Origin of the sequence: Sphingobacterium sp. GVS05A, assembly GCF_019969845.1 — a bacterium.
Taxonomy (GTDB): Bacteria; Bacteroidota; Bacteroidia; order Sphingobacteriales; family Sphingobacteriaceae; genus Sphingobacterium.
In genome coordinates this window covers 576,715-634,385 of sequence record NZ_JAHXYR010000002.1, presented here as the reverse complement: position 1 = coordinate 634,385, position 57,671 = coordinate 576,715, and the positions used below count along the sequence as shown (strand labels likewise).

Annotated in this window: 39 protein-coding genes and 2 tRNA genes (2 of these 41 only partly in view); 11 read left to right on the top strand and 30 right to left on the bottom strand. The window is 41.7% G+C overall.

Annotated features, from left to right (window positions below; translation table 11 throughout):
* A protein-coding gene (locus LC454_RS07345; protein ID WP_223581100.1) for a LysM peptidoglycan-binding domain-containing protein crosses the window boundary here: on the top strand, nucleotides 1-1,364 show its 3' portion. 103 nt of this gene lie to the left of the window's left edge; the window shows 1,364 of its 1,467 coding nt (coding positions 104-1,467); the start codon falls outside the window, past its left edge; its stop codon occupies nucleotides 1,362-1,364.
* Nucleotides 1,365-1,372: 8 nt separating this feature from the next.
* Here LC454_RS07345 and LC454_RS07340 read toward each other — a convergent pair whose 3' ends face one another.
* Both LC454_RS07340 and LC454_RS07335 read right to left on the bottom strand, forming a co-directional pair.
* A complete protein-coding gene (locus tag LC454_RS07340) occupies nucleotides 1,373-1,885 on the bottom strand; it encodes a phosphoribosyltransferase family protein (RefSeq protein WP_223581098.1) in 513 nt (170 codons plus the stop codon).
* 105 nt (nucleotides 1,886-1,990) lie between these two features.
* Nucleotides 1,991-2,572, bottom strand: a complete 582-nt coding sequence (locus LC454_RS07335; RefSeq protein WP_120262252.1) for a C40 family peptidase — start codon at nucleotides 2,570-2,572, stop codon at nucleotides 1,991-1,993.
* A gap of 528 nt (nucleotides 2,573-3,100) precedes the next feature.
* Here LC454_RS07335 and thrA point away from each other — a divergent pair.
* The 5 genes from thrA to LC454_RS07310 all read left to right on the top strand — a co-directional run bounded on the left by thrA (nucleotide 3,101) and on the right by LC454_RS07310 (nucleotide 10,682).
* Complete coding sequence (thrA, locus tag LC454_RS07330) at nucleotides 3,101-5,548, top strand: bifunctional aspartate kinase/homoserine dehydrogenase I (RefSeq protein ID WP_223581096.1); 2,448 nt, start codon at nucleotides 3,101-3,103, stop codon at nucleotides 5,546-5,548.
* An 88-nt stretch (nucleotides 5,549-5,636) separates the two neighbouring features.
* Nucleotides 5,637-6,575, top strand: coding sequence for a homoserine kinase (locus LC454_RS07325; protein WP_223581220.1), 939 nt, complete (start codon nucleotides 5,637-5,639; stop codon nucleotides 6,573-6,575).
* A 127-nt stretch (nucleotides 6,576-6,702) separates the two neighbouring features.
* Entirely contained in the window at nucleotides 6,703-8,010 is a 1,308-nt protein-coding gene (gene thrC / locus LC454_RS07320) for a threonine synthase (RefSeq protein WP_223581094.1), read from the top strand.
* Nucleotides 8,011-8,237: 227 nt separating this feature from the next.
* Nucleotides 8,238-9,425, top strand: a complete 1,188-nt coding sequence (locus LC454_RS07315; protein WP_223581092.1) for a class I SAM-dependent rRNA methyltransferase — start codon at nucleotides 8,238-8,240, stop codon at nucleotides 9,423-9,425.
* Between the two features lie 60 nt (nucleotides 9,426-9,485).
* A complete protein-coding gene (locus LC454_RS07310; RefSeq protein WP_262903043.1) occupies nucleotides 9,486-10,682 on the top strand; it encodes an MFS transporter in 1,197 nt (398 codons plus the stop codon).
* A gap of 145 nt (nucleotides 10,683-10,827) precedes the next feature.
* Here LC454_RS07310 and LC454_RS07305 read toward each other — a convergent pair whose 3' ends face one another.
* The 7 genes from LC454_RS07305 to LC454_RS07275 form a co-directional block, all read right to left on the bottom strand.
* Nucleotides 10,828-11,589: an SGNH/GDSL hydrolase family protein gene (locus LC454_RS07305; protein WP_223581090.1), complete on the bottom strand. Its 762-nt coding sequence runs from the start codon at nucleotides 11,587-11,589 to the stop codon at nucleotides 10,828-10,830.
* A gap of 34 nt (nucleotides 11,590-11,623) precedes the next feature.
* Nucleotides 11,624-12,811 carry an aspartate aminotransferase family protein gene (locus LC454_RS07300; protein WP_223581088.1) on the bottom strand — a complete coding sequence of 396 codons (1,188 nt, stop codon included), beginning with the start codon at nucleotides 12,809-12,811 and terminating at the stop codon, nucleotides 11,624-11,626.
* Between the two features lie 61 nt (nucleotides 12,812-12,872).
* Nucleotides 12,873-13,292 carry a hypothetical protein gene (locus LC454_RS07295; protein WP_223581086.1) on the bottom strand — a complete coding sequence of 140 codons (420 nt, stop codon included), beginning with the start codon at nucleotides 13,290-13,292 and terminating at the stop codon, nucleotides 12,873-12,875.
* Nucleotides 13,292-14,350: a hypothetical protein gene (locus tag LC454_RS07290; protein ID WP_223581084.1), complete on the bottom strand. Its 1,059-nt coding sequence runs from the start codon at nucleotides 14,348-14,350 to the stop codon at nucleotides 13,292-13,294. Before LC454_RS07290 ends, LC454_RS07295 begins: the two co-directional genes overlap by 1 nt.
* 33 nt (nucleotides 14,351-14,383) lie before the next feature.
* Nucleotides 14,384-14,929 (bottom strand): RNA polymerase sigma factor, encoded by a 546-nt coding sequence (locus LC454_RS07285; RefSeq protein ID WP_223581082.1) that lies wholly within the window; start codon nucleotides 14,927-14,929, stop codon nucleotides 14,384-14,386.
* A 21-nt stretch (nucleotides 14,930-14,950) separates the two neighbouring features.
* Nucleotides 14,951-15,904: a transketolase family protein gene (locus LC454_RS07280; protein WP_077437638.1), complete on the bottom strand. Its 954-nt coding sequence runs from the start codon at nucleotides 15,902-15,904 to the stop codon at nucleotides 14,951-14,953.
* 2 nt (nucleotides 15,905-15,906) lie between these two features.
* Nucleotides 15,907-16,755, bottom strand: coding sequence for a transketolase (locus LC454_RS07275; protein WP_223581080.1), 849 nt, complete (start codon nucleotides 16,753-16,755; stop codon nucleotides 15,907-15,909).
* A 223-nt stretch (nucleotides 16,756-16,978) separates the two neighbouring features.
* On the opposite strand from LC454_RS07275, the gene LC454_RS07270 reads away from it, so the two are divergent.
* The gene (locus LC454_RS07270) at nucleotides 16,979-19,402 is read left to right on the top strand and encodes a glycoside hydrolase family 3 N-terminal domain-containing protein (protein ID WP_223581078.1); all 2,424 of its coding nucleotides are present in this window, start codon (nucleotides 16,979-16,981) and stop codon (nucleotides 19,400-19,402) included.
* A 136-nt stretch (nucleotides 19,403-19,538) separates the two neighbouring features.
* Here the strand turns inward: LC454_RS07270 and LC454_RS07265 are convergent, their stop codons facing one another.
* From LC454_RS07265 to LC454_RS07250, 4 genes are all read right to left on the bottom strand, one after another.
* Entirely contained in the window at nucleotides 19,539-20,093 is a 555-nt protein-coding gene (locus LC454_RS07265; RefSeq protein ID WP_120262262.1) for a NifU family protein, read from the bottom strand.
* 72 nt (nucleotides 20,094-20,165) lie between these two features.
* Entirely contained in the window at nucleotides 20,166-21,515 is a 1,350-nt protein-coding gene (purB, locus tag LC454_RS07260) for an adenylosuccinate lyase (protein ID WP_223581076.1), read from the bottom strand.
* 127 nt (nucleotides 21,516-21,642) lie between these two features.
* Nucleotides 21,643-21,864, bottom strand: a complete 222-nt coding sequence (locus LC454_RS07255) for a hypothetical protein (protein ID WP_223581074.1) — start codon at nucleotides 21,862-21,864, stop codon at nucleotides 21,643-21,645.
* A 151-nt stretch (nucleotides 21,865-22,015) separates the two neighbouring features.
* Nucleotides 22,016-22,237: a hypothetical protein gene (locus LC454_RS07250; protein WP_223581072.1), complete on the bottom strand. Its 222-nt coding sequence runs from the start codon at nucleotides 22,235-22,237 to the stop codon at nucleotides 22,016-22,018.
* Nucleotides 22,238-22,582: 345 nt separating this feature from the next.
* On the opposite strand from LC454_RS07250, the gene LC454_RS07245 reads away from it, so the two are divergent.
* Nucleotides 22,583-23,932 (top strand): acyl-CoA dehydrogenase family protein, encoded by a 1,350-nt coding sequence (locus LC454_RS07245; protein ID WP_223581070.1) that lies wholly within the window; start codon nucleotides 22,583-22,585, stop codon nucleotides 23,930-23,932.
* A gap of 95 nt (nucleotides 23,933-24,027) precedes the next feature.
* On the opposite strand, the gene LC454_RS07240 is transcribed toward LC454_RS07245, so the two are convergent.
* The 5 genes from LC454_RS07240 to rplS all read right to left on the bottom strand — a co-directional run bounded on the left by LC454_RS07240 (nucleotide 24,028) and on the right by rplS (nucleotide 30,299).
* Complete coding sequence (locus LC454_RS07240) at nucleotides 24,028-24,810, bottom strand: META domain-containing protein (protein WP_223581068.1); 783 nt, start codon at nucleotides 24,808-24,810, stop codon at nucleotides 24,028-24,030.
* A gap of 121 nt (nucleotides 24,811-24,931) precedes the next feature.
* Entirely contained in the window at nucleotides 24,932-26,755 is a 1,824-nt protein-coding gene (gene yidC / locus LC454_RS07235; RefSeq protein WP_223581067.1) for a membrane protein insertase YidC, read from the bottom strand.
* 39 nt (nucleotides 26,756-26,794) lie between these two features.
* Complete coding sequence (locus tag LC454_RS07230; protein WP_223581064.1) at nucleotides 26,795-28,405, bottom strand: CTP synthase; 1,611 nt, start codon at nucleotides 28,403-28,405, stop codon at nucleotides 26,795-26,797.
* Nucleotides 28,406-28,529: 124 nt separating this feature from the next.
* Nucleotides 28,530-29,615: a carbohydrate-binding family 9-like protein gene (locus LC454_RS07225; protein WP_223581062.1), complete on the bottom strand. Its 1,086-nt coding sequence runs from the start codon at nucleotides 29,613-29,615 to the stop codon at nucleotides 28,530-28,532.
* Between the two features lie 336 nt (nucleotides 29,616-29,951).
* A complete protein-coding gene (gene rplS, locus LC454_RS07220) occupies nucleotides 29,952-30,299 on the bottom strand; it encodes a 50S ribosomal protein L19 (protein ID WP_077437627.1) in 348 nt (115 codons plus the stop codon).
* A 343-nt stretch (nucleotides 30,300-30,642) separates the two neighbouring features.
* Between rplS and LC454_RS07215 the strand changes: the two genes are divergently transcribed.
* Both LC454_RS07215 and LC454_RS07210 read left to right on the top strand, forming a co-directional pair.
* A tRNA-Pro gene (locus tag LC454_RS07215) sits at nucleotides 30,643-30,716 on the top strand.
* A 784-nt stretch (nucleotides 30,717-31,500) separates the two neighbouring features.
* On the top strand, nucleotides 31,501-33,702 hold the full coding sequence (locus tag LC454_RS07210; protein WP_223581060.1) for a tetratricopeptide repeat protein: 2,202 nt from the start codon (nucleotides 31,501-31,503) through the stop codon (nucleotides 33,700-33,702).
* A 186-nt stretch (nucleotides 33,703-33,888) separates the two neighbouring features.
* On the opposite strand, the gene LC454_RS07205 is transcribed toward LC454_RS07210, so the two are convergent.
* From LC454_RS07205 to LC454_RS07170, 8 genes are read right to left on the bottom strand one after another with little or no spacing between them, the layout of a single operon-like run.
* Entirely contained in the window at nucleotides 33,889-34,431 is a 543-nt protein-coding gene (locus LC454_RS07205; protein WP_223581058.1) for a hypothetical protein, read from the bottom strand.
* 8 nt (nucleotides 34,432-34,439) lie between these two features.
* Nucleotides 34,440-35,693 carry a condensation domain-containing protein gene (locus LC454_RS07200; RefSeq protein ID WP_223581056.1) on the bottom strand — a complete coding sequence of 418 codons (1,254 nt, stop codon included), beginning with the start codon at nucleotides 35,691-35,693 and terminating at the stop codon, nucleotides 34,440-34,442.
* Nucleotides 35,690-36,961, bottom strand: a complete 1,272-nt coding sequence (locus LC454_RS07195; RefSeq protein WP_223581054.1) for a condensation domain-containing protein — start codon at nucleotides 36,959-36,961, stop codon at nucleotides 35,690-35,692. Before LC454_RS07195 ends, LC454_RS07200 begins: the two co-directional genes overlap by 4 nt.
* 3 nt (nucleotides 36,962-36,964) lie before the next feature.
* Nucleotides 36,965-39,370, bottom strand: coding sequence for a glycosyltransferase (locus LC454_RS07190; RefSeq protein WP_223581052.1), 2,406 nt, complete (start codon nucleotides 39,368-39,370; stop codon nucleotides 36,965-36,967).
* Nucleotides 39,363-40,145 (bottom strand): alpha/beta fold hydrolase, encoded by a 783-nt coding sequence (locus LC454_RS07185; protein WP_223581050.1) that lies wholly within the window; start codon nucleotides 40,143-40,145, stop codon nucleotides 39,363-39,365. The genes LC454_RS07190 and LC454_RS07185 overlap by 8 nt, the downstream gene beginning before the upstream one ends.
* Nucleotides 40,136-40,435, bottom strand: coding sequence for an acyl carrier protein (locus tag LC454_RS07180; protein WP_120262284.1), 300 nt, complete (start codon nucleotides 40,433-40,435; stop codon nucleotides 40,136-40,138). The genes LC454_RS07185 and LC454_RS07180 overlap by 10 nt, the downstream gene beginning before the upstream one ends.
* Nucleotides 40,423-44,667, bottom strand: coding sequence for a type I polyketide synthase (locus LC454_RS07175; protein WP_223581048.1), 4,245 nt, complete (start codon nucleotides 44,665-44,667; stop codon nucleotides 40,423-40,425). The genes LC454_RS07180 and LC454_RS07175 overlap by 13 nt, the downstream gene beginning before the upstream one ends.
* Nucleotides 44,668-44,686: 19 nt before the next feature.
* On the bottom strand, nucleotides 44,687-51,667 hold the full coding sequence (locus LC454_RS07170; RefSeq protein ID WP_223581042.1) for a type I polyketide synthase: 6,981 nt from the start codon (nucleotides 51,665-51,667) through the stop codon (nucleotides 44,687-44,689).
* 581 nt (nucleotides 51,668-52,248) lie between these two features.
* On the opposite strand from LC454_RS07170, the gene LC454_RS07165 reads away from it, so the two are divergent.
* A tRNA-Pro gene (locus tag LC454_RS07165) sits at nucleotides 52,249-52,322 on the top strand.
* Nucleotides 52,323-52,672: 350 nt separating this feature from the next.
* Here LC454_RS07165 and LC454_RS07160 read toward each other — a convergent pair.
* The 4 genes in view from LC454_RS07160 to LC454_RS07145 are tightly spaced (at most 11 nt apart) and all read right to left on the bottom strand, a layout consistent with a single transcriptional unit that may run on beyond the window.
* A complete protein-coding gene (locus LC454_RS07160; RefSeq protein WP_223581041.1) occupies nucleotides 52,673-53,092 on the bottom strand; it encodes a hypothetical protein in 420 nt (139 codons plus the stop codon).
* An 8-nt stretch (nucleotides 53,093-53,100) separates the two neighbouring features.
* A complete protein-coding gene (locus LC454_RS07155; protein ID WP_223581040.1) occupies nucleotides 53,101-54,195 on the bottom strand; it encodes an efflux RND transporter periplasmic adaptor subunit in 1,095 nt (364 codons plus the stop codon).
* A 6-nt stretch (nucleotides 54,196-54,201) separates the two neighbouring features.
* Nucleotides 54,202-57,360, bottom strand: coding sequence for an efflux RND transporter permease subunit (locus LC454_RS07150; RefSeq protein ID WP_223581039.1), 3,159 nt, complete (start codon nucleotides 57,358-57,360; stop codon nucleotides 54,202-54,204).
* Between the two features lie 11 nt (nucleotides 57,361-57,371).
* Nucleotides 57,372-57,671 carry the 3' portion of a TolC family protein gene (locus LC454_RS07145; RefSeq protein WP_223581038.1) on the bottom strand. 1,089 nt of this gene lie beyond the right edge of the window, so only the last 300 of its 1,389 coding nucleotides appear in the window; its start codon lies off the right edge, out of view — the gene reads right to left on this strand; its stop codon occupies nucleotides 57,372-57,374.

The window sequence follows — 57,671 nt, the reverse complement described above, 5'->3', positions numbered from 1 at the left end:
ATCAGGTTATTCAAGGAAGGATTGACAGAGAGAAGCAGGAGATTTATCAATACCTCGACAGTGTCAAATCTTCAGGAAATAATCGACAGGATGATTCCGCCATTACCGAAGACGAAATACAGCTCGTTCGCAAACTCAAAGCCATCGAACGAGAAGTACCCTTAAATTACTCTCCACAGGTGAAAAGCCTGATCTCCAAATATACCTCCAATAATTACAATCCTTATATGTGTAGAATGATGGGACTTGGACAGTATTACTTTCCAATGTTTGATCGGATCATGGATGAGGTGGGGGTGCCTAGAGAACTGAAATATCTGAGTGTGGTCGAATCGTCTTTGAATCCGCGTGATATTTCAAGTGCTGGTGCTACCGGATTATGGCAGTTGATGTATTATGAAGCAAAGACCTATAACTTGACTGTGGATAGCTATACAGATCAGCGTATGGATCCCATCGCTTCCAGTTACGCGATCGCGAAGATATTAAAGGAAGCTTATCAAGAATATGGTGACTGGCTTTTGGCAATCGCATCATACAATGGTGGGAAAGGTGCTGTGGGCAGGGCTATTAAACGATCGGGTAAAGATAAACCTACTTTTTGGGATATTGCTCCCTATCTGACACAACAAACACAAAACTATATTCCCAAATTCATTGCTATGACTTATGCGATGAAGTATGCCGAGGAAAACGATATAAATGCAGCTGATACAGAGCTCTCTCTGAGAACCCAAGCATTAGACATCAATAAACGGATCTCGTTAAATCAGATAGCAACAGCTTTAGATGTATCCAAAGAAACCCTCCGCGCACTAAATCCTAGCTTTAAGAAGAATATTTTAAATGGTACAGAGGAAGCTCCATTAAGATTAGTTTTGCCTGTATTGGATAAGAAAATAGCTACCGAGGAGCTATATGCCGCTCTCAATACACCTATACCCACTTCAGTGATGGCTAGTTCGGGCACTAACGAACCTGCCGAACTTTTAAAAGATGGAAAATATAAGGTGAAAGTCGGAGAAACATTTGCTTCAGTAGCTGAGAAATTTGAGGTTACTGTTCAGGATATAAAGTCTTGGAATAGCCTACGTGGAAATAAAATCGTACCGGGGCAAAATCTATTGATCAAGAAGGAAGATAATTTTGTCAATGCTAAATTAGCGCATAATGCTGAAAAATCGGTTAAGAAGAGTCAACAACGGGCTGCTAGCCGTACAGCGTATTATGTGGTTAAAAAGGGTGATACCTTATCCCAAATTGCTGATAAAAACGGTGTATCTGTTAGCCGGTTAAAAAGTGATAATGATCTTAATGGAAGCCGGATCAAACCGGGAATGAAATTGAAAGTATCAAAGAAATAGCAACATGGTTATACTAACCATGCTGCATCTTCTTCGTTATCAAATTCCTCTAGGGTAACAGTGACATGCTCTTTTAGGATCGTAGACAATTTGGTGCCATAGTAGTCACTAAAGATTGGGAACTTGTGATGGCTCCGATCAATCAATACCGCTGTTCTCATCTTCCTTAATGGAACATTGAGAAACACACCTAAACCATAGGCCAGTGCTCTACCACTATTTAATACATCATCAACCAGGATGATTGTTTTGTCTTTTGCAATATCAACAGGTAAATCTGTATTAGCACTCAAAGACCGGCTTGTTTTCTTCATGGTAACTTTAATCAAAAGAATTTCCTTGTCTGAGATATCCTTTAATATCGCCTGCAGGCGTTGCGCAAATACATAACCCCGATCGGCAATCCCAACTAAAACAAGTGTTTCGTCTTCAAAATTGTCTTCTAAAATCTGATAGGCAATACGGATAGACTTCTGTTTTATTTGTTCTTTATTTAAGATGAGCGTTTTCTTTGAAGACATAATAGTATTTCAATGATTATAGGGTAAAAATAGGATATTAAATTGTATAAAAAAAGTCCAAAGCCGTTTAAAGCTTTGGACTTTTTTATGTCGATAACTGAACCCCTAGTTCAGTTTATTATCTTTTTCTGCTTTCAATATTTCGGCAGTTAGCGATTTATTGTCTTCTGGTAAACGTCCTCCATTATAATAATAGCGCCTCCAGTAAGGTTCGTCCAAATTGCTGATCATAACACCCTTGCTGGAAGAAGCATGAGCAAATTTATTATCACCAATGTAAACACCCACATGCGTAATGCTTCTACTTCTGATTTTAAAGAATACCAAATCCCCTGCTTTCAACTCATTCTTCTCTACAGTCTTAACTTGCGAATACTGGTTACGGCTATTGTAACCCAATGACGTGTTAAATACTTTGTCATATAATTCGTAAGAAAATTTAGAACAATCAATGCCTCGTTTTGAATCTCCGCCCAAACGGTATGGAGTACCTAGCCATTCGTAAACAAATTGATAAAGTTTGGTGTTTGTTGTTGCTGAGACTGCAACACCCATAATTTGTGAGAAGTATTCTTTGGCAAGGTTATCAGGATCTGATTCAGGTTTGGAGTTTCTGTTGGTTTGTGCCTGCGACACTAGACATAAGCCGATAAATAGCATTGATGCTATAAATTTCTTTGTTTTCATTAAATCGCTTTTTTGTACAACATTTAACTTTTAAAATTCAATACTGTCATCTATTTTGGACAGCACTGTTGCGAATATAATACAATATCAGTTTAAGGTCAAATTTTTTTAAAGCTATTTAACGAAATTTTAACAATTTTAACATCTTTCTTAACGCTTTTTGGAGATGTTGAAATTTAATCGGTCTGTCGAACTTTTACTACAAGCAGGTGGTGGTTTCAGACTCCCAAGAATAGCGGTGTTATGCTAGAATACTATTCTTTAAGGCTTGTTTTTGTGAAACTGAAAAAAAATATCAATTTTCTTTAGGAATGTGATAATATTTGTTCTATATTTACAACACATAAGCAAAAACAATGAACACAAACACAATTATTACAACGATTATTATTACCACCGGGATAAAACTCAGGAGGAAGTAGTTTCATTGTATATAATTGTAGACACAATATTTCGAAGCGCTTTCCTCAAAAAGGAAAGCGCTTTTTTTATCACATAAATCAAACTAAACAAACAGTATAGATCAGTATGAAAGTTTTAAAATTTGGAGGAACTTCAGTCGGAACAGTAGAAAGTCTCAAAGCAGTCTTAAGTATTGTTAAGAAATCCTACGACGCTAAGGAAAAGCCCCTTGTGGTGTTATCCGCGATGTCAGGTGTGACAAATTTACTAACCCAATTGGCAGAAGACGCAGCTGAAGGGAAGTCTTTTTCGGATGGACTTAAATCTTTGGAAGATAAACATTTTGCAGTTGTGAAAGAACTTCTCGCAGTGAAGTTTCAAAATCCTGTCTTCACGAAACTTAAGTTATTTTTCAATGAGATCGAGGATCTTCTCCAGGGGATTTTTGCACTGAGAGAATTGAGCAATCAAAGCAAAGACTTAATTCTCAGCTATGGTGAGCGCTGCTCCAATTATATGGTTTCTAAAGTCATGGAACAGTACATACCGGAAGCTTTATTTATAGATGCCTCACACTATGTAAAGACAGATTCTAATTTCGGGAATGCCCATTTAAATGAGGCATTGACCGAGCAGCTTGTGAAATCGATGTATATCACCCATGGTGACAAATTGCTGTTTGTGACTGGCTTTATCGGTAGCAACGAGAATGGCCGCATTACCACCTTAGGACGAGGGGGATCGGACTATACAGCCGCTATCTTTGGGTCTATATTAGATGCTACAGCGATCGAAATATGGACTGACGTTAACGGAATGCTGACCGCTGACCCCCGGATCGTGAAAAAAGCCTTCTCACTCCCCGTGCTTTCCTATACTGAGGCAATGGAACTATCTTATTTTGGTGCTAAAGTCATCTACCCACCCACCATGATCCCTGCATTCTTGAAAAAAATCCCAATTGTTATTCGCAATACTTTTGAACCTGATTTCTCAGGTACAGTGATCCAATTTGATAGCGGAAAAACAGCACTACCGATCAAAGGAATTTCTTCTATTTCGGATATTTCTGTGATCAATCTAAGTGGATCAGGAATGATTGGCAAGTCAGGGTTTAGTGGACGCCTTTTTACACTGCTGGCTAGGGAGCAAATCAATGTTGTATTGATTACACAATCGTCTTCCGAACACAGTATCACCTTTGCGGTCAACCCATCGGATGCGAAACGCGCGATCCAGCTGATCGAAATGGAATTCGAATTAGAAATTCAGGCGAATAAATTGGTCATCCCCGCTATCGAGGAAAACCTATCTGTACTGGCCATTGTCGGTGAAAATATGAAACGTACTCCGGGAATGTCCGGCCGGTTATTTTCTGCACTTGGAAGGAATGGTATCAATGTTCGGGCAATAGCACAAGGCTCATCCGAATACAATATTTCGGTCATCATCGGTAAAGAAGATTTGGCTAAAGCACTTAATGCTGTTCATGATGCTTTTTTTGCGGAGCTGAAAAAGACTTTACACGTGTTTAATATCGGTACAGGTAATATCGGTGCGACGTTATTTAAACAATTAGAGGATCAGCATGATTTTCTGCTCGATAAAAATGATATTGAGATCAAAGTTGTTGGAATTTCCAATAGCCGTAAAATGTTGTTCAATACCGAAGGTGTGGAACTAAATAATTGGTCAGCTGAACTCGAGAAAAATGGTTCCGAGGCAGATCTGGCTTTATTTATTGAAAAAATGAAGGCCCTGAACTTGCCAAACTGTGTTTTCATTGATAATACGGCTAGTAAATTGCCCGCAACATATTATGAAGATATCTTTAAATCCAATATCTCCATCGTAACCTGTAATAAAATTGCGAATTCTGGAAAATATGCACAATATAAGACGCTTCGCGATACTGCACATAAACATGGAGTGGATTTCTTCTATGAAACCAATGTTGGGGCCGGATTGCCTATCGTAAGGGTTCTTAAAGACTTGATGCTCAGTGGTGATCGTATCTTAAAGATCGAGGCTATTCTTTCAGGTACTATATCTTACATCTTTAACAATTTCAAAGATGATGCTACTTTTTTCAATGTTGTAAAGCAAGCACAAGAATTAGGCTATACTGAACCGGATCCAAGGGATGATCTGGGGGGAATAGACTTTATGCGTAAAATGTTGATTTTAGCGAGGGACGCAGGTTATCCTGTCGAAGCGGAAGACGTAGACCTTGGGCCAATTCTTCCAGCAGCCTGCCTGAAAGCTGAGACAGTAGATTCCTTCTATGCAGAATTACAAAAGGAGAATGCCTATTTTGAAGATATGAAAGCGCGTGCTGCCCGCGAGAACAAAGTAATCCGATATATCGGAAAACTGGAGAATGGAAAGGTTTCCATTGCGATCCAATTTGTTGATGAAAATCATCCTTTTTATGCTTTGTCGGGTAGTGATAATATTATTTCATTTACGACAGAACGGTATAAGGAACGTCCTTTGGTTGTCAAAGGGCCGGGGGCTGGAGCAGAAGTGACTGCTGCGGGTGTCTTTGCAGATTTAGTTAACGTAGGGGCATAAAACTAGTTTAGAGGAAATAACGACTGAAGTAATGGCCAATAATTTAAATGTAGAATATCTAAAAGGTAAAGTAATCGATTTAGACAAAATGTTACCCGAAGTTCGGGTATTTGCTCCCGCAACTGTAGCGAATATGATCTGTGGTTTTGATATCCTGGGCTTTGCTGTGGAGCAGCCTGGAGATGAGGTGATCATGCGACGCAAGGAGCAACCCGGCGTGACTATCAAGCAAATTACAGGAGATGACGGTAGACTCCCGCTCGACCCGAGCAAAAATACTGTTTCGGCTTGTGTTCAGTACCTGTTGCAGGCGCTAAATATTGCTTCGAAAGTAGGTGTCGAAATTGAGTTGCACAAGCACATGCCAATCGGATCAGGCTTGGGATCCAGTGCTGCAAGTACGGTGGCTGGGCTCTTTGCGATCAATGTTATGCTTGGTAATCCATTGACAAAAGAAGAACTTTTACCATTTTGTGTCGAGGGTGAACGGTTGGCCTGTGGCACCGGACATGCTGATAATGTTGCACCAGCGCTTTATGGTGGTATTACGTTGATTAGAGGAAACGAACCCTTAGATGTTATTTCAATTCCTTCACCAAAGGAGTTAGTAGCAGCCGTGGTATTTCCACAAGTAGATGTCCCTACACGTGATGCCCGACAATTAATTAAAGATAAAGTCCTATTAAAAGATGCAGTGACACAATGGGGCAATATTGCCGGGTTGGTTGCGGCTTTATTTATGGAAGATTATGACCTGATTGCACGCAGTATGAAGGATATTCTGATTGAACCCACGCGAGCGATTTTGATTCCACAGTTTTATGAAATGAAGGAAATCGCTCTACAGCATGGTGCCTTGAGTTTCGGGATATCCGGTTCAGGCCCCTCCGTAGTCGCGATTACACGGGATGAGCAAATCGCAAAAAATATTGCAGATAGAATTCAGGCGCATCTCAAGGAAAATGAAATCGAGAGCTTCGGTTATGTGTCAAAGGTAAATGTCGAAGGGCCGAGGGTGTTAAATTAGAGATTTTACTGTACCATGCGTGTAAAAACTAAGCAAGGTGCAAAGTATCTTACAGATTGCATAAAAATAGTATAATGTGCTCTTTTTGATTAATCAGAATAGATGTACATCAAATAAGTATTAAAAGATGAAATTTTACAGTACAAATAATAAGACATTAGCTGTTTCTTTTAAAGACGCAGTGTTTAATTCGCTGCCAGCGGATAAAGGCTTGTATATGCCCGAGCAAATTCCGCAATTGGATCCATTGTTTATCAAAAATATACAACAGTATTCCCTGCAGGAAATTGCTTTGGAGGTTGCTTCAACTCTTTTGGGCAATGATATTCCTAAACCAGATCTAAAGAAGATTGTTGATGAAGCGATTAATTTTGAGGCACCTGTAAAATTCCTGAACAACAGTACAGCTGTTTTGGAGCTATTTCACGGGCCTTCTTATGCCTTTAAAGATTTTGGAGCCCGGTTTATGAGCCGTATCATGGGGTATTTTTCTAAAGCCGATGATAAGTTATTGGATGTACTTGTCGCAACTTCTGGAGATACAGGAGGAGCAGTAGCCTTAGGCTTCCTAGGAGTAGAGGGAACCCGCGTTACAATATTATACCCCAAAGGCAAAGTCTCCGAGGTGCAGGAGTTTCAATTGACTACAAATGGGCAAAATATACGTGCATTAGAGGTAGATGGCACGTTTGACGACTGTCAGGCACTTGTGAAGCAGGCTTTTAATGATGAGGAACTTAATCAGACTTTGCGGTTGACATCGGCCAATTCAATTAATATTGCCCGATTGATCCCACAGACCTTTTATTACTTTTATGCCTATGCACAACTAAGATCTCAAGGGATCAATGAAGTCGTATTTACTGTGCCGAGTGGTAATTTTGGGAATATTGGGGCAGGTTTATTAGCTTATAAAATGGGGCTTCCTGTCAAACATTTTGTGGCAGCAACAAATGTCAACGATACAGTACCACGATTTCTTTCTTCGGGACAATATGCGCCTAAACCTTCTGTTCAGACATTGAGTAATGCAATGGATGTTGGAGACCCAAGCAACTGGGTGCGGATTCAGGACCTTTTTGCAGGTAATCTAGCAGAGTTAAAAGCTATGCTCTCTTCTTATACCTTTACTGACGAGGAAACAAAAGCTGGGATGGACAGGCTTGTTCAAGATGCAAATTATATTGCCTGCCCTCATACCGCTATTGCTTGGTTGGGAGCACAAGCCTATGCGAAGGAATATCCAGGTACTTACGCTTCGGTATTCTTATCGACTGCACATCCTTGTAAATTCCCAGATGCGATAGATGCTGATGTGTTCGCAAAAATTGTATTGCCGGACGGTGCAGAAGCGTTGCAGGGAAAAGAAAAATTAGCGGAACCTTTGGCATTAAACTTCGAAGCGTTCAAAAGATATCTAATCAACCATAACTAAACGCGAAGGGGGCGATCTTTTTGAACGTCCCCTTTTTCTCTATTCGTAGCTCCTCCTATAATCTCTTTTCAAATCTTTAATTCTTTGGGGGCTTTCACTTTTTGGATAGTGTATTTATAAACTAGCTTTTATCGATTATGGCTTAGGTATTCGCTGTTTTTGTTGCTTATGCTATTTATATCGTATGTTTCATTTGGATGTCGAAATAATAAGTTAATTTTGCAGTAATGAAATCAGTTTATTTGAATAAGGGTAAGGATAAAGCTGCCTGGCAATTGCATCCTTGGGTATTTTCCGGAGCAATTAAATCATTGTCCGATAAGATTGAAGATGGCGAAATTGTAGGGGTTTACAATGCCGAGCGTGAGTTTATTGCGTACGGATTGTTTCACAATAGTTCGCGGGTAGCCATCCGTTTACTGGAATGGAATCCACAAGCTCAGATTGATGCGGATTGGTGGCGCACCCGTATTCAAAAGGCGGTGGCAGCTAGACAACATTTGCTGCAGGAAGGCATTACCAATACCGTTCGTTTGATTTTTGCCGAGGCAGACTTTCTTCCGGGATTAATCGTGGATAAGTATGCTGATTTTATTTCTATTCAGGTCCATTCTGTAGGAGTAGAAAAGGTTAAAGATATCATTATTGCGGAGCTAAATACGCTGTTAAATCCTACTGGAATCTATGAACGTAGTGATCTGAAATCTCGTGAGCATGAGGGTCTACCAGACACAAATGGTCTTTTGTCTGGCGAGGTACCACCTGAATTCGTGGACGTCATCGAAAATGGCCTTCATTATAAGGTAAATATCATTGATGGGCAAAAGTCAGGTTTCTATTGTGACCAACGTGAGAACAGGTTATTGACAGCGCAGTATGTTGCTGATAAAAGGGTATTGGATTGTTTCTGTTATTCTGGTGGATTTACACTGAATAGCTTAAAAGCTGGTGCAAGTGAAGTTGTGTCCGTAGATAGCTCTGCGTTGGCGATTGAAACTCTTGAAAAAAATGTTGCCGAAAACGGGTTTGAGCCAAGTCGGCATAAAGCAATATTGTCTGACGTCAATAAGCAATTACGTAAGTTTGTAGATGAGGGTGAAAAGTTCGATTTGATCGTCCTGGATCCACCAAAGTATGCACCTTCACGTTCAGCTTTGGAAAGAGCGTCGCGGGCTTATAAAGATTTAAATCGTCGGGGTTTAATGCTGTTGAATAGCGGTGGGTTATTGGCGACATTCTCTTGTTCCGGAGCGATGGATATGGATACCTTTAAACAGGTGCTTGCCTGGGCCGCATTGGACGCTGGTAAAGAGATACAGTTTATTCGACAATTCCATCAACCCGAAGATCATCCTGTTAGGGCCTCCTTTCCTGAAGGAGAATACCTCAAAGGACTGTTGGTACGTGTATTATAAATAAATGCAGATATATAGGTTGATTTGAATAAATCGACCTTTTTAATTTAAAGCGAAATCATGATCAAAGAAAAAGAAACTAGGCCTATTTTTTCTATTTTGTTTGCCGTGAGTATGGTGCACCTACTGAATGATCTTATTCAGGCTGTAATTCCTGCCACATACCCTTTATTAAAAGAAGAGCATCACCTGAGTTTTTCTCAGGTAGGAATGATTACATTAGTATATCAGATTGCAGCTTCAATTTTTCAGCCTGTTGTCGGCTCATTTACGGACAAACATCCTGTTCCATATTCACAGATTATCGGTATGTCCTTTTCGCTTGTGGGCATGTTGTTGTTTTCCCAGGCACATAGCTATGCCTGGATATTGTTCTCCGTTTTTCTCGTTGGTATCGGCTCCTCAATTTTCCATCCGGAGTCTTCACGTGTGGCTTACATGGCCTCAGGTGGCAGAAGGAGTATGGCGCAATCCATTTTTCAGATCGGTGGGAATGCAGGAACAGCTCTAGCACCTATTATAGTTGCTTTTCTGGTCTTACCTCGAGGACAGCAGGCTATTGCTTGGATGTGCTTATTTACAATTGTTGGCCAGTTTATTTCCTATTATATCGGTACTTGGTATAAGCGTCGACTTGCAAATGTTTCGAGATCAACAAAAAGGAATATTCGTGTTCCAGATCTTCCCAATTCACGTATTGTCGCAACTGTCATTATCCTATTGTTGTTGATCGTTTCCAAATATTTCTATATCGCAAGTATTACCAATTATTTTCAGTTTTATACAATGAAAAAATTTGGAATCAATGAGGTGGAGGCACAGGTGTATCTGTTTTATTTTCTGATTGCCGTAGCGGTGGGTACCCTACTGGGTGGAGCGTTTGGGGATCGTTTTGGACGGAAATATGTGATTTGGTTTTCCGTTTTAGGGGTGGCCCCCTTTGCGTTGGCCTTACCCTATGTTGGCCTCACAATGACGGGGATACTTATTGTGATCATCGGATTAATATTGTCATCTGCCTTTCCTGCAATTATTGTATACGCGCAGGAGTTATTGCCTAAGAAGCTGGGTATGGTTTCTGGTTTGTTTTATGGATTTGCATTTGGCATGGGGGGAATCGGGTCTGCGGTACTAGGATGGCAGGCGGATCATACATCTATCGAATTTATTTACCATCTGTGTTCGTATTTGCCCTTAATCGGTGTCGTCGCCTATTTTCTTCCTAATCTACAGAAAACACCCTATAAAGAGATTTAGAGTTCGATATATTAAAAAGCGGGAGTGTTCCAAAAGGTTGGATACTCCCGCTTTTCCTTAGTATTATTCGTATCCCTTTAAAAACCTCTTTTAAAGCAATCAATTCTCAGGGGACTTTTACTTTTTGGACAGTTTTCTCTTTATGCTATTTGATACAGTCCATCCAGGCTGCTGCCATCAGTTGCGCTCCAGCAAGAGTAGGGTGCACACCATCCGCTGCCCAATAGGCTCCTGGAGCAGTCTTTTGGGCATTGTCGAAGATTTTTTGATAGGGAAGGAGTATCGCGTTGAACTCTTTCGCAACATTACGTGCGGTCTCTTGATAGGCTAAAAATTTTGGGTACCAAGCATCTGTGATATGGCCTACACCTTTTACAGCAAAAGGTTCTCCAATAATCAGTTTAACATTCGGAAGTTTTTGTAATGTCTCCTGCAACAATTGCTGGTACTGCGACTTATATTCTTCAACAGTCGTTTTGGCGCCGCGGTCTATCGTTCGCCAAAAATCATTTACGCCGATCAAGATACTTAATACAGTTGGTTTGAATGCCAATGTATCCTCCGCCCAACGTTTTTGAAGGTCGGGAACACGATTGCCACTAATTCCAGTATTATAAACCTTCAGTTTCTTTGCGGCATATTTATTCAATAATTCGCTTGCGGCCAACAAGGCATACCCCTGACCTAGGGCTTTGGTGTCATTGGGATTTCTGTTATTCCTATCGCGGCCTACATCCGTAATGGAATCTCCTTGAAATAGGATGATATCTTCGTCATTCAAACTTATTTTTGAAGATTTGAAACTATCCTCATGGGCATAAGCTTCGTTGCCCAATAAATTGGCTCCAGTCAAAAGACCGGCGCCAATGATACTTTTTTTGATAAATGATCTGCGGTTTGTGCTCATTATTAGGTTTTTGTTATGCTTAAAGTTACATACTTTAAGCATACTTTTCCAAACCTTTTATAATGATGTTACAGGCTTTTTCAATTTCAGCATCCGTAATGGTCAATGGTGGAGCCACACGAAGCGCTGTTTCACAGTGAAGATACCAGTCAATCATGACACCATGTTCCGCGCAGTATTTACTGACGTTATAAACCTGATCAAAGTTGTCCAACTGTAAGCACATCATAAGGCCTTGACCTCGGATTTCTTTAATTGCTGGATGGCTGAGCTTTTCCCTAAATAAGTTGGCTTTATGGGCTACCTGTTCAACCAGTTTTTCCGATTTGATTACTGCGAGTGATGCACGTGCGGCAGCACAGCTCACGGGATGTCCTCCGAATGTGGTGATATGACCCAACATCGGGTTGTCTTTAATGACATCCATTACTTCTTTAGCGGTAACGAAGGCGCCCAATGGCATACCACCACCAATGCCTTTGGCCAACATCAGAATATCAGGTACAATACCGAAATGTTCGAAGGCAAACAGTTTTCCTGTACGACCAAAACCAGTCTGGATTTCATCGAAAATCAACAGGGTGCCAGTTTCGTCACAACGCTTTCTTACCGCTTGCATATAGGCTAGATCGGGAACTCTGACACCAGCTTCCCCTTGAATGGCTTCTAGGATCACGGCGGCAGTTTTATCTGTAATATTCGCTAGGTCCTGTGGATCATTAAACGTAATAAAGTCTATTTCTGGAAGGAGTGGGGCATAAGCCATACGATAATCATCGTTTCCAATAAGGCTAAGTGCACCCTGTGTACTTCCATGGTAGGCTTTTTTTGCAGCGATAATCTGTCTCCGCCCAGTATATTTCTTGGCTATTTTCATAGACCCTTCGACAGCTTCTGTACCACTGTTGGTCAGGTATACCGATTGAAAATTTGAAGGTAATTCCGCCAGTAATTCTGTCGCAAACTGGACTTGGGGAGCTTGTACAAATTCACCATAAACGGTGACATGCAAATATTGGTCGAGCTGAGCCTTTATTGCTTCGAGTACCTTGGGGTGACGATGTCCGATATTACTTACATTAAAACCGGAAACAAGATCCATATATTCTTCCCCATTTGGCCCATAAAGGTAGACACCCTCGGCCTTAACCACTTCAACCAATCTAGGTGAGCTAGAGGTCTGAGCGGTGTTCATTAAAAATAATTCTCTATTGCTTAACATGATTTTACAAATGTCCGAAAATAAAAAAGAAGTCTTCAAGACTTCTTTTTTATTTTCGGGATTATCTCCCTCTATTTTGTAAAGATTTATAGAGATGTTCCCTAAATTCCTGTTCTACTTCAAAGAATTGTGAAGCTCGGGCGTTGCCTATCACCTTGGCAAATTTTGCGCGGTACTCCTTTTTTATCTGTACTTCTTTGGCATCATATTGCAATACATCCCTCGATCCACCTCTAAAACTGTTTTTAGGGGCTCCATTCAGTTTTTCTTTCCGGATATCCCATAATGTTTGGCTATATTCATTATAGAGTGGAAAGAATTGCTGTGCTTCTTTGGGTGTTAAATCTAGTTCCTTAGTAATATAAGCTATCTTTTCATTTTCAATAGCTTGAAATCGATTTTTGTCTTGCGCAAAGCCCAAGGCAATAGAAAATATACTAAAGAACAATGTTATCCATATGTTTTTTTTGTTGAACATCATTATAAGGTATAGTTTAGATAATCTTCTATCTCTTGTTTAGATATGTTAGTACCAAATCCTTTCGTAGGAAGATTTGTTTCATCCGTATATTGGGACATATATATTATGTCATCACCCGAAGCCGATGCCGAAAGGTAATTAATAATTTCCTGCTTGGGTATTTCAGACAAATGTTGACTGAGCTGTTCTTCGGCTACATTATCTTGTGCGATCGTATTTTGCTGCTGGAATTGATAGCCCCAATATCCACCTAGGCCTAACATGGCTGTGAACGAAGCTGCTACAGCATATCGGGTATACCATTTTTTTGGCTTTCCTAAGCGACGGATCGGCGTTGAACCTCTTTCTTCTTTTATATCCTGAATAGCACCGATAATTTTGTCTGAAAGCGTATCAAAATAATGTGGAGGCAGGTCAAAACCTGTGGCAGGAACCGTATCTTTTAATTTTTCTTCTGCAATACGAGCGAAAATAGTTTCTTCAAGATCCGCATGATAATTTACAGGAAGATCGAAACCATCCGTTGAGATAACTTCCTTCAATTCTGCTTCCGCAATGCGAGCGAAAATAGTTTCTTCAAGATCTGCATGATAATTTACAGGAAGATCGAAACCATCCGTTGAGATAGCTTCCTTTAATTCTGCTTCCGCAACACGAGCGAAAATAGTATCTCCAAGATCCGTATGATAATCTACAGGAACAGCAAAGCCATCCGATTGGATTTTTTCTTTTAAGTTTTCTTCCGAAATTCGATGAAAGATGTTTTCTGTTAATTTATCCGAGTACTGTTCAGGAATAGCGAAGCCATCTCCAGCGACTTGAGCTTTGAGAGAGTCTGCTGCTATTTTGCTCAGCACAACATCAGGGAGCGAATCAAAGTATCCTTCAGGAACCTTGAATATAGATTCATCTTTGCATTCTATCCATTTGACTTGCGCTATTATTCTAGATTCTAAATCACTGAAATAATTTTCAGGCACGCCAAAAGGATTTTCACGCAATGATTCTGGAAGATGATTAGATTCCAGCCCATCATGATATGTGCTATTTTCCTTCATAGTATTTGTTAGAACCGAATTTCGCTAAAAGGTTTAATCGTGGTTGTTAAAAAAAGCCTCTATTTTTTTTACTGCCAAATGGTAAGATGCTTTTAGTGCACCAACACTTGTACCGAGTACATCAGAAATCTCTTCATACTTCATGTCTTCAAAATATTTCATATTGAAAACTAATTTCTGTTTCTCTGGTAATGTTAACAACGCCTGTTGCAATTTCATTTGAGCTTTGTCGCCATTAAAGTAATTGCCATCAGCAAGTGTTTCTGCTAAGTAAGCAGTCGTGTCGTCATCTAACGACACGTTCTGCTTTTGCTTTTTTTTATTTAAGAATGTAATACATTCGTTTGTTGCAATACGATATAGCCAGGTATACAATTGTGAGTCTTCACGGAAGCTCCCGAGGTTCTTCCATACTTTGACGAAAATATCCTGAACCACATCATCTGCATCATCATGATCGATTACCATTCTCCGCACATGCCAATAAATCTTTTGTTGATATTTTTTCAACAATAAACGGAAAGCTTCTTCTCGCGTACTTTCTTCGGCGAATTTTGCTATAATTAAAGCGTCATCCATATATTGACCTGTGTAGTTTTGTTATTTTCTTTTGATTACTTTCTGAGCCGCAGCAACGATAGCGTCAGCGTTCAAACCGTATTTTTCCATGAGTTGAGCTGGAGTACCTGATTCACCAAAACTATCGTTGACCGCTACATATTCTTGCGGGCTCGGTAATTCTTTGGCTAATACTTGCGCAACACTGTCGCCCAATCCACCAAGACGGTTGTGCTCTTCAGCAGTCACCACACATTTCGTTTTAGCAACTGATTTCAAGATCGCTTCTTCGTCCAACGGTTTGATTGTATGGATATTGATGATTTCGGCGTTGATACCCAATTCTGCCAATTTTTCACCCGCTTGGATGGCTTCCCATACCAAGTGACCTGTAGCGATGATGGTCACATCTGTACCTTCATTCAATAAGATTGCCTTTCCGATGACAAATTCTTGATCAGCCGGAGTAAAGTTAGGAACTACCGGACGACCAAAACGTAAATAAACCGGACCTTCAAATTTTGCCGCCGCAATAGTTGCTGCTTTTGTTTGGTTGAAGTCACAAGGGTTGATTACAGTCATTCCAGGTAACATTTTCATCAATCCAATGTCTTCCAAAATTTGGTGTGTAGCACCATCTTCACCCAAGGTTAATCCTGCATGAGAAGCAGCAATTTTTACATTTTTGCCTGAGTACGCGATAGATTGACGGATTTGGTCATATACACGACCTGTAGAGAAGTTGGCGAAAGTACCTGTGAAAGGAACTTTACCACCAATCGTAAGTCCAGCCGCGATGCCCATCATGTTTGCTTCAGCAATACCGATTTGGAAAAAGCGTTCTGGGAATTCTTTGATAAAATCGTTCATTTTCAATGAACCGATCAAATCAGCACATAATGCTACTACATTTTCATTTTGTTTTCCAGCTTCCAATAAGCCAGCACCAAAACCTGAACGTGTATCTTTTGACTCTGTGTAAGTATATTTTTTCATTTCTAGTAATCTCCTAAAGTTTCAGTAAGTTGATTCAATGCCGACGCCAATTGTTCGTCATTTGGAGCAACACCGTGCCATTTATGAGAACCCATCATGAAATCAACACCTTTTCCCATCTCTGTGTGCAATAAGATAACCACTGGTTTACCTTTTCCGGTGCGTGATTTTGCCTCTTCCAAGCCTGCAACTACTGAAGCCATATCATTTCCTTTAGTCACTTCCATCACATCCCAGCCAAAAGCTTCCCATTTTGCACGAAGATCGCCTAATGACAGTACCTGATCTGTCGATCCATCTATCTGTGCATTATTGTAATCAACAGCCGCAATCAAGTTGTCAATCTTGTTGTGTGGCGCATACATTGCAGCTTCCCAAACCTGGCCTTCCTGCAATTCACCATCACCCATTAATACATAAACTAGATTATTGTCTTTATTCAATCTTTTTGCCTGTGCGGCACCGATAGCAACGGATAATCCCTGACCCAAAGATCCTGACGCAATACGGATGCCTGGAAGACCTTCGTGTGTCGTTGGGTGACCCTGTAGTCTGGAGTTGATTTTTCTGAATGTTGCCAATTCGCTTACTTCAAAATAACCCGCACGTGCCAATGTACTGTAAAATACAGGTGAAATGTGTCCGTTTGACAAGAAGAATAAATCCTCTCCTTTTCCATCCATATCAAAGGAAGGATTACGTTTCATTGCATTGAAATAAAGCGCCACAAAGTAATCTGTACAACCTAAAGAACCACCTGGGTGTCCTGATTGACAAGCGTGTACCATACGTACGATATCACGTCTTACTTGTGATGCAATTTGTTCTAGTTTGTTAATATCTGCACTCATTTTTTTTGTTGGTTTCACAATTGGTCGTAAAGTTAACTATTTTTAAGCTAGATGCTTGTTAAAAAGTGAATTTCTTTATTTAGTATGGGGGGTATGGCGATGCGCATAGCTATTTGGTCAAATAGGTCCTTAGCTTGCGAACGGATACCATTTCAATTTTAGACCTTTTCATGTTAACTTTTTTTGTACCTTGCTTTTAATTATAAAACCCACAATTTTCAAGATGATGCCTAATCAATCTAAACGTTTTCTGTTTGTTGCGACATTTTCCGTACTACACTTCTATTCTTTTGCTCAGGATAAACCCGTTTACCACAAAGATTGGATTGACTTCAACAAAAATGGTAAAAAGGATATCTATGAAGATTCCAAACAATCCGTAGTAAGTCGAGTGGAGGACCTGTTGAGCCAGATGACGACGCAGGAAAAGGCGAATCAAACCGTTACACTCTATGGTTACGGAAGAGTATTGAAAGATGAACAACCTACAGCTGCCTGGGACAATGAGATTTGGAAACATGGATTGGCCAATATAGACGAGATGTTAAATAGCCTTGCCTATAATAAGTCCGCAAAAAGCTCTTTTTCTTATCCCTTCAGTCGTCATGCTGTTGCTTTGAATAATGTACAAAAGTGGTTTATCGAACATACCCGGCTAGGTATTCCAGTTGATTTTACTAATGAGGGAATACACGGTCTCAACCATGATCGGGCGACGCCACTACCGGCTCCGATTAATATTGGAAGCACCTGGAATACCAAATTGGTGAGGGGCGCAGGTGAAATAGTGGGGAGAGAAGCGAAATATTTAGGATATACCAATGTCTATGCCCCGATTCTGGATGTCTCCCGAGATCCAAGATGGGGACGTGTTGTGGAAACTTATGGTGAAAATCCCTTTCATATCGCAGAAATGGGTAAACAGGCTGTATTGGGTATTCAGCAAAATGGCATTGCGTCAACATTGAAACATTATGCCGTCTATTCTGTACCTAAAGGAGGACGAGATGGAAATGCAAGGACAGATCCACATGTTGGTTTTCGTGAAATGCATGAACTTCATCTATATCCATTTAAACGGGTTGTTAGAGAAGCCAAACCAATGGGTATCATGAGTAGTTATAATGACTATGATGGTGTGCCGGTCTCGTCAAGTAAATATTTTCTGCAAGATTTGTTACGGAAGGATTATGGATTTGAAGGATATATCGTTTCGGATAGTGAGGCGTTGGAGTTTATCAGCAGTAAACATCATGTTGCCGCGGACTATAAAGATGCAATACGGCAAGCCCTAGAGGGAGGACTAAATGTCCGGACGAATTTCGATCCACCGAGTACATATCTGACACCATTGATGGAACTTATCAACGAAGGCGGACTTGATATGAACGTATTGGATCAACGTGTTCGGGAAGTATTGACTGTCAAGTTTAAGTTAGGATTATTTGATCATCCACTTGCCGATAACACAACATTGGCTGATAAGAAAATCCATACGCAGGCCGATGAGGCTATTTCCCTGCAAGTGAATAGAGAATCCATTGTTTTGCTCAAGAATGAGCAGCAGCTATTACCTATAGATGTCAGTAAGTATAAGCGGATTTTGGTGACGGGACCTATGGCCGAAGCAACAAATTATACAACAAGTCGTTATGGCCCATCTAATAACCCAATTACAACCATTAAAGATGGTATTATCGAATATGCTAAAGGGAAGGCAGTCCAGGTAAACTATTTGAAAGGGGTGGATGTTGTCGATAAGAACTGGCCCGAAAGTGAAATTATCCCAACAGATCTGTCTAAAGAGGAAATCGAAAGCATGACCGCAGGTGTACGCCTAGGGAATGAGTCTGATTTGATTATTGCTGTCATGGGAGAGTCGGAACGTGAAGTTGGAGAAAGCCGGTCTCGCTCAGATCTCAATCTACCGGGTAAACAACGCGATTACCTAATGAAATTAAAAGAAACAGGAAAGCCTATCGTTCTGGTACTCGTTAATGGACGTCCATTATCTGTCAATTGGGAAAATAAATACTTGCCAGCCATTGTCGAAACTTGGTTTCTAAGTGGTCAATCTGGACATATTGTAGCAGATATGTTATTTGGGGAGTATAATCCGAGCGGAAAGCTTCCGATTTCATTCCCTAAATCTGTTGGACAGATCGAAATGAATTTCCCGACCAAGCCTGCGGCACAAGCGGGGCAACCCGGTGTTGGTCCCAATGGCTGGGGAAATAGTCGCGTTGTTGGATTTCTTTATCCTTTTGGTTATGGCTTAAGTTATACTGATTTTCAATTTTCAAATTTGCGTCTGAATAAAAAGCAGATTCGACCAACAGATTCGCTGACAGTTACAGTGGATGTACAGAATATCGGAAAAAGAAAAGGAGCAGAGGTCGTTCAACTTTATGTCAAGGATGTTGTTTCTTCTGTAACAACTTACGAGATGGATCTGCGTGGTTTCGAAAAAATCGAATTAAATCCCGGTGAGAAAAAGTCTGTCCAGTTTTCAATTTTACCGGCGCATCTTGAGTTGTTGGATCAATACAATAAATGGACTGTAGAGCCTGGGAAATTTGAAATCTTTATTGGAAATTCATCCGCTAATCTACCGTTGAAAGATTCATTTGATGTGACTAAAGAGTGATACTCATAGCGCCTGTTTGTGCAAAAGATATATCCCCTATTAGAGCATACTAGATACAACTAGCTATAAAAAGAAAAAGGATTCAGCAAAATTTCACATTGCTGAATCCTTTTAAAAATTCTTATGTTATCTATGATTACATTGCTTCGGCAACAACTTCTGTCACACCTGGAACCATACGTTTCAATAAACCTTCGATACCAGCTTTTAATGTGATCGTTGATGAAGGGCAGCCACTACATGAGCCTTTTAGCTCAACAGTTACGATACCTTCGTTGAAAGATTTGTAATGAATGGCACCACCATCTTGTTCAACAGCAGGTCTTACATAATCATGTAATACTTGTTGTATTTTCACTTCTGTTTCTGTTCCTTCAAAGTTTACTTCCGTATCGTGATGCACAGCTTTCACCGCAAGCTCAGATTCTACAGCACCTTTTACAAAGTCTTTCAATAAGGCCTCGATATCTTCCCATTCCGCATCTTCTGTTTTGGTAATGGTAACAAAATTGCTTGCAAAAAATACACCGTTTACGAAATTGAATTTGAACAATTCCAGCGCGAAAGGTGAATCTTGTGCAGCTTCTTTATTTGGGAAATCCACACTACCATTGATCAATAACTTATTGACCAAAAACTTCATAGTTGAAGGATTGGGAGTAGATTCTGTATATACGTTGATAGTAGCCATTTAAATTTTATTTTTATTCCAAACAAAGATAGATCAAAACAAGCGTTGTTAAGGTCATCTATAAGTCAAAGCTTATAAAGTGACACCTGTGTAATTAGAAGGACTGATTGCCTTTAATTCCGCTTTTACCTCTTCAGATACGTTGAGATTATCTACAAACGTTGCAATGGTCTCTTTGGTCACATGTGTATTGGTACGTGTTAGATCTTTTAATGCTTCGTAAGGTTTTGGATAGCCTTCTCTGCGCAAGATCGTTTGTAACGCTTCAGCAACAACTGCCCAGTTGTTTTCAAGATCATTCGCAAGCGCCTGTTCATTTAAGATCAACTTACGTAAACCTCGCAATGTTGATTTGAAAGCAATTAGGGTATGCGCAAATGGAACCCCAATATTACGTAATACAGTTGAATCTGTAAGATCCCTTTGAAGACGTGAAATGGGTAATTTAGCGGCTAAATGTTCGAATATCGCATTGGCAATTCCTAAATTTCCTTCTGCATTTTCAAAATCAATAGGGTTGACTTTGTGTGGCATTGCAGAAGATCCGATCTGACCAGCAGTGATTTTCTGCTTAAAGTATTCCATGGAGATATAAGTCCATACATCACGGCATAAGTCAATGATGATGTTATTGATTCGCTTTAATGCATCACAACTTGCAGCAAAGTTGTCATAATGTTCAATTTGGGTCGTGGTTTGTGAACGATCCAATCCTAGAATATTATTAACGAAATTATTACCGAAGGCAACCCAGTTGGTCTCTGGATAGGCGACGTGATGGGCATTGAAATTACCTGTTGCCCCACCAAACTTAGCTGAATAAGGTACGGTATGTAAAAGTTGTAACTGACGTTCGATACGCTCGATAAAGACATAGAGTTCTTTACCTAGACGAGTTGGAGATGCTGGTTGTCCGTGCGTACGGGCAAGCATTGGAATGTCCGACCAAGAGGTTGCCAAAGACTTTAGCTCATGCAGCAATTCTTCAATGATCGGTGTGTAGCTTTCTTTGATTGCCTCTTTCCATGAAAGAGGGATAGCGGTGTTGTTGATGTCTTGAGAAGTCAGACCAAAGTGAATAAATTCAAGATGATCCTGTAGTCCTAGTTTTTCAAATTGATCTTTTAAAAAATATTCAACGGCTTTAACATCATGATTGGTAACTTTTTCAGTGTTTTTGATCCAGATTGCATCTTCTTCGGAAAAGTTGCGGTAGATATCTCGCAATTTTTCGTTCAATGTGTTGTCAAAATGCTGCAATTGAGCGATACCCGATTCACTTAATGCGATAAAATATTCAACTTCAACACGAACTCGATATTTTATTAAAGCAAATTCGGAGAAAAAAGCCGAAAGTTCATTTGTGTTATTGTAATAGCGTCCGTCAATAGGCGTGACTGCTGTTAAGGATGATAAAGCCATAGATTGAATGATTTTTGGCAAAGGTAAAAAAATGCTTGGAGCTTAGCAATTTAATTGGGTGAGATATAAAAAATGCCTCCCTATTGAGGAGGCATTTCTATGCTGGTTGAAATTCTGTTTCGAAGAATTATTTTTTAGCAGCAGTATCAACTTTAGCAGCAGCTGAATCAACTTTTTGAGCAGCTGAATCAATTTTATTAGCAGCTGAATCCAAAGTGTTAGCAGCAGAATCAACTAAAGCAGATGCTGAATCAACAGCATCAGTTGATTTTTTACCAGTTTCACCACATGAAGCGAAGGCTACAGTTAAAGCCAATCCTAAGAAACCTAATTTGAATGCGTTTTTCATTTTATTAAAATTAAAAGTAATTTCTAAATCTTGTTATTTAAGACTTAATACGGGTAAATTGAAAAGGTAACCCTGCTGCCCAATATTTTTTGAAAAAAGAGAGGCTTCTCTCGCGAAAAGCCTCTCCAAATGCGTTATTCAGCTTCTAAAATTATTTTTTAGCAGCAGTATCAACTTTAGCAGCAGCTGAATCAACTTTTTGAGCAGCTGAATCAATTTTATTAGCAGCTGAATCCAAAGTGTTAGCAGCAGAATCAACTAAAGCAGATGCTGAATCAGTAGCACCTTCAGCTTTTTTCTCAGTGTTGTTACAAGATGCGAAAGCTACAGTTAAAGCTAAACCTAAGAAACCGAATTTTAATGCGTTTTTCATTTTCTAATTTTCTAATTTAAATTGAAATATTTTCTTTTTCATCTCTTAATACACGGAACCCAAAAAGGTAACCCAAAAAAAATACATTTTTTTTAATTGTATGTAAAGTATTTAAAATCAGTTGTTTATTTTTTTTATTTGATTTCCATTTTACTGATCGTGATAGTTCGAGTAATGCAAGAAATTGAAAAATAGGCGCAAACGATTTGATAGATAAAACTGTTTAGATAGCTATAGTACGGGGAAAATAGGCTTGAATAGATTGGTGTATCGTGGGCTACACAAACAATTTTCAAATATTTTTATTATTTTAAGAGGAAACCCTGTAAAAAAGAAATTGCGATTATGTTTGATAAAGTTAAGAATATAATGGATTTGGCAAAATCAATTGACTTTGGCAAATTGGAGGAAATCTCGAAAAAAGTAGACCTAGGTGCTGTCATGGATGCGGTCTCGAAAATGGATGATAAACAGCTTCATGGTTTAATGAAAATGCTAAATCCAGGGAAAGAAAAAAAGGAATTACCGCCTATCAATGGGGATTTTTATGATATGGACAGCAAATTGAATGGATCAGATCGGGAGCTCCAGTTGAAGGTACGTAAGTTTATGGAGGTAGAAGTGAAGCCAATCGTCAATAAATATTGGTTAAGAGATGAATTCCCTTTTGAAATAGTCCCCAAGTTAGCTGCTTTAAATATATGTGGATATACTTATGAGGGCTACGGATGTATGGGGGGAAGTTCATTGATGGAAGGTATCATTGCTGCAGAGATTGCTCGGGTAGATGCATCCGTTGCTACCTTCTTTGGTGTACAGAGTGGTTTGGCCATGGGGTCGATTTATATCTGTGGATCGGAGGAACAAAAACAGGAATGGTTGCCAAGGATGCAAAAGATGGAGGTGATCGGTGCTTTTGGTCTAACGGAACCGGAAGTTGGTTCGGGAGCAGCAGGCGGATTGACAACCACCTGTAAGAAGACTACTGAAGGCTGGGTTTTAAATGGCCAGAAGAAATGGATCGGAAACTCCACCTTTTCTGATATTACAATAGTCTGGGCCAGGGATCTTGAAGATGGAGAAGTAAAAGGTTTTATTGTACGTAAAGATAACCCTGGGTTCTCAGTTGAAAAGATCAAAGATAAAATGGCTTTACGGATTGTGCAAAATGGATTGATTACATTAGAAAACTGTATCATCCCCGAAACAGATCGTTTGCAAAATGCGAATTCTTTCAAAGATACAGGTAAAGTCCTTCAAATGACGAGAGCGGGGGTTGCATGGATGGCTGTGGGCTGCGCACGAGGAGCCTATGAAAATGCCTTGGATTATACACGCAAAAGAAAACAGTTTGGCAAACCTATTGCATCTTTTCAGTTAATTCAAAATCATTTGGTTGAAATGCTATCGAATCTAACGGCAATGCAAACGCTAGTATTTCGATTATCTGAACTACAAGATGCTGGACAACTACGGGATGAACATGCTTCACTGGCAAAGGTGTTTTGTTCTTTACGGACAAGAGATATTGTGTCCAAGGCGAGGGAAGTCATGGGGGGGAATGGTATCTTGCTGGAGTATAATGTCGCTAGATTCCTTGCAGATGCTGAGGCGATTTATTCTTATGAAGGTACTAAGGAAATCAATTCTTTGATTGTTGGAAGAAGTATCACAGGATTTAGTGCTTTTGTCTAAAGCTTGTGTCCGAAATTAATTTGGTACAGACAATAATCGATATAGAAAAAGGATAGGGTTTTGGGGTCACCAAAACCCTATCCTTTTTCTATATTTTACTTTCTTTGAAATCTCATCATGGCAATATCGCCCATGATAAAAGTGAGCGTATTTTCATTGATATCATAGCTGTTCACTTTTTCTAATGTGGAAAAGAAGGTTGCTTCACCATTGCCTTCGCAAGCCATTTTCGTAGACATGATTGGGCCGAAGCTAATTTGGTGATCGTTCGTCTTAAATGTAGCATTGTAATTATTGCAACTGCTGTTACCATTTATCTTTCCATCCTGTATGTTAAATGTTATCGTTGGTTTGCGATTTGGATACAGGCCCTCAAAAGCGATACGTGGTCCAGAGATGTAATCGAGCTCCCAAGTTCCGCTTAAATTTTGCTTTTCCTCCATTAACTTAAATTTTGCCAAAGGAGCCATCTTTGCTTTATTTAAACTTAGAATACCATTATTTAGACTGTAGTTGTCTGCTGTGATTAATGCCTTAGATAAAGCTTGCTCAATCGACATGTCAGGGCAAGCCATCATCGTTGACATCCCTTGCGCAAACTTAATTTTTCCATTGGTTGAAAAGGTCAGTTCGCCACCTATTCCGTTGCAACCACCATTGGCGCTATAACTTTTTTCCTCCAGTTTGAGAAAAGGAACCCGACCGTTGACCTGTTCGGAAACAGCCTTTCCGCCGATTTCAATTAATTGCCATTTTTTTCCAATAATGGTAGCGGATGCATTATCCGAATCCGGTTTGTCTGAATTCTTTTTTAATGCTGAACAGCTCGCCAAAGCAAGGACAGCCATCATCAATACCACAATGTTTCTAAATCTCATCTTTTAAATTTTTATATAAAACATCATTTCTAACGTTTGGTTTTACAAAGTGCTACAAAAGACTATTAACAAAAGAAGGCTTCCTATCGGGAAGCCTTCTTTATCAGTTATATAAATAATACTATTTATTTTTGTTTTGTTGAGCTTGTTGTTGAGCACGCATCATTTCTTCCATTTTAGCCTGGAAGCTTGATTTTTTCTCAACTTTTGGATTCTTTTTATTTTCTTCCAGTTTAGCTAAGATTTTATCATCATTTACCATCGTACGAATAACTAATTGCGTCAAGAATGTAAACAACGCACTTAGGAAGTAGTAATAGTTCAGACCTGCAGGGAAACTGTTTAGGACAAAGAAGAAAATCAAAGGCATGATATAACCCATGTATTTCATTTGACCCGTTGCGCCCGATGTAGCATTGTTATACCAAGTGGTCAACAATGTTGTCAGGGTCATCAAGATACACATCAAAGAGATGTGGTTGAATGATCCAAAAATAGGCGCAAATGTAAACAAGGTATCATAGGTTGACATGTCCTTCATAAACAAGAAGCTCTGTCCTCTCAATTCAAATAAATTTGGAAAGAAATAGAAGAAAGCAATTGTAAATGGCATTTGCAGCACAAGAGGTAGACATCCTCCGAGTGGATTCACGCCGACCTGTTTATACAGCTTCATCTGCTCCTGTTGCATCAACATCTGATTGTCTTCACCGACTTTCGCTTTGATCTCATCTAACTGCGGTTTCAATACTCGCATTTTTGCCATAGATACATACGACTTGTAAGTCATTGGCGAAAGAACCAGTTTTAACAATAATGTAAGTAACAAGATGACAATACCATAGCTCATATGGAAACCATCCAAGAAGTTAAATGCAGGCACAGTGATCCATTGATTGATCCAGCGCATAGGACCCCAGCCCATATTGATGATGGATTGGTAATCATTGCCTTCTGCTTTCAATACATTGTATTGGTTTGGTCCGAAAAAGAAATTCAACGAATAATTGTTGTCTTTATGGTTGTCAAAAGCCAATTCAGCATTGGTGTTGTAAAATTTCACCACATCACCTTCCGTTGCATGCTTTACATCGATTTTCGCATTAACGAATCCATTTTTAGCATTTAGGATATTTGAAAAATAATGTTGTTTGAAAGCAATCCATTGCACTTTCTTTTCCAGTGCTTCATCATCGTCCTTCGATTCAGATAAATGGTCTACTTTATTATCTTCTTGATAATAAAGTGTAGATTTTTGTCTTTCAGATTCAATATTCTGCTCTTTTTGTCTCAAAACAGTATTCCAGTTCAATGTCAATGTTTTTTGACTTTGTGGGATCAGATTTTGAATACCTTTTGTATTGACATCCAGAGCTACGTTGTAACCTTTCCCAGCGATAGAATATACATATTCAATATATTGATCAGCACTGTAATTCAATTTGAATTTTACCGATTGTTTACCTTCACCCGAAACTTGGATATCAGAAGATTCTGTATTAAAGAATAAATCGTTGGTGGAGATGTTTTGTCCAGCAGCATTGAACTGGAAACCAAACTTATTGTCCTCACCTTCGAAAAGCATCAAAGGTTTTCCATTGAAATTCTTTTCGCCTTTTAATTCGACCGATTTCACTTTACCACCTTTTGTGCTGATTTTGGCAATGATAGCATCATTTTCAAGGGTAATGATTTTTTCAGTTCCAAATTTTGACGCACCAAAAGGTTTTTTCAGTTCAGCTGAATCTGCAATCACTGCTGTTTGCGCTGTTTTTGCTTTCGCGATAGAGTCACTTGTTACAGGCAGTCCTTTTGCTGTCTGGGCTTTTGCCTCTTGTCGCGCTTGTTCTTGTTTGATTTCTGATTCTGAAGGCTTCATCAGGTAAAATGAACCAGTGATGATGGCAAACATCAGGACCAAACCAATTAGGGTATTTCTATCCATCTTTAATAATTAAACTTAATTAATTTTATCCTTCTAATACTACTTTGATTTCTTGTTGGCCAAAGCAGCGGCTACAAAGCTAACAAAAAGTGGGTGAGGATTTGCAACAGTTGACTTTAATTCTGGATGAAATTGTCCGGCAACGAAAAATGGATGGTTTTTCAATTCGACAATTTCAACTAATCCAGTCTCTGGATTGAATCCCGAAGCGATCATTCCTGCTGCTTCATATTGTTTTAAATAGTCATTGTTAAATTCATAACGGTGACGGTGTCTTTCGGAAATTTTTGTTTTTCCATAAATCGCAAAGGCTTTTGTCCCTTTTTTAATTTCACAATCGTAGGCACCTAAACGCATGGTACCCCCCATATCCGTGATATTTTTTTGTTCCTCCATCAGATTGATGACCGGGTTGCTGGTATTCGCATCCATTTCGAAACTATTGGCATCTTTCAACCCCAATACATTTCTTCCGAATTCAATGACGGAGCATTGCATACCCAAACAGATACCAAAGAAAGGAGTATTGTTTTCGCGCACATATTTGATTGCATTTAATTTTCCGTCCAGACCACGTTCACCGAATCCAGGGGCTACCAACACACCATCCATGCCTTTTAGTTTTTCAGCAACATTTTCTTTTGTAACACTTTCAGCAGCAATATAACTTACCTTCACCTTGCATTCGTTTGTTGCGCCAGCATGTATAAAACCTTCGGTAATGGACTTATATGCGTCTGGAAGTTCAACATATTTTCCAACTAAAGCGATGCAAACCTCACTAGTCGGGTTTTTAAGCTTGCCGAGGAAGTTTTTCCAGTTTTCTAGATCCGGTTCGTTTTTGTTGGAAAGTTTTAGTTTCGTTAACGCCGTTTTATCCAGATTCTCTTTCAACATAAGTAAAGGAACATCATAGATTGTCGAGGCATCAATAGATTCAACAACAGCATTGATGTTAACGTTACAGAATTGTGCTAATTTTTTACGGATTTCCTGTGATAATTTGTGCTCTGTACGGCATACAAGTATATCTGGCTGTACACCATATTCCAGCAATGTTTTGACAGAGTGCTGTGTCGGCTTGGTTTTAAGTTCACCAGCTGCGGCCAAATAAGGAACTAAAGTTAAGTGGATAACCAATGAGTTATTTGCTCCCAGTTCCCAACGCAATTGCCTTACAGCCTCAACGAATGGAAGAGATTCGATATCGCCTACAGTTCCGCCAAGTTCGGTGATAATAATATCATATTCATTTGATTCACCCAAAAGCTGCATGCGGCGTTTGATTTCATCGGTGATATGTGGAATTACTTGAACTGTTTTTCCTAAATATGCACCTTCACGCTCTTGTTGGATAACGTGTTGGTAGATACGACCAGTTGTTACATTATTCGCTTGTGAGGTAGGGACGTTCAAGAAACGCTCGTAGTGGCCCAGATCAAGGTCCGTTTCCGCTCCATCTTCAGTAACATAACATTCGCCATGCTCATACGGATTCAATGTTCCTGGGTCAATGTTAATGTAAGGATCGAATTTTTGAATGGTCACTTTGTAGCCACGTGCCTGGAGAAGTTTAGCAAGGGAGGCTGCAATAATACCTTTCCCTAACGACGAAGTAACGCCGCCCGTAACAAAAATATATTTAGTCATAACAATTAAAGGATTTTCAATTTTATGTGGTCAAAACGACCAATAATAGTTGCTCTATGTACGGGATACAAAGATAGCAAATTTTTATTCAATATTATAATTGAAGACCGACTGAATAAATAAATTAAAAATAGATGTTGCCCTGATTATCGATTGTAGCCTTTAAATTGGGCTGCGATTTTGACTTAATCTCAATGCGATAGAATTTATTTGCATTGGAAAAGACAAGGTGATAATGCTTGCTGATAGTAATGATTTCAGGATATAATTTGCTCAATTCATCAAGAGATGTTGCATAGCGCTTATTCGTATTCCCGTAAATCTGTTGCAGGTAAAAAATATTCCAAGCTGTTTTTTCTAAGGCCAAAAATTGATCATCTATGGAATGTTTACTATCCTGATCTACAAATTTGATATGTCCCCATCGTTCGGGATAATGCATGTTGATCAGACCGATGGGCGACCATACCCAGTTTTCTTCCGCTAGCGGCTTACCCGTATTATCCTTTCTTTTGATATAACCTTTTTCATTGACATCATAGTGCCATTGTACGCGGGAGAAATTTATCTTCCATACCTCATTTGCCTTGATTTGATTTCCTTCACCAAAGTATTTTAGACTTTTGACAGGGATCTTCATTTCGACGGTCCAAAAATTATCTTTATCGGCTGGATTATTTATTGTTCCAGCATGGTAGACCGCACTCTGGATATCTTTGGTGTCCCAGTTTAAATTAGCTTTTCCGCCGAAACGATAAGGTTTGGTCATCAGAAGGTCCATGATGGTGTTCAGGGCATTGACTTCGATTTCAATATATTCCGGAGATTGGAGGTTGGGTTTTAAAAATACCTCAAAGTCATTGTCATGATAAATAATGGTATCTTTCTGTCTAAGATAGCCATTGATATGAGGTTCTTCCAATTTAGCAAAGAGGTAGAGGTTTTCATTGTCCCAAAGCATTTTAACACGAGTGTCAAATGATGGCGTAGGTTTACTTGTACCTTCGATGTCTTTGAACGCGTTTGTCCATGGTGCCTTAGCCCAGGATATTTCGTCATCTTTACCGTCAATTTCGATAGGAATTTGAGCTTTTTGGACATAGTAAGTCTCGGGCTTAGACTGTAATTGCAGAAAATCACCAATATTTCTCTGCGCAAAAATGGTTGTCGTCTGTAAAGTAAGAGCAAGTATAAAAAAAACAGTTTTCATCAAAATATTGTATGTCTATTAGCCGCCAAGAAATTTCTATGCGTGCAATCCTTGCACTGTTTATATAAAGTTTTAGAGTCCCACTGATCTTTACACAGGGAAAGATTGGTAGCGCTAAAAGTAAGTAAAATGTTTTAGCTAGACAAAGAGGTGTGATTCTTTTTGAGAAAAGAGGTTCAATTGTCTTAATTTTATTACATGGGTTCTGCTGTTCTTATTCAAGTGATGGGGGCAGGAGTGTATTTGTGCCGGGGAAAGGAAGTGGTTGAAGGAATATGAAATAAAAAAAGGCTTTGAATTTCATCAAAGCCTTTTTTTATGCCGAGGTAGTCGTAATTAGATTCTTTTCGATTTAATACGAGCAGCTTTACCAGTAAGGCCACGTAAATAGAATAATTTAGCGCGACGAACTTTACCGTAGCTGTTTACTACAATTTTTTCAATGTTTGGTGAGTTTACAGGGAAAATACGTTCAACACCTACACCGTTAGAGATTTTACGAACGGTAAAAGTAGCGTTAGCACCTTCGCTGTTTAATTGGATTACTACACCTTGGTACACCTGCACACGCTCTTTATTTCCTTCGCGAATTTTATAATGAACGCTGATGGTATCTCCGGCTTTGAAAGCGGGAATTTCATTTCTTACTACCGCTTGTTCTTCTACAAATTTTACTAAATCCATGATTTCGAGTAATTATTAACGATTTATATCCTGTAAAAATCGGAATGCAATATTACGACTTATTTTTTGAATATGAAAATACTTTTTGAAAAAACTATCGACCGATAGTCAAATCGGATGCAAAGATATGAAAATGAAATGGATAATCTAAAGTTATTTTAAATATTCCTATATAATACCAATTGACCGCGTTTTTGACCTTAATAATGAGGATTTAAAATGTAGCTGATAAAAATATTGTACAATTAATCAGTGGTTTAGTGTGAAAAATGAGCTTAGGTCTTGACAAATTGAAAAATTGATTCGATATTTGTGCCACACAAAAACAAAGGTGATACCTTTTCGGGGTGTAGCGTAGCCCGGTATCGCGCCACATTTGGGATGTGGAGGTCGTAGGTTCGAATCCTGCCACCCCGACTGAAAAGCTCTAACGAAAGTTAGGGCTTTTTTTGTTTCTAGGTGGGATGAGAACCTACGACCTCTTAAGGAGCTGCGAGGTTCGATCCGGAGGAGGCTCAGGGTCGTGTTTGGGCATTGTGTGGCTGAGCCAATCCTGCCACCCCGACTGAAAAGCTCTAACGAAAGTTAGGGCTTTTTTTGTTTCTAGGTGGGATGAGATCCTGCAACTTCTTAGGGGATCACCTCCTATTTATTTCTCTTCTTGGCTCCATTATTGTATCAATTCTTTGCCGATAGCGAGCAAAGGAGTCGGGTATCGTGGAAACGAGGTGGATTTTTTCCTGGCAATTTACCTAATTTGGTCGGAATTCTTTAGTTTTGGCTATCTAAAATTAGTGAAAGATTAAACTATTGTCTCCTCGGCAAAGGAAAGGTTGAAAAAACTCAGAAATAAGAACAAACAATGATATTGAAAGAAAGAATCGGCGACAATTACCTGAAATACCTGTTTACCGGGGTACTTTCAGCTTTGCTGGTTACCGGGTATACGCAAGAAGTAGAGAAACAGCAGAAAGAAAAGGGCCAACAGAATCAAAAAGGGATTGAAGGGCAAGTTCAAACGATGGATTCCATCGATGTCGTACGCGACTACCGACCGATGCTGGCCGATGCCGTGAAGGTACGCCGGAGCCCAAATATGAAGCTTATCAACCGCGATGCGATCGAGACGGAGCTGCGCCAGATCGCCACCAGCACCTATTTGGCACAACAAAAATACAAACAGGCATATTACCATGAGTTGATGAAACGTCATCCGGACGCTTCGCAAAGCAATATCGACAATTACCGCATCAGCTATCTGGCCTATGGGGCCGGTGAATACAAAAGAGCGAGTGGTATGATGGAATCGATGAAACCTTCTGATGCCTTTTATCAAGGAGCGATCATGACCTTGGGCCATATCGCCCTGGAAACGGGCGACAAGCAGGCGGCGCGAAATGCCTTCGTCAAAGCGACGAAACTGGATCTGGATCGGCAAGTGAAAGCCGATGCGCTATTTAACTACGCCAAAGTCCTTCTTGCCATGGACTCCACACAAGCCGCACAAAAAGTCCTCGAGAGATATATTGCTCAGGAAGAGAAACCTGCTGATCCGGGGGCAAAAAATAAGGAAAGCCCGGAATCACTATCGGCTGAAATTTTGCGGGGGACGACCAACTTTCATGCTGGGGTTAGCCTGCTGGAGTCGTTGAAGAAGCGAGGTCGGGAGGTCGATGCGATCTATCAAAAGGTAACCTACTACCGCGGACTGGAGTTTTATAACGAGCGTGCTTTCGAAAATAGCATCTCCATGTTTATGCGTTCGGAAAAATTCCCGATCAATGCAGAAATGGCGGCCCTGGCTACCTATTGGAAAGCGGAAGCGATGTATGAAGTGCGCAAATTCGGGGAGGCCGTGGAAAATTTCTCCCAGTTTCTGAGCTTGCCTGCTGCAAGAGACAACGAGGTCTATAATTATGCTAATTATGGGTTGGCTTATGCGGCCTACAGAAATAACCGTTTCGCACTGGCGGCCGATTATTTTGAACGCTTTCTGAAAGCCGGCGGAAGTACGGTGGATGAAAATATACGGTATGACGTGATCGCACGTCTGGGCGATTCGTATCTGTGCCTGCGCGATTACGGCCGGGCTAACAGTTACTATGACAAGCTGATCAACGGCAAAGCGCCTAATCAGGACTATGCCTACTTCCAGCGTGGTGTGATCTTTGGCCTACAGGGCGACAATGAAACCAAGCTTAGCACCTTGCGGTCTGTTCTGAAACAATATCCATCTTCCAACTATGCCGATGACGCGGCCTTTGAGATTCCTTACACCTATTTCATGATGGGCGATTATGAGAACGCGCTCAAAGGACTGCAAGGGATGATCGAGAAGTATCCGCGGAGCAGCTATGTCCCGCGTGCGCTGATGACCATTGGACTCGTGCAATACAATAATGATGAACCCGAACCGGCCAAAGCTACCTTCCAACAGGTGGTGGAGAAATATGCGCGAACTGCTGAGGCCGAACAGGCAATGCGTTTCATTGAAAACATCTACCTCGACCAAGGCGATGCCACAAGCTATATCCGCTATGCGATCGGTTCAAATGTTGGTAATTTGAGCCCTGCAGAGCAGGATGACCAGGCTTTCCAAGCAGCACAATCCCTCTTTGCTAGAGGAGAATACGGAGCAGCTGTGGAAGCGATCAACGCCTATTTTGATAAATTTCCGAAACCCAAACAAGTAAAATATGCACGTTACATCCGTGGGGTGAGTTCATACAAGACCGGGCATCCGCAGGAAGCGCTACACGATCTGAATATCATCCTAAACGACTGGACGAGTAAGTATACAGAGAATACCTTGCTGACGGTGGCTGCGCTGTATCTGGAGCTAAAGGAATACAACGAGGCCATTGTACACCTCAAAAAATTGGAGCTAAATTCCGAATACAAGAAAAACTATGGTTACGCAGTAACCAACCTGATGATCTGTTATTTCGAACTCGGCGATATGGAGCAGATGGCCAAATATGTGCAGTTTGTAAAGGATTACGATGGTGCAACAGAGGAGGAAATTGCCAAGGCACACTTATACAGTGGCAGGGCTTTTCTGAAGGAAAAGAATATAACGTCGGCCATGAAAGAGCTCAATCTGGCCGCTCTGAAGAGTCAAACGGCGGTAGGGGCAGAGGCGCGTTACCGTGTGGGACAACTGCAGTATGATAACAAGGAGTACGATAAAGCCCAAGAAACTGCCTTTGATGTGATTAACAACAGGGAGCCCCAGGAATATTGGGTGGCCAAGAGCTTCGTATTGCTTGCAGATACCTATGCGCGTAAAGGCAATGCTTTCCAGGCGAAGAGTACGCTGAAAAGTGTGATTGAAAATTATGAAAAAGACGATGATATCGTCCCGTCAGCAAAGGAGCGTTTACAGAAATTGAACAATAAGTAACAGCAATTTTTTGGCGATTGAAAAAGGGCCGTATCAAAATAATTATTTTGATACGGCCCTTTTTGTTTAATTCTAATAGTCAATAAAACCCAAGATCAGGACATTACAGCATTTTTATTTCTGAAAAAAGCATATACTGACGTTAGGTAGCAAATGTTAGAAGGGCAAGCTTCCCCTAATGGGAAGCTAATTTCGTTCTATTTCCTGCATGACTAACGAAGGTTCAGACAAATGTTTTCTTAATTTCCTGATTGGTAAGTAGGTGAACAAAATCGATAATACACCTGCGAGCAGCGCATCTAAAATAGCCATTGCAGTCGCATTTAACTTGTAGTGTGTAGATAGATTATATTGTGCCAATAGGAGACATAGGAATACCAATAAACCTGTTACGAAGCCATGGATAACACACAGCTTCGTAATAAATTTATTCCTGTTCAGTTCACTGTCTACTGTTAATGCGATCGACTCCTGTTCTATGGCTGCGATCACCCGCTTGATAATATCCATTGTAAGAACAATAGGTAAAAATATCGCCATTGGTAGTGTCAGTCGAGCCAGACTTTGTGGGCCAGCAAAAAAGTGGGTATATCCCAGCTCCTGAAAGCTGGCGTAGGCAACCAGGAAATTGAAGAATACATTTGGGAGGATATAATAAATTGCACGCTTCCTTAAAAAGCGCTTGAGCGTTGTTTTTTTTATTTTCTTTAGTTCCGTAAACTTCGTCATGTGGAGTGTTATAGGGATAAGGTCATGAGTGCGATCGCCTTATCTTTTATTTTAATCGCTTCTTCTTTTGGTAAAAAATCTTCATTGGACATAAACGTGAAATCCATTTGTTGATTGAACGTCGTTGCAACCAAGGTATTTGAATTCAACCAGGGGAAAGCCACTGTTGGACTGTATATGGTCTCCAGAGTGAAGTTGTTGTACTCGTTTGGAATCTGGAGCTTACCCATATTGGATAGCGTGACGTCATGTCCTCCCGGGCTCGATTTTAACATAGAAATCATACGCTCCACTAGCGGGTGCATCTGTTCCCCCATCCAGAGTAGCTCCCGGGCATCCATCTTTTCTATTTTTTGTGTGAGCGCCGTTTTGATATCTTTCGCAGTATCCACGATATTATCATTCCCCTTTTTTAGTGAAAGCTCCACCGTTGGTGCAAAAGCAAACATGTGGTCCTGTTTGATTTCTGGAATAAAGTGCCGGATATCAACCGGGCTGATCACTTTATTTTTTGCAGCTTTACCTTGCACCTCCCGAAAAGCTTGCATAAATGTCGTGCATAGGAGCGCATGGACAGAAATGCTTTGATCTTTACAGCCTTGGGTTATGGCAGCCGTTGTTTCTGCATCCAGTTTCCAGTGCATCGCATAGTTTTTTCCTAAATTTCTTTTTCTACTCTTTCGTTGCAGGAAAAAGAAAAATCTTGCCAATAGCAAATAGAATTTGGCTCTACGTGATTTTTTTTGAAGCTCAAAGCCTTGCGGCAGGAATTCATGAACCGATTCAAAGAGCTGGTAGGGCTCGAGTTCCCTATCGGGGTTATCCAACAGGCAAAGTAGCTCCCGCATCAACGTGACGATACTGGTTCCATCACAGACACAATGTGGTAATACCCAAAGCAGCTCCGAAGCGGAATTACCTTTGACCCATACCAATTGGGCTAGTGGCTTATTGTCAGCTTTAAAGGGGCGATACCATTCCCGTTCCGACTCTGTCATCCAATCCATATCCGTTTGACGTTGGACAATATGGAGTGGAATAGATTCCATATCTTCTTTGACCGCAAACCGGGGTTGCTTTGCATCCTCTATACGGATAACCGATCGGAGCAATGGATGTTTTTGCTGAATTTTGTTGAGGGCATTCCGAAGGTGTTCTTCGGCGATCTCCCCGCTTATCTTTGCAGCAAATACACAGTTTAAGGGTGTTTCGGCATCAACATACATGATCCGTTCCACCATCATTAGTTTTCTCTCGATCATGATGCTACCTGGTAATCTAATTGTTGTTTGATCTGATCGATGATCTCATCGCGAATGGCCAATGCTTCCCCCTGTGGTAAATAACCCTCACTTCCCATAAAGGAGAAATCCATTTGTCCACGAAAGGTAGAGGTGACCATGGTCGTTGTATTGCCCAAAGGACCAATGACCGAAGGACTGAAGATTGTTTCCAGGCTGAATGCCCGATATTGATCGGGGATCTGTATTCGTCCCAAATTGGAAAACATACAGTCATTGGATGACTTGCCCCGTTTTAAGAGTCTGGTAAAGTTTTTTAGGGCATCGTGGGCAGATTCCATGACCATCATGGTGATATAAGGATTGAGCTTCGCTGTTTTGCGTTCCACGTCATCCTGCATCAACCGGAGGTTATCCAAAAAGCTTATTTTCTGGTTCGAAGACATGACAATCATTAATCCGAAAGCAAAAATATGGTCATCTTTTATCTGTGGTGCAAAACGCCTGATATCTACTGGGCAGGAAACTTTATTGAATGCCGACGAACCACGTACTTTCCGGAATGCCTGCAATACCGTGGCCCCCAGAAATGTGTTGACCGTGACATCCAATGACTTGCAATGAGAAATAAGTTGCTTGCTGGTGGCTTGGTCAAACTTCCAATGAATCAGATAGTCTGTCTGCCGATCGATCGCTTTTCTGCCGACCGGAATACATTTAATAGCTAAAGCTGCTAATCGGCCAATTGTTTTTGCCTTAAACCGCTTCTTACCACTCTGTAAGATATGTTCTGGTACGACATCTTCAATGCCAAGGATCGGATTTTCCAGTCCGATTTCCGCGGCCGGATTGTCCAGTACTTTTAGAAATTCATACAATAATGCCATGGCCGAGCCACCATCACATAAGCAATGATGGAAAACAAATAGCATATCTGAGACTTCTTCCCCCTTAATCCAGACAAATCGGATTAATGGTTTCGTCTGATAATCGAAGGTCGAATGCCATTCCTTTTTGGATTCCTCTTGCCAGTCGTCTTCACTTTTTCGGTTTACTAAGCGTATCGGAATCGATACGGTTAATTCCGGAACCTGAAACCAAGGTGTATTTTTGTCATCATGTTGGATAAGTGCCCGCAGCCAGGGATGTTTTTCCTGTAATCGGCTCAAGGCGTATTTGATATCTTCTTCGCTGAAAACACCACGTAGCCGAAAGGGAATGACGGCGTTGAAGGGTTCAGTTCCATCCCCCAACAGCATGCGCTCACCAAATAATAGTTTTCTTTTCATCGCCTACACCTGTGCCAATGTCAAACATTCTTGTTTCACAAAATCTTCCAATAGCGCTACCGCCTGGTCGTTACCGCCAGCGGTTAGAAAGGTCTTCTGTACCTCCTTGGCGGCATTTCGATAGATCGGGTTTTCCAACAATTCAAACACGGTGTCCCGCAATGCATCTATACGCATACGTTTGTATCGGATGCTAAGCCCGCAACCCGCCTGCTCAATAAGTTTGGCTGTATGAAAATGATCATAGGCGATTGGTGTGATCAGCATGGGTAAACCATTTGTAAAGGTGTCGTTCACCGTATTGAAGCCCCCATGGCAAATAACCATATCCATGTGTGGCATCAAAGCAGATTGGGGAACAAAGCCACTCACAATAAAATTGGAAGGCCATTCTTCAAATATTTCTGGTGGGGTAGCGGCAATAATTGTCACCGGCTGATCGGCAAAGGCCTCGATCAGTTTACCGAAAAATGCTTTTCGAATATCCACGAGTAGTGTACCTAAGGATACAAATACTTTTGGAGTAGTGCTGGCGGCCAAACGTTCCCAGTCAAAAGGGGTATTGTTTGGACGACCTTTGACCGGTCCGACAAATTTCATGTGAGGCGGTACCGTTTCAAAACCGGCAAAAGCTTGTGACGTAAATATCAGGTTAAGCTGATGGGAGTGTATAAAGATTCCTTCATCATAAATTCCCACGGCCTTTTGAAGGTCTTTGATCAGATTTTGCTGCCACTCAAATATCTTAGGAGCACTCTTCTCCGTGTCGCCCATGACATCCGGTGGAACGGGAGTCGTTGTCACACAAGGGATCTGATGTTTATGTGCGAATAACGCACCTCCAAAGGTGATGCAGTCGTTTACGATCACATCAGGTTGCCATTGGCCGAGAAGACGTTCCAATCCCGGCATCATCATTTTCGCGATCGGGACATAGGTTTCTTCCAGCGCCAGTTTCATGACTTCAGGGCCCGAACAGGAGGGACCATCATCCTGACGTTTCAATAGCTGTTGGAGTTCCTCCTGAAAAGGTACCAGATCCGCTTCAGGATAGATATAACTTCCACCTTCGGGGATATGATGATCAGCTAATGGCGTTATGCCAAACCACCGGACTTCATGCCCACGGGCAAGGAGGCTTGCACCTACACTTAATGTTGGGCTGATATGTCCAAAAAATGGTGGAACAACAAAGAGGAACTTAGCCGGTACATCCGCTCTTGAAGCGATAGGAGCGGCAGTTTGTTCCAAGAGGTCCGCTGCGGTTTTCGTGCCACCCGCATCGACAAAAGATTGACGGACGGTATGTGCAGCTTCACGATAGGTTGGATTATTCAAGATGGTATGGACACTGTCTTTTAAATGATGTGCTTTAAAGCGATTGAAATTCAGTCGTTCACCGGCACCGGTACGCACTACGCGACCCGCGACATGTGACTGATCGTAAGCGATCGGGATGACCACAAGTGGTAGACCCTGTGAAAGAGTTTCGGAAACCGTATTATGGCCACCATGGCATACAACAGCATCCAGATGTGGTAACAGATCCAATTGCGGGATTTGTTGATAAACCATGAAGTTTTCAGGCCAGGCATCAAATAGCTGCGGATCTGAAACGACGACGACTGTTAAGTCTTCTCCTGCAAATGCATCGATAACCTTTTGGAAAAATGCTTTCTTATGGTCATGATCAAAGGTAGTACCAATACTGACCAGGATTTTTTTTCGATTACTAGCATGCAGTTTATCCCAGTCAAATACAGCCGATACCCGACGTTCGGCCAGGACAGGTCCTGTGAACTGATAGTTTGAGCTGAGATCCATCTCACCAAAGAAATAACGGGATGTTAAGACAAGCGTAAGCAAATCCGAGCAATCCAAAGATTTATTTCCAGTTAGCCCGAGTTCCTGTTGTAAAGCAACGATCTGCTTTTCTTCCCATTCGTGTACCTTTGGGAGTTCACTGACAATTTTAATAGCTGCGGGAGCCGTGACAGTGGTCGCATAGCGGAGCCCTAGTTTTTTTGCAGCGATGGATGCCGCAAATAATTGATGGTCGCCAATCACGAGATCAGGTGCAAATGCCTCTAATAAGGTAAGGATACCTTTATAACAATGTCTATTTAAAGGGATAAGTACATCTTCATAAAGAAACTTGATGCTATCGATACCATAGACAATCTTTTTTGAAATGATATCAAGGTACTGTTCGCTTTCTTTTTTTTCTTCATCCGTCTGGTCATATTGAATAAGCAAAAGCTTTCCGCCAGCTGGAAGTTTATCAGTTAAGTTTTTGTCAAGACTGATCCAAGCTACCTCATGTCCTCTTTCCAATAGTTCAGCACCAATGCTCAACGTCGGATTGACATGACCTGTCAGTGGGGGGACAACAAACACAAATTTAGCCATGGTTTTGTAATAAAGGGTTAGATAAAAAATCAACGATAGTTTCAGCTATCTGTATAGGTTCTTGTATGGGGATATTGTGATCTCCCGGAATGAGTTTAAGTTGAGCACCAGATATTTTTGTTTGTAGCCATTCCCCCGTTGGTTTACAGTTCGATGTATTTCCATACAACAGTAAGGTGGACGGCGGTAATGTTGCAGTATCCATTTCATGGAGGAAATATTTTTCTTTGATCATATCAGCTTTGATGCTCGTCTGGTTGAATAAAAACTCGTAAAGGCGATGATTTTTTTCAAATTGTCGCTTACCCATTTTCATTTTTGTTGTATCGGTAAAATTGGCAATATAATGTTCCAAAAATTCCTTACTATACTCATCGATGATGTTGCGAGCTTTCTCATCCTGTGGATCCGGAGCTTCCATAACGACGAGTCGTTGCACACGGCTTGGGATCTGCAATGCCGTTTTAAGCGCGATTAGTCCACCAAAACTGTAACCTAGCAGATGGACGTTTTGAAGTTGTAGACTATCCAACAAAGCAATCAGATCCGATGACATATTTTCAAGATCATAGCCTTCCGATACACGTTCACTCATGCCATGACTTTTGAGATCATACATGACCACGTGGAAATGCTGCGCTAGGATTGGAGCAATATTAAAATAATAAATAGAGAGGTTGCTGAACATACCGTGGATCAATACCACGGTATGTTCAGCACCTTTATTTAGTTCTTGTATGTGAACCTTTCTGTTGTTGACCGTAATTATTGGCATTCGTAGATATAATTGATGATCATACGGAGGTCAAGATTGATCAGTTGATCCAGGTCCATCGAAGATAACCAGCCTGTGAAATCAATCTGGTCACCAAAATGTGCCTTGATTTTCTCTGAAAAAGAAACAATTTCTATGCTGTCCATTTCAAGATCCTTTGTGAAGGAGCTTTCTGGTGTGATATCCATCTCTTCTACAAATTCTTCGCCGATAACTTCTGTTATAAAGCCTTTTAATAAAGCGAATAATTCTTCATGATTCAATTTTAGTGTGGTGTTTACAGTGTCCATCCGATAATATAATTTTGGTGTTTGATCGTTTTTATTTCTATTTGATTGATCCAGAGATGATCTCCCTGGACGCGTTCTACTTCATATCTTTTTGGGTTGCCCTGTAGGCCAGTCCCCAGAAATTTTCCGTAAGCTTCTTTCGCTACCCAAAAACGGGTCGTCCATTCCGCCTGTTCCCTGTCTTTTAGCAATTCCATTTCAGCATCGGTAAAGACCAGTGGGTAAAAACCGGTACTACGCTCCTCGATGAGTTCCATGTCAATACCTACAGATCTGTCTTGACGGGCGATAGCTACGGCATCTTTTCCCTTGTGGGCCAGTGATACATGAATATCTTTAGTCGCATCGCCCAGTAGATAAGGTTTACCGACTTCATCCGAGCGGATCTCAAACGTAATGGGATAGCAGGGGAGGTTTTTCTGACGGTTCAACAGCTGTCGCACCGCATCTTTTACCGCAACACGGCTTACCATCCAACTTTTTCTACGGTTGGGCAACAATTGTTGGTAGTGCTGTTTTTCCGTTTGGTTGAAATAGCGTTTCAGGATAAAGTCCCAGGAAGCGACACGGGTATAGGCCTGGTGGAAAAAGAAAATGCTTGGTGCAATTTCCACTGAGAGACGGTTGTGCAATGGCGACATGGAAACATTCCACAACGCTTCGTCGATTTCCAATCGTCGATTTTGCCAGCCCCTGATCGAGCACCATACTTTCCCGTTTCGTTGGAGCGTTATATTTGCGATAGCAAACTCATCATTCAGCTCAGTCAACACACAGGTGCACTCGAATAGGCCATCTTGGTCATGCATGTCGTCGAAAAACTCGATTTCTTTGATTTTAACAGGGAATGCAATGCGATCTTTTGTCAGTGTAAGCTGAAGCCACAAACCGAACAATTGTCCCGCATTATCCAATAGCGAGCCCTTTCCTCCATTACCCTTGATCTTGCCCCTGATCCCCTTTTTACCTACAGCGGTTACCTCCATAATCCCTTGATAGGCTGTTCCATGGAACATATGCTTATCATAGATTTCTTCGGAATTACGCGTGATAGGCAGAGGCTCACCTATGGAAAGATCAAACTGTGGTGCGACGGGATATGCTGTAGACAGTGCTACCTCTGCATTTGCAAAATTCTCGATATCCAGATAGGCAAGTTGAGCGGAACGCCATTCGCCCTTGACTATTTTTTCAAAAGGTTTGGCTACATTCATCCATTGGAACACACTCACATGCATGATCTTATGGATCTTGGTAGCAGGTTTTTCCGCCTGAGCGATTTCGGCCAGCAATTCAAAAATCATGGTCATCGGGATCACCGGTTCCATGTCCGCTACTTCTGGCCATCCCTGCGGTTGTCGCAGCAGACTATGATCGATCAGGTAGGGATGACTGTCCAAATTGACCTGCAGCATTTTTGAAAAATGTCTGTCTACAGGTTTTTCTACGACAAGGGGCTTGGTGACAGTTGCCAAAACGCTAGGCGCTGGCCGGTTCTGAAAAAGTGTCAACACTTCTTCCTGCATCCGGATCATATCGGCGATATTCTCCTGAAATGCCTGTACCAATGGATGATTGCCCCTTACAGCTGTTCCGGCGGTCAGTTGTGGCTGTACTGTGTCAAAAGACTTTCCTAAGCTCTTGACCGCATCAAAATTACGGACGATAGGCGAACCGAGCTGCAACTTCATGCCTTTGTTTGTCGCCTTTTTTATATGGTTTTGTACCGCCAGAAAATCCAGCGCCACCGTTTTTCCTTCTACAAATAAAGCGGCAACAACACGTTGTAGCTGCGCAAGTGCTGAACGTGTTACCACACTGGATGCTAGGGTGCTGAAAGCTTTTCCCTTTAAGGTGTCGTCAATAAAGCCGATCAGTCCACCGGTACCCACCTGGATAAAGAACCGGACTCCCTCGTCATAAAGCTTTTCTGTTAGCTCGCGGAAACGGACCGGTTGTACAAGGTGTTCGGCACTCAATTGGCGGATGGCCTGTTGATCCGATGGATATGGCATCAGTGTGGTGGCCGACCACAAAGGGATTTTGGTTGGCTGAAACTGTACTTTTTCCATACCTGCTAGGATCAGATCAAGCTTGTCTGCTACAAAAGGCGAGTGAAACCCCGACTGGAATGGCAGGATCTGATGGAATATCTGTTTCGCTTTCAACTGAGGTACAAGTTCTTCTAAAGCGGTATTGCTGCCGCATAGAATGACCTGATGTGGACAGTTGTCATTGGAAACATAAATATTGGGAATTCCAGTAATCAAAGGTGTAATTTCCTTTAGCCCCGTTCCGATGGCAATAAATTTGGAGTCCTTGAGTTCAAAAGTCTTCGGGTTCAGGACATCAATAAGATCCTTGACCGAACTTGCTTCCGCTAGTTCCGAAGAATAGCCAGCCAGCCATTCACCTAAGCTATGCCCAGCATTCATGTCCGGATATATTCCCAGTTTTTTTAGGGAATTGTCCAAAATGCTGCAAGAATTGAAAATAGCCAACGCATCATTCAGCAGTCCTTCACCTTCGGTTTGTATAGGTGCTGTCAGTCCAAAATAGCGACTGACCGAGTCAATCTCTCCTTTCGCTAAGCCATCTAAACCAGGGAAGACGAAGGCAACCTTGCCCCCCTCTTGTAATAATGGGGCGGAGGTATACCAGATATCCTGCTTATTGCGCCAAGCTTTATCTTTAGAAACGATTTTGATTGCCTTTTCAATCCGTTCTGGGGTTGGATCGAATAAGGCGATACGATAATGGCCTTCACCCACTGTCGTATCGTTATGTTGTAAAGCAGAAAGTAATTCAGCATGTGTTGGTCGGGCAAGTAATAATACGGGATCTTTTTTAGGCATATCATAGCCTGTTAAGACCACGTGTGCGTTAATACCGCCGAAACCAAAAGCATTTACCGCGGCCACCTTAGGTAGACCTGTCTTTGACCAGCTTTTTGCTTCCTGCACTGGAGCAAATCGCGTTTTCTGCATATCAGCGGTCGGGTTTTCGCAATAAAGGGTTGGTGGTAGTGTATCATGGTGTAGCGCCAAACAGGTTTTTATCAGGCCCGCGATTCCTGCCGCAGGCATGGCATGACCAATATTGGATTTGACCGAACCGATTCCAGCGACTGGAGCAGCGTCTTCTTTACCGAAAAACTGCGACAGTGTCTGTAGTTCAGTTTTATCTCCAAGAGGTGTCCCTGTACCGTGTGCTTCCAGATAGCCGATCTGTTTTTCGTCCAGTTCAGCATTTATCCAAGCCTGTTGTAAAGCTTTTAATTGTCCTTTCACCGATGGACTCATGACGCTTGTGCCATGACCATCGCTGCTCACGCCTACACCTTTGATGACAGCATAGATTTTATCCTGGTCACGTACAGCATCTTCGAGTCGCTTTAATACAACAAAACCACAGCCTTCACCGATGAGTAAGCCATCGGCATCCATGCTGAAAGGTTTGATCTGCTGGTTGTGAGAAAGGGCACCCAATTGTGCAAAGATACTCCAGAAAGCTGCATTTTGTCCTGTATGTACACCGCCTGCAATCATGATATCGCTACGGCCACGCTGCAATTCCTGTACAGCATGGTCTACAGCGATCAAGGCGCTGGCACAAGCAGCATCTACAGTAAAGGCCACACCGCCAAGATTGAAGCGGTTGGCAACAAGCGAAGCCACAAGGTTAGGGATTAAGCCCATAGCCGTATCAGCGGCAAAGCGCCCCTTGCGTTCCTGGAATGCTCGTTTTACCTTCTCGATATCAGCAGCTGGTACCTGCGGTAAAAGTTCCTGTAAAAGGGAGGAAATCTGTTCGCTTGTACGTACGATTTCTATGGCACGGGTAGCTCCCGGACCAGTATAATTTCCTTTCCCGATCACAATTCCCGCTTTTTCCAGTGATACCTGTTTTTGAAATACGCTGGCATCTTCCAGTGCTTTCTGTACCAGATCAAGTGTTAAGAGGTGATCTGGCTCGGTTCCCTCAACGGCAAGTGGTAAAATACCAAATGCCGTTGGATCGAATACATAGTCTGGGATAAAACCACCACGTTTGCAATAAAAGCGATCTACAGTCCCCGGACCATCACTAAAATGGATCGGGTCAATGCGGTCGGCTGGAGCAAATTCGGTGGAGTCTACCTTATTGATGATATTTTGCCAAAACGTATTGGCATCCCGTGCCCCCGGAAAGACACAGGATAAACCGACGATGGCAATATCTGTTTTCTTCATAATCAATAGCTATGAGGGGTTACCAATTGTTGCCTGACATAATTAATACCTGACTTTCCGTGCCGTACTTAATCTCGTTGAGAAAAATTTCTTTTCCTTCATCCAACGGAATAAGCGAGATGCCACGGCGCTCATATTCTGTTTCCAATGTCTGTGAAACCATGCCGGCACCTTTCCAAGGACCCCAGTTGATCGAAATAACCTTCCCTTTCAAGCGTCTATTCAGCACATTGGCATAGTCGTCCAATACACTGTTTGCTGCAGCATAATCTGTCTGACCTTTGTTGCCATAAACAGATGCTATACTCGAAAATAAGACGACGAACTGACAGTCTGAACGTAGTTGTTCCGCCAATACACGTAATGGTTTTACTTTGGTGTCAAAGACACGTCCAAAAGAACTGGTCGTTTTTTGTTTGAACAGTTTATCTTCCAACAAACCTGCACCATGGATAACACCATCGAGCTGTCCATATTGTTCATAAATCTGTTGGAGTAAGGTCGTTAATCCAGCTTCATCACAGAGGTCCAATGATTCATAAACGACAGTGTTTCCTAAGCGTTCCATATCGCGGATAGTCCGCAGGATCTGGTTGTTCTTATAGATGCGGAGGGTTTCTTTCTCAATTTGTACTGGTGCATGGAATAGTCCCGATTGAATAAGATTCGCTCTGATCTGTTCCTTGGAGGTCATTGTTTCCAGTTCTTTTGAGATCGGGATATCTTTTCTTGGATCTGCTGACCTGCCCACAAGGATATAGGTACAAGGGTAGGAGGCCGACATATGTTTTACCAATTCAGAGGTGATACCCTGTCCACCGCCAAGTACAAGGACAACAGACTTTTGGTCCAATTGGATTTGCACTTCTTCGCTGCTCATCGAGAGCGGTGAAGGAATAATATCGACTGTATGACGCTGGTCATTTTTGTAAATGACTTCTACGGTTTTGTCTGTGGTTAAGATCTCTTTTAGAGCGATTTCTGCGATTTGATCTGTTTCCTGTGGCGTGTTTAAACTGATCAACCTGCAGTTGGTCTGTTCAAACTCACGGGCTAGACTTTTAAACAGTCCTGGGTAACCCTGGTAGTGGCGTAAGGCATGTGTATCATTTGTTTTTTCTACATGTGCCGGAATATCAGAGATTAAATAAACCCATTTGGCCCTGTCCAGATCCATTTTTTTGATCAGATCAACTTGATCTATAATATTATGTTGTACTGTTGCTGAAAATATGTCGGAGATAATTAACCCATCGAAGACAGCGAGATCATTTTCCGGATTGACCAGTTCTGCGATAGCACCATGTTTTTCGAGCATAGTTTTGATGGCCATTGTCTGTTGCCCATGATCAGGAGCAATGGCAAAACGTTTGCCCTGTAGAATTTCTGTATCTTGTGCTGCAGCCGCATCCGCTGGTGTTAGGTCAAAACGAAGTCTGGACAAGAGGCTCTGTTCAGGAGCTGTTTCACTAACTTCACTAATCCATGAAGCGAGACCGTTAAGGGTTTTAATCGCTGCTAAGGTTTCCATCAGATCTTCGGCATGTTCGAGATCCTCCCCAAAACCAATTTTGGTCTTCAGTTCAGCAATGATTTCCATCCGTTTGATCGAGTCTATGCTCAAATCTGCTTCCAGGTCCAAATCCAATCCCAACATTTCTTTGGGATAACCGGTTTTTTCACTGACGATATCCAGTATTGCTGTTTGTAATTCTGCAAGGGAGAGCGTAGACTGATTTGCTGTTGTGGGAGTCGATACTGCTGTTTGAGCGCTTGTTGCTGGCACTGCTGTTGCGCAGCTGAATTCTGTTAACCAGGAAACCAGACCATTTAAGGTTTTTATGGCAGCCAATTGTTCCATGATCGTGTCTTCATTTGCATGATCGAACTTTAGTGTTCCAAGCTCTGTACGCAATGTTCCGATAATTTCGACCCGCTTGATTGAATCAATGCTGAGATCGGCTTCCAGATCCATTTCCATACCCAACATCTCATGTGGATAACCGGTCTTGTCGCTTACTACCTGTAATAATAAAGTTTTAATGTCTTTAGTTGATGTTTGTACAGTTGTTGCGACAACGGAATTTTCGTTGAGTGTGGGTTGAACGGTAATCGGGGTTGCACGATCTGCAGTCACATTTGGTGTGGGACTTGAATAGACCTGCATAGGTGCTACTTGTGGGTTTTGCCCCAAAAAGGAAAGCATGACATCACGTTGCGCCTGGATCAGCATTTTCATGCTGTTTAAATATTCTTGCAGCATACGCTCAGCAGCAGGTTGTGCTTCTGTCGTTGCAGCTATAGGGTTGTTAAGGTTGCTCATTTTAATGGGGCTTACTATTGGCAATGCGCCATTGACAGGTAGCGTTCCTGTAGTTGGATGTGCAGCCTGTCCATTGACACGCCAGATAGCGGGGCTTTTCTTATATAGGCCTGGTTGATCCAATTGAATAAGTTGAACCTGACGGCCTTCAAAAAGTTTATCAATAGCGAAATTGCGACCAGTTCCCAAATATTGTGCAAGCATACAGAGAAGGTGCGTCAATTTGTTGCGGTTGCTATCCTCTACGTACAGGGTCAGTTGATCTTGCTCCAGACAAGATTTGGTCAGGCCCGTCAACACTTTACCTGGACCTACCTCAATAAATATCCGTGCGCCACCTGCATACATAGCCTGAAGCTCCTCAACAAAGCGGACAGGTTGGACCAGATGATCAGTCAGTCTTGCTTTTATTTCGGATGCCGAATTAGGATATAAGCTTGTTGTTGTGTTTGACCAGACCGGTAGTTGCATTTCTTGGAAAGGAACATCCTTCAATACATTCGCATAAAGCTCTTTTGATCTAGCGACTAAAGGACTATGGAAAGCACAGGCCACCTCTAGCTTTTTAGCAGAGACCCGTTCCTGTTTTAACAGTTCCATGAGTTTCCCAATAGCTAATGTACTACCTGCAACAACACATTGCGTCGGAGAATTGTAATTCACCGGATAACATCCTTCCACACGGTTGAGGAGTGCCTTCAACTGTTCTGCATTTGCGTTAACAGCAACCATAGTGCCGGGGTCGCCATTTTCTACCGAATCCAGGATGGATTGAGCACGCTTACTGCTCAGGTCAACTAATTGTTCTTCGTCAAATACACCAGCGAAACACAATGCCGGCAATTCACCGTAGCTATGGCCCGCCAGCATATCTGGGACGATACCCAGTGACTGGAGTAATTTAGCTAAGGCTAAATCAACAATACCCAAAAGCGGTTGTGCCAGACGAGTATCTTTGATGGTTTCCTTTTGTTGTTTTAAAGAATCGGCATCAAATGTAGTTGAAGGAAAGACCACTTTTTCCAGTTCAGGATACTGGGCGATTAGCTTTCGCATTGCTGGGAATACCACAAAGAGATCACGAGCCATATTGATACGTTGACTACCTTGTCCCGGAAATAAGAATGCTGTTTTACCTTCACGTTTATTGACAATAAAGGTGTCTTTGCTTTCAATACCAGATAATACCAATTCGATTTTCATCATAAGGTCTTCGGCTGTATCGGCAACAATGCTGAGCTGGATCTCTTTCTCAGAAGCAACGGCTAAGCTGTAGGCAATATCTTTTAGCGGAAGGCTATCGTTGATATCTAACAGTGCTTTTACCTGACCCAATTGACCCTTAGCTTCGTCGTAGCTGTCGCCACGGAAGACAAACAGTTCTGATGGCCAGCACTGCAATGCGATTGTACTATCCTCCTGGGGGTGGTTTGCAATAACAGCATGGAAATTTGTTCCGCCAAAACCAAAGGCGCTGATGCCAGCATAACGTCTTTTTTCTTCCCATAGACCAGTTTCAGCATGGAAAGCGAAAGGACTTGTTTGTGTATTATAATATGCATTCGGCTGTTGGAGGTGAAGTGTTGGTGGTTTTACACCATGAAATACAGCTAGGGAAGCTTTGATCAAACCTGCCAATCCTGCAGCACATTTTGTGTGACCGATCTGGGTTTTGACCGAGCCTAAATGCGTTTGTGCTGGTAAGGCACCTGAACGGCTGAATAAATTAGTCAGTGCGCTTAGTTCTGTTTTATCACCAACAACTGTTCCTGTACCATGTGCTTCAACCAGACCAACGGAAGCTGCGCTGATACCTGCTTGGTTATAGGCACGTTCCAGTGCGCGTACCTGACCGATTTTTCGGGGAGCGGTGAGGCCTAACGCTTTTCCATCACTGGATCCGCCAACGCCTTTGATAACCGAGTAGATGCGGTCGCCATCGCGTATAGCATCTTCGTAGCGTTTGAGTACCAATATTGCCACCCCCTCACCAAGGGCAATCCCATCTGCGTCACTGTCAAATGTGGCACATCGTCCTTTACGTGAGAGTGCATGTGTGCTGGAAAACATCAGGTAATCGTTGATCCCATTATGGAGATCCGCTCCACCCGCAAGCACCATATCCGATTTACCCAGAATAAGTTCCTGACAGGCTAGATCAATCGCTGCAAGGGATGAGGCGCAAGCAGCATCCACCGTGAAATTTCTGCCGCCAAGATCCAGTCTGTTTGTGATCCGACCAGCGATAACATTGGCCAAAATACCGGGAAAAGAATCTTCTGTGGTATGAGGCAATGCTTCCTTCACTTCTTCATGAAGTTCTCCGAATACCTGTTTGTAGTATCCTCTAAAGCTATAGCTGTTGGCAAGGTCGTTGCCACCTTCCGCACCGATAATAACGGAAATGTTTTCGCGGTTGATTTGTTTTTCGCCATAACCGGCATCTTCCATGGCACGCTTTGCTACCAATAGCGTCAGCAATTGTGTTGGTTCAATGGCTGCGAGCGATTGCGGTGGAATACCGAAAGCTAAGGGATCAAAATCAATTTTCGGAATAAAACCACCCCATTTTGAGTGCGATACATCTGGACCATCTGCATCGGGTTTATAGTAAATAGCCTTATTCCAGCGTTCGTCAGGAACTTCGGTAACGCTATCTTTTCCAAGGATAATATTGCGCCAAAATTCTTCCAGATTTTTGGCTCCCGGAAAAATACACTCCATTCCAACAATGGCGACATCCAACGGTTTTTCGCTGGAAAGTGGTTCTTCTGGTAATATTGCTTCATGGATATATTGCTGATTGTCGATGCCGACATGTTGATGCAGCGCATCCAGGGAAATTACCTTGTTCTGCATGGTTGCTATCTGGCCGATCATATACATACCCAGGTCCAGTTGTTCACTTTTAGGGATGTTGACCAGTTGATCTCCTTGGCGGTCTACACCTTTAGCCGCAATACGCAGACGACCGACGTTTAATTTTTCGAGTTTTTCCCAGATTTCTTTTTTATCTACACCCGCAGCCAATAGCTTGGACTTTTCTCGATTGAAGTGTTGTGCAAAAGCCGTATTTAAACAACGGGTTTCATGTCCTGGTGCTGTCTCCAGGAGGACAGTGTCCCTGGCTTGCATGGCTTGCAGCTGAAATTCTTCCTGAATTGCACCTGTACTTACAGCTTCTTGCGTATAGAGATATGCTGTTCCCATCAATACACCGACTTTTACGCCTCGGGCAGCTAAGGGAGCTGCCATGATAGAAACAAATGCTGTTGAGAAAGCATTGTGTATGCCACCGGCAAAGAAAACACTGATCTGTTCTGGATGATCCTCTTTTAAGATGCGTTCGATCTGTTTTTCCCAGAGCACGGTGCTCGAAAGAGGTCCTACGTGGCCACCGCATTCGCGACCTTCGAAAATGAAATTTTTGGCACCCTCCTTTAGAAACATGTCGAGCAGGGCAGGAGACGGTACATGTAGAAACGTTGTTATGCCGGCTTTTTCAAATACCTTAGCCTGTGCAGGTCGACCACCGGCAATCAGGACAACTGGAGGCTTAGCTTCCAGGATATAGGTCGTCTGTTCTTCACGCAATTCCTGTGGTGCAAAGCCTAAGATACCCACTCCCCAGGTTTTGTTTCCAGCGAGTTGTTTGGTTTCCATAACCAAGGTTCTGGCCTGTTCGCCACGGAGCAGGGACAGGGCAACAAAGGGGAGTGCTCCAGCTTCCGCTACGGCATTGGCAAAAGCAGGGACATCGCTGACACGGGTCATAGGACCCTGTGCGATTGGATAACGTAGGCCTAGTTGTTTCGCTAATACATTGTCACTGTCAATCGGCTGTAACGCTTTCGCTTGCTTTAAATGGCCGTACATGGCTTCCTTAAATCCGAAAATAAGCTTTTTCAGTGTTCTGAAATCTTCATAAAGATCGATGGCCAAGGAAATGTCTTGCCCCATGGGGATATAACTCGTAGCAGGATTCAGGTCGGTAAAATATGCGCTGAGTTCGGCTGTGTCAACCTGATCCGATAATGCCGGTGAATTTGGCCGCACGAGCACACGATGATTGGCAATGATCTTAGTTTCCGTCCCGTTTAATTTTCCACAGAGCGTTTTGAAGTCCTGGGGAACGGAACATTCTGGGAACAGTGCAAGTTGGCTGTCCAACACAATTCCAGTGGCACCGAGGGATTTTGCGGCAGCAGCGGTATGTAGACCTATGCCGCCCTGTACCCAAACAGGTATGGACTGGATTTCTTTGATAATACGTTGGAAGAGTACAAACGTGGATTCATATCCAACGGCACCTCCAGCTTCATTCCCTTTTATGATAATTCCTTTTGCGTTAAGCTGTTCCGCTTGTATGGCTTCTTCCAGACTGCTGACCTGATACACAATGGACAGGTGCGAAGCTGTAGGAGCTGGGATCCCACAAGGAAGGATGATGAGGCTTACTTTCTCCGGAATTTTAAGGGATAGAAGTTTATCATTTGGAAAATAAATTCCATAAGTAAATATAGCAGTCTGATCAAGTTGATTCAGTGCTTCCTGAGCGCTGGCTAAGTCGTGTCCCAAACTTAATACGGGAAATGCACCCGCTTGACGGAGTTTGGGCATGAGATTGACGTCAGGCTTTTCAAAAGGCGTTAATCCAATAATGGTTAAATTTTTCATGCATTGATGATCTTGAAAATATAATAGCAGGAGATCCCATAACAGACATCAAAATCTTAGTGATTTTGATAGGAGGGTTGTTATGGTGGAATAAAAGTAGTTAATTTCTATTATATTTTTAACAATAAAGGTAATTTGATAATGATTTTTTAACAAAAAAGTATTAAATATCTGAGTATTATTAACCAAAAGGCTACAAATTTATTGATTTTCAACTTGAAACTGCTTTTTTGCGTTGTGTTTCGAAAAAAATAAATATTTCCTTTATGTTTGAATAACTAAAGGGATAATTTTATCTCATAAGGCTTTTTGAGTTGTGTTTTGTAACAATAGGTTGTCATTTTTGATTTTTATATTATTTATGCACGATCCTTTTTTTGCCTCATAAAGTGAGTAAAGCTTTTTAGAATGTGATTATCCTGCTTTACATATCGGTTTTATATTTAACTTTTAAGTTAAATATAAATAATTGTTAATATCTTTCAATAGATCAGCTGATTAGTTTTATTTTACATTTATGCTTGCAAAGAATGCCTAATAAGCGTATATTTGTGCCACACAAAACAAAGGTGATACCTTTTCGGGGTGTAGCGTAGCCCGGTATCGCGCCACATTTGGGATGTGGAGGTCGTAGGTTCGAATCCTGCCACCCCGACTGAAAAGCTCTAACGAAAGTTAGGGCTTTTTTTGTTTCTAGGCAGGACGAGATCCTGCGACTTCATAAGTAGCTACAAGGTTGAACCCAATCCTGCCACCCCGATTGAGAAAGGGCGATGTATATAGCTTTTTTTCATTGTCAACAACCAATATAATTTTGCATCTTGTTGAACAATACATAAGCCATACCGTAGGGTATGAGATTTCACCTTTGGGTGAGCGGTTTATTCAACTGCTAGAAGCCGAGGAGCAGCAATTAAAGCTGAAATAAAATAGACCATTGCGCGATCTTTAATAATGAGGCTGCCCAGAAGCAGCCCCATCGTTTCGATCTTCTTTACTGTATGGCTATAATACCTTATTCTGCTTCAGAAACAACTTATAGTTGTCCTGATGTTCGAAATAGGCAACCTGACCTTCATTTCCGATAAGGACAATGTAGGCCTTTGCTTTATCTACTTTTGATCCAGTATGTGGATCTATGGCATAGCGTACGTTCTCATCTTTTGGGATTCTCTCTTTGCAATTTTCGCAACAGCCGTAATAGATCTTTCCATCCAAAGGTACTGCCAGTTGCTTTTTGCCCATAAATTCGTCATTGACCATACAGACCATATCCTGTGGCACCTGTTGTCCTTTTTCATAACCAAATTGCTTTTGTTTTACAGATGGCTCAGCTGCATTGTTGTTTGTGTTTTCAGGACTGCCACAGCTTATTGTCAGCGTAATTATTAAAGCTGAAAATAGCATTGATCTTAAAATTTTCATGTATTTTTCTATTTAATAGGTGTTCCTTCTGTGATTTCTTCGTTGGCCATTTTTATCAGCTGATCGCTCTCCATGAGTTCGCCGAAAACTTCAATTTTATCATTGAGTATTCTTCCCTTTTTTACAGGAATAAATTTTGCGCTTCCAGCGGCATTTTTGATGACATAGATTCCCATGTTGCCTTCGACCAATGCCGAACGTGGTATAAAGAAAGTTGCTTTGCTGTTTTTAAGCTGAACCTTTGCTTCGGCGACCATAAAAGGTTTAAGATCCGGATCGTTATTGACAAAGTCTGCTTCAAACTTTTCGGATCGTAACTTCAGATCCAGCGTACCGCTTTTTCGGGTTATTGTTGCTTGGAAGTTCTTCTCAGGAAGTGCCCTTACCGTGAAGTTGACGGTGTCACCTATGGCTACATAGGGAACATGTGCTTCCGGAACCGATAGATTTAAACGGAACTTAGATGAATTTTGGATGACAAGCAAAGGTGCTCCACCCATGGGGCCTACATAGGCGCCGATATCTGTATTTCGGGATGTAATGATGCCACTGAAGGGTGCCCGGATAATTAAATATTGATTGATATCCTGTATTTCTGTATAGGCGGCCCGAGCGGCTTTTACACTGGCTTCGTCCGAAAGTTTTTGTGCGGTAATCTGATCCAGGGCATCGCGGGCAATAGCGCCCTTAGTCTGGTTTGCCCGAAACATACGATCGTAATTGGCTTTTGTTGCGGTATATATCGCCTCTTGCGAAAGTATTTTGGCCTTTGCATTGGCTATTTGAGCCTGCAATTCGGGTGCTTCCAGTACCATTAGTATCTGCCCTTTGTTGACCTGCGAACCAATATCTACATGAATTGTCTTGACATAACTCTGCACCTTTGCAAACAATGCGGTCTCCTGATCAGGTTTTAGTTCGCCCGCCAGTTGTAGTGGAACCGTAGGATTCATTTTGGCAATCGGAATGGTCATCAAAGGCATAGATCCCATTTTCGCGGCTTTTGGGTTTTCCTTTGTGGCGTCGTTGTTCTCTTTTGTATTTTGGTCGCATGCGCTAAATAATAGTGCAATTGCTGGTAATATGATTGACTTAAATTTCATAAAGAATTAGATTTTTGTTTTAACAAAATGTATGCTTTCCTCATCTTCAGGGTCCAAAGAAGGCGAGGTCGTTGTTGCTTTGTGCTGTATCCATACAAATACCAGCGGGAGGACGATCAGTACGGAGAAGGTTGAAAAAAGAAGACCTCCGATAACAGCGCGTCCTAATGGCGAGACTTGGTCTCCACCCTCACCAAAACCGATAGCCATCGGTAACATTCCCGCAACCATGGCGATAGTTGTCATGATAATGGGACGGATCCGAAGCTTGGCGGCCTCAATAGCGGAGCTTATTGCATTCTGGTTTTTCAGCCGTAGCGATTCTGCATTATTGATTAATAAGACTGCATTGGCGATCGAAACACCGACAGACATAATGAGTCCCATATAAGACTGTAAGTTGAGTGTCGAACCGGTTAATTTTAATAATACCAAAGTCCCTACGATGACAAAAGGAACTGTGGAGAGAATAACGAGTGATATCCGAAAAGACTGAAAAGTTGCTGTAAGCATCAAAAAGATAACGACAACGGCAATCAATAGACCTGTAGCGAGATTACTCATCGTCTCATTCAATACAGGTGCCATCCCTGCGACTTCAATATTGATACCTTTTGGTAATTCACCCAAAGATGCAATAGCGGCTTGAATGTCCTGTGAAGCCTGTCCCAGATCTTTTTTATGCAGATTTGCGGCAACCGTAGTGTAACCCATTGTTCCTAAATTATAACTTTCACCAAGTTCTTTGGTTGCCGTAATTGTTGCGACATCGCCTAGAACGGGACGGTCTGCATTCTTAGAAAGTGTTAAATTCTCCAGTTCTTCTTTACTGTTTAAAATATTTTGTGGTGTTTGAACCTGCACATCGTAGGCAATTCCCATCATTCCGCCAACCCAAAAATTCTTATTGGTATAGCGTGTGGATGCGGTAGCGGTGATCAGTGACTTTGCGATATCCTGTGCATCGAGTCCCAGTTGTGCCGCTCTTGTCCGGTCGATATTAATCTGTAGGGCTGGATAATCCATGGACTGGGGGATCTGCTGGTCGCGCAGGTAGTCGATCTCCTTTAGCTTTCCGAGAAGTTTTTGCGCATACATGCGATTCATCTTTTTCATCATCCCTGAGATCCGGATCTCGATAGGCGTATTGGTGCCCTGACTTAGTATTTTCTCGGTAAGTTCAATGGGTTCGAAAGAGAGCTGTATTTCCGGCATTTTTTCTTGAAAGTACTTTCTGAGTTCATCCTTTAATTCATCCGAATTACCTTTGAGTTTCTTCAATGCCACCTGCATCAATGCCTCGTGTGGCCCGGCATTGTATAAATAAATTGGGCTAACGGCGAAAGTAGAGGGGTGCTGACCGATAAAAACCGATGATATGGCAATATTATCAGGTCCGACTTTTTCCTTCAAAAGGGTTAGAAACTGCTTTACTTTTCCTTCAGTTACTTCTATACGCGTACCTTCAGGGGCTTTTATCCGTACCTGAAACTGGCGGGAATTGACTGTGGGCAATACATCCTTACCAATTCCCTGATATAAGAAAAAGCATGCTACCAATGCAAAAATCAAACTTAAGCTTACGATTGTCTTGTGTTTGGCGACCAAATTTGACAATAGATGCAGGAAGCGCTCACGAAAACGATCAAACCAGTTTTTCTTATGTGCTGGATTATGACATGTTTCGGGATCATGTTTCATCATCCAATTGGCCATCACGGGTACAAAAGTTTGCGACAATAAAAACGAAACAATCATCGAAAATCCGATCGCCAGTGCAAGCGGCATAAACAATGCACCGGGAATACCGGTCATCATAAAGGCAGGAGCAAATACGGCCAGAATACAGAGCATGATCAAAAGTTTTGGAAAAGCAATTTCCTTACAGGCATCCCAGATCGCTTGGGCACGCGTTTTTCCCAAGGCAAAATGCTGGTGGATATTCTCGATGGTCACCGTACTTTCATCGACTAATATTCCGATGGCCAATGCCAGTCCCGATAAGGACATGATATTAAGGGTCTGTCCAAATAGCTTCAAAAATAAAACGCCAGAAATAATCGAAATGGGAATGGTCATAATTACAATCAGTGCTGCCCTGCGGTCGTTCAGAAATAGAAGGACCATCAGGCCGGTCAGGACCGCGCCCAGAATTCCTTCGATAACCAAGCTTTTCAGGGCATTGCTGATATAGACCGACTGGTCAAATTCGTACGAAATGCTGACATCGTCAGGCATATTTCGTTGGATTTCGGGCAAGCGTTCTTTAAGCTTATTGACAACATCCAGGGTCGAAGCATTTCCTGCTTTAGCGATATTAATATAAACCGATCTTTTTCCATCAATCAGGGCATAACCCGTGGCGATATCAGCACCATCTTTTATGGTTGCCACATCCCGAATGTATACATTGTCTACCGTGTTTTTAAAGATTGGAATTTCCCCCAGTTCTTCTATTTTCTTTACCGTATTGTTTGTCGGTGTCAGATAGTTTTTGTCACCGATATACACATTTCCGGAAGGAGAGGTGATGTTATTTCTACTGATTGCTTCAACAACCTGCTCCGGAGACAGGTTGTGCGCCCGCAGTTTGTAAGGATCTATGTTTACTTCGATTGTCCGTGGGCTTCCGCCAAAAGGTGGAGCGGTTGTCAGTCCCGGTATCTTTATTAAGAATGGTCGGGCACTGAAGTTCGCGATATCCTGTAGTTGATTATTAGTTTTCGTATTGCTACGAAAGACCAACTGGCCGACAGGCTGGGAGGAAGCGTCAAAACGGATGATGAATGGTGGTGGCGCGCCTGGAGGCAAAAATACCTGCGAACGATTGGATAGTGCATTGATGGTTGCAATGGCTTCTCCCATATCAATACCCTCATAGAAAACAATTTTCATGAGTGTCAATCCTTGGGTGTTTTTTGATTCTATACTCTTAATACCATTGGTAAACAGGAGCATGTTGACGTACATTTTGGTGAAATAACCTTCCATCTGCTGTGGGGTATAGCCGTTAAAAGAGTGGGCAACATACACGACAGGCAGGTCCATTTCGGGTAAGATATCTACCTTGACATCTTTGGTTGCTTTGATACCAAAGAATAACAGGCCAATGACAATAACCATAATGGAAATTGGTTTTTGCAAGGCAAATTTGATGATATTCATAAAGGATAGATTTAAGAATGATGAATGAAAATATTGAAATCACCCTGTGCGGCGGCCAGCAATAGTAAGGCCTGCCAAACATTATTCTGTGCAATTTCATAGTCGATCTCAGCTCTATTTAAACTATACAATGCCTGGGTATAGTCCACCAGAGTCGTCAGTCCATTTTCATACAATGCATTATGCTGTTTGTAAGCAAGACCGGCAGCGGACAATTGGATTTCGGTTTCCCGGAAATTGTCAATGGCATTTTTTAGCTGAGAATCGGCGAGGAGGGACTGCGCCATAAAATCTTTTTTATGTTTTTCATA

Bases quoted from the DNA above. Each gene is read 5' to 3' on its own strand.
- LC454_RS07195 (WP_223581054.1), bottom strand. From the start codon at position 36,961: ATGAAAAGAAAACTATTATTTGGTGAGCGCATGCTGTTGGGGGATGGA.
- LC454_RS07325 (WP_223581220.1), top strand. From the start codon at position 5,637: ATGTTACCCGAAGTTCGGGTATTTGCTCCCGCAACTGTAGCGAATATG.
- LC454_RS07265 (WP_120262262.1), bottom strand. From the start codon at position 20,093: ATGGCTACTATCAACGTATATACAGAATCTACTCCCAATCCTTCAACT.
- purB (WP_223581076.1), bottom strand. From the start codon at position 21,515: ATGGCTTTATCATCCTTAACAGCAGTCACGCCTATTGACGGACGCTAT.
- LC454_RS07295 (WP_223581086.1), bottom strand. From the start codon at position 13,292: ATGATGTTCAACAAAAAAAACATATGGATAACATTGTTCTTTAGTATA.
- LC454_RS07250 (WP_223581072.1), bottom strand. From the start codon at position 22,237: ATGAAAAACGCATTAAAATTCGGTTTCTTAGGTTTAGCTTTAACTGTA.
- LC454_RS07175 (WP_223581048.1), bottom strand. From the start codon at position 44,667: ATGAAGAAAACAGATATTGCCATCGTCGGTTTATCCTGTGTCTTTCCG.
- LC454_RS07245 (WP_223581070.1), top strand. From the start codon at position 22,583: ATGTTTGATAAAGTTAAGAATATAATGGATTTGGCAAAATCAATTGAC.
- LC454_RS07275 (WP_223581080.1), bottom strand. From the start codon at position 16,755: ATGAGTGCAGATATTAACAAACTAGAACAAATTGCATCACAAGTAAGA.
- LC454_RS07285 (WP_223581082.1), bottom strand. From the start codon at position 14,929: ATGGATGACGCTTTAATTATAGCAAAATTCGCCGAAGAAAGTACGCGA.
- LC454_RS07155 (WP_223581040.1), bottom strand. From the start codon at position 54,195: ATGAAATTTAAGTCAATCATATTACCAGCAATTGCACTATTATTTAGC.
- LC454_RS07185 (WP_223581050.1), bottom strand. From the start codon at position 40,145: ATGCCAATAATTACGGTCAACAACAGAAAGGTTCACATACAAGAACTA.
- LC454_RS07170 (WP_223581042.1), bottom strand. From the start codon at position 51,667: ATGAAAAATTTAACCATTATTGGATTAACGCCTTTTGAAAAGCCTGAC.
- LC454_RS07305 (WP_223581090.1), bottom strand. From the start codon at position 11,589: ATGAGCACAAACCGCAGATCATTTATCAAAAAAAGTATCATTGGCGCC.
- LC454_RS07290 (WP_223581084.1), bottom strand. From the start codon at position 14,350: ATGAAGGAAAATAGCACATATCATGATGGGCTGGAATCTAATCATCTT.
- LC454_RS07160 (WP_223581041.1), bottom strand. From the start codon at position 53,092: ATGAAAATTTTAAGATCAATGCTATTTTCAGCTTTAATAATTACGCTG.
- LC454_RS07210 (WP_223581060.1), top strand. From the start codon at position 31,501: ATGAAACGTCATCCGGACGCTTCGCAAAGCAATATCGACAATTACCGC.
- LC454_RS07300 (WP_223581088.1), bottom strand. From the start codon at position 12,811: ATGTTAAGCAATAGAGAATTATTTTTAATGAACACCGCTCAGACCTCT.
- thrC (WP_223581094.1), top strand. From the start codon at position 6,703: ATGAAATTTTACAGTACAAATAATAAGACATTAGCTGTTTCTTTTAAA.
- LC454_RS07150 (WP_223581039.1), bottom strand. From the start codon at position 57,360: ATGAATATCATCAAATTTGCCTTGCAAAAACCAATTTCCATTATGGTT.
- LC454_RS07310 (WP_262903043.1), top strand. From the start codon at position 9,486: ATGATCAAAGAAAAAGAAACTAGGCCTATTTTTTCTATTTTGTTTGCC.
- LC454_RS07230 (WP_223581064.1), bottom strand. From the start codon at position 28,405: ATGACTAAATATATTTTTGTTACGGGCGGCGTTACTTCGTCGTTAGGG.
- LC454_RS07180 (WP_120262284.1), bottom strand. From the start codon at position 40,435: ATGGACACTGTAAACACCACACTAAAATTGAATCATGAAGAATTATTC.
- LC454_RS07340 (WP_223581098.1), bottom strand. From the start codon at position 1,885: ATGTCTTCAAAGAAAACGCTCATCTTAAATAAAGAACAAATAAAACAG.
- LC454_RS07335 (WP_120262252.1), bottom strand. From the start codon at position 2,572: ATGAAAACAAAGAAATTTATAGCATCAATGCTATTTATCGGCTTATGT.
- LC454_RS07205 (WP_223581058.1), bottom strand. From the start codon at position 34,431: ATGACGAAGTTTACGGAACTAAAGAAAATAAAAAAAACAACGCTCAAG.
- LC454_RS07200 (WP_223581056.1), bottom strand. From the start codon at position 35,693: ATGATCGAGAGAAAACTAATGATGGTGGAACGGATCATGTATGTTGAT.
- LC454_RS07280 (WP_077437638.1), bottom strand. From the start codon at position 15,904: ATGAAAAAATATACTTACACAGAGTCAAAAGATACACGTTCAGGTTTT.
- LC454_RS07190 (WP_223581052.1), bottom strand. From the start codon at position 39,370: ATGGCTAAATTTGTGTTTGTTGTCCCCCCACTGACAGGTCATGTCAAT.
- LC454_RS07240 (WP_223581068.1), bottom strand. From the start codon at position 24,810: ATGAGATTTAGAAACATTGTGGTATTGATGATGGCTGTCCTTGCTTTG.
- LC454_RS07270 (WP_223581078.1), top strand. From the start codon at position 16,979: ATGATGCCTAATCAATCTAAACGTTTTCTGTTTGTTGCGACATTTTCC.
- thrA (WP_223581096.1), top strand. From the start codon at position 3,101: ATGAAAGTTTTAAAATTTGGAGGAACTTCAGTCGGAACAGTAGAAAGT.
- LC454_RS07255 (WP_223581074.1), bottom strand. From the start codon at position 21,864: ATGAAAAACGCATTCAAATTAGGTTTCTTAGGATTGGCTTTAACTGTA.
- LC454_RS07225 (WP_223581062.1), bottom strand. From the start codon at position 29,615: ATGAAAACTGTTTTTTTTATACTTGCTCTTACTTTACAGACGACAACC.
- LC454_RS07315 (WP_223581092.1), top strand. From the start codon at position 8,238: ATGAAATCAGTTTATTTGAATAAGGGTAAGGATAAAGCTGCCTGGCAA.
- rplS (WP_077437627.1), bottom strand. From the start codon at position 30,299: ATGGATTTAGTAAAATTTGTAGAAGAACAAGCGGTAGTAAGAAATGAA.
- yidC (WP_223581067.1), bottom strand. From the start codon at position 26,755: ATGGATAGAAATACCCTAATTGGTTTGGTCCTGATGTTTGCCATCATC.